At 47.8% G+C, this 57,671-nt stretch carries 48 protein-coding genes, 4 pseudogenes and 1 other annotated feature (1 of these 53 running past the window's edge); of the genes and pseudogenes, 45 read left to right on the top strand and 7 right to left on the bottom strand.

Annotation, left to right across the window (positions count from 1 at the left end):
• From DXA97_RS10440 to rplL, 17 genes and pseudogenes are all read left to right on the top strand, one after another.
• Positions 1-3,713: the 3' portion of a hypothetical protein gene (locus DXA97_RS10440; protein WP_118719925.1), read on the top strand. 1,885 nt of this gene lie to the left of the window's left edge; the window shows 3,713 of its 5,598 coding nt (coding positions 1,886-5,598); its start codon lies off the left edge, out of view; the stop codon is at positions 3,711-3,713.
• Entirely contained in the window at positions 3,680-4,879 is a 1,200-nt protein-coding gene (locus DXA97_RS10435; protein ID WP_118719923.1) for a hypothetical protein, read from the top strand. The genes DXA97_RS10440 and DXA97_RS10435 overlap by 34 nt, the downstream gene beginning before the upstream one ends.
• A 32-nt stretch (positions 4,880-4,911) precedes the next feature.
• On the top strand, positions 4,912-6,054 hold the full coding sequence (locus tag DXA97_RS10430) for a hypothetical protein (RefSeq protein ID WP_118719921.1): 1,143 nt from the start codon (positions 4,912-4,914) through the stop codon (positions 6,052-6,054).
• A 271-nt stretch (positions 6,055-6,325) separates the two neighbouring features.
• Positions 6,326-8,374 carry a prealbumin-like fold domain-containing protein gene (locus tag DXA97_RS10420; protein ID WP_147355559.1) on the top strand — a complete coding sequence of 683 codons (2,049 nt, stop codon included), beginning with the start codon at positions 6,326-6,328 and terminating at the stop codon, positions 8,372-8,374.
• Complete coding sequence (locus tag DXA97_RS10415) at positions 8,299-9,249, top strand: SpaA isopeptide-forming pilin-related protein (protein ID WP_147355558.1); 951 nt, start codon at positions 8,299-8,301, stop codon at positions 9,247-9,249. The genes DXA97_RS10420 and DXA97_RS10415 overlap by 76 nt, the downstream gene beginning before the upstream one ends.
• Positions 9,250-9,746: 497 nt before the next feature.
• Positions 9,747-10,753 (top strand): annotated as a pseudogene (mreB, locus tag DXA97_RS10410) (rod shape-determining protein MreB).
• Positions 10,754-11,082: 329 nt separating this feature from the next.
• A complete protein-coding gene (locus DXA97_RS10405) occupies positions 11,083-13,482 on the top strand; it encodes an AAA family ATPase (RefSeq protein ID WP_118720006.1) in 2,400 nt (799 codons plus the stop codon).
• An 80-nt stretch (positions 13,483-13,562) separates the two neighbouring features.
• Entirely contained in the window at positions 13,563-13,799 is a 237-nt protein-coding gene (locus DXA97_RS22175; protein ID WP_347561557.1) for a double zinc ribbon domain-containing protein, read from the top strand.
• 29 nt (positions 13,800-13,828) lie between these two features.
• Positions 13,829-14,278, top strand: a complete 450-nt coding sequence (locus tag DXA97_RS22170; RefSeq protein WP_347561556.1) for a phosphoribosyltransferase family protein — start codon at positions 13,829-13,831, stop codon at positions 14,276-14,278.
• Positions 14,279-14,283: 5 nt separating this feature from the next.
• Positions 14,284-14,508, top strand: coding sequence for a hypothetical protein (locus DXA97_RS10395; RefSeq protein ID WP_118719914.1), 225 nt, complete (start codon positions 14,284-14,286; stop codon positions 14,506-14,508).
• A 94-nt stretch (positions 14,509-14,602) separates the two neighbouring features.
• On the top strand, positions 14,603-14,752 hold the full coding sequence (gene rpmG / locus DXA97_RS10390) for a 50S ribosomal protein L33 (protein ID WP_080552267.1): 150 nt from the start codon (positions 14,603-14,605) through the stop codon (positions 14,750-14,752).
• Positions 14,753-14,764: 12 nt separating this feature from the next.
• Positions 14,765-14,968: a preprotein translocase subunit SecE gene (gene secE / locus DXA97_RS10385; protein WP_118531256.1), complete on the top strand. Its 204-nt coding sequence runs from the start codon at positions 14,765-14,767 to the stop codon at positions 14,966-14,968.
• Positions 14,969-14,987: 19 nt separating this feature from the next.
• Positions 14,988-15,503 (top strand): transcription termination/antitermination protein NusG, encoded by a 516-nt coding sequence (gene nusG / locus DXA97_RS10380; RefSeq protein ID WP_118531258.1) that lies wholly within the window; start codon positions 14,988-14,990, stop codon positions 15,501-15,503.
• A gap of 77 nt (positions 15,504-15,580) precedes the next feature.
• Positions 15,581-16,006, top strand: a complete 426-nt coding sequence (gene rplK / locus DXA97_RS10375) for a 50S ribosomal protein L11 (protein WP_118531260.1) — start codon at positions 15,581-15,583, stop codon at positions 16,004-16,006.
• Positions 16,007-16,087: 81 nt separating this feature from the next.
• Positions 16,088-16,782 (top strand): annotated as a pseudogene (gene rplA / locus DXA97_RS10370) (50S ribosomal protein L1).
• Between the two features lie 48 nt (positions 16,783-16,830).
• Positions 16,831-16,971 (top strand) — a sequence feature (ribosomal protein L10 leader region).
• 33 nt (positions 16,972-17,004) lie between these two features.
• Positions 17,005-17,499 carry a 50S ribosomal protein L10 gene (gene rplJ / locus DXA97_RS10365; RefSeq protein ID WP_118719912.1) on the top strand — a complete coding sequence of 165 codons (495 nt, stop codon included), beginning with the start codon at positions 17,005-17,007 and terminating at the stop codon, positions 17,497-17,499.
• Between the two features lie 115 nt (positions 17,500-17,614).
• Positions 17,615-17,988, top strand: a pseudogene (rplL, locus tag DXA97_RS10360) (50S ribosomal protein L7/L12).
• Between the two features lie 209 nt (positions 17,989-18,197).
• On the opposite strand, the gene DXA97_RS10355 reads toward rplL, so the two are convergent.
• Positions 18,198-18,404, bottom strand: a complete 207-nt coding sequence (locus DXA97_RS10355; RefSeq protein WP_118531268.1) for a cold-shock protein — start codon at positions 18,402-18,404, stop codon at positions 18,198-18,200.
• A 345-nt stretch (positions 18,405-18,749) separates the two neighbouring features.
• Entirely contained in the window at positions 18,750-19,739 is a 990-nt protein-coding gene (locus DXA97_RS10350; RefSeq protein WP_182436860.1) for a LysR family transcriptional regulator, read from the bottom strand.
• Positions 19,740-19,968: 229 nt separating this feature from the next.
• On the opposite strand from DXA97_RS10350, the gene DXA97_RS10345 reads away from it, so the two are divergent.
• The 13 genes and pseudogenes from DXA97_RS10345 to leuA all read left to right on the top strand — a co-directional run bounded on the left by DXA97_RS10345 (position 19,969) and on the right by leuA (position 36,060).
• Positions 19,969-20,802, top strand: a complete 834-nt coding sequence (locus DXA97_RS10345; protein WP_243107625.1) for a polysaccharide deacetylase family protein — start codon at positions 19,969-19,971, stop codon at positions 20,800-20,802.
• Between the two features lie 215 nt (positions 20,803-21,017).
• A complete protein-coding gene (locus DXA97_RS10340; RefSeq protein WP_118719907.1) occupies positions 21,018-22,358 on the top strand; it encodes an AAA family ATPase in 1,341 nt (446 codons plus the stop codon).
• Between the two features lie 281 nt (positions 22,359-22,639).
• The gene (rho, locus tag DXA97_RS10335; RefSeq protein ID WP_118719905.1) at positions 22,640-24,295 is read left to right on the top strand and encodes a transcription termination factor Rho; all 1,656 of its coding nucleotides are present in this window, start codon (positions 22,640-22,642) and stop codon (positions 24,293-24,295) included.
• A gap of 163 nt (positions 24,296-24,458) precedes the next feature.
• Positions 24,459-24,662, top strand: a complete 204-nt coding sequence (gene rpmE / locus DXA97_RS10330) for a 50S ribosomal protein L31 (protein WP_118531274.1) — start codon at positions 24,459-24,461, stop codon at positions 24,660-24,662.
• A gap of 218 nt (positions 24,663-24,880) precedes the next feature.
• Positions 24,881-25,810: pseudogene (locus DXA97_RS10320) on the top strand (DUF1385 domain-containing protein); the annotation flags it as partial.
• Positions 25,811-26,043: 233 nt separating this feature from the next.
• Positions 26,044-27,078 carry a peptide chain release factor N(5)-glutamine methyltransferase gene (gene prmC / locus DXA97_RS10315; RefSeq protein ID WP_207666279.1) on the top strand — a complete coding sequence of 345 codons (1,035 nt, stop codon included), beginning with the start codon at positions 26,044-26,046 and terminating at the stop codon, positions 27,076-27,078.
• A 116-nt stretch (positions 27,079-27,194) separates the two neighbouring features.
• Positions 27,195-28,268: a peptide chain release factor 1 gene (prfA, locus tag DXA97_RS10310; RefSeq protein WP_118719901.1), complete on the top strand. Its 1,074-nt coding sequence runs from the start codon at positions 27,195-27,197 to the stop codon at positions 28,266-28,268.
• Positions 28,269-28,294: 26 nt separating this feature from the next.
• On the top strand, positions 28,295-29,203 hold the full coding sequence (srtB, locus tag DXA97_RS10305) for a class B sortase (protein WP_243107623.1): 909 nt from the start codon (positions 28,295-28,297) through the stop codon (positions 29,201-29,203).
• 238 nt (positions 29,204-29,441) lie between these two features.
• Entirely contained in the window at positions 29,442-30,344 is a 903-nt protein-coding gene (gene rfbA, locus DXA97_RS10300) for a glucose-1-phosphate thymidylyltransferase RfbA (RefSeq protein WP_118542241.1), read from the top strand.
• 126 nt (positions 30,345-30,470) lie between these two features.
• Positions 30,471-31,499: a dTDP-glucose 4,6-dehydratase gene (gene rfbB / locus DXA97_RS10295; RefSeq protein WP_118542243.1), complete on the top strand. Its 1,029-nt coding sequence runs from the start codon at positions 30,471-30,473 to the stop codon at positions 31,497-31,499.
• 51 nt (positions 31,500-31,550) lie between these two features.
• Positions 31,551-32,396: a dTDP-4-dehydrorhamnose reductase gene (gene rfbD / locus DXA97_RS10290; protein WP_118719899.1), complete on the top strand. Its 846-nt coding sequence runs from the start codon at positions 31,551-31,553 to the stop codon at positions 32,394-32,396.
• Positions 32,397-32,631: 235 nt separating this feature from the next.
• Positions 32,632-34,002, top strand: a complete 1,371-nt coding sequence (gene glmM, locus DXA97_RS10285; RefSeq protein WP_118719897.1) for a phosphoglucosamine mutase — start codon at positions 32,632-32,634, stop codon at positions 34,000-34,002.
• Positions 34,003-34,386: 384 nt separating this feature from the next.
• The gene (gene leuA / locus DXA97_RS10280) at positions 34,387-36,060 is read left to right on the top strand and encodes a 2-isopropylmalate synthase (protein ID WP_118719895.1); all 1,674 of its coding nucleotides are present in this window, start codon (positions 34,387-34,389) and stop codon (positions 36,058-36,060) included.
• 155 nt (positions 36,061-36,215) lie between these two features.
• Here the strand turns inward: leuA and DXA97_RS10275 are convergent, their stop codons facing one another.
• Both DXA97_RS10275 and DXA97_RS10270 read right to left on the bottom strand, forming a co-directional pair.
• On the bottom strand, positions 36,216-37,403 hold the full coding sequence (locus DXA97_RS10275) for a cell wall-binding protein (RefSeq protein ID WP_118719893.1): 1,188 nt from the start codon (positions 37,401-37,403) through the stop codon (positions 36,216-36,218).
• Positions 37,404-37,589: 186 nt separating this feature from the next.
• Positions 37,590-39,365 carry a sugar phosphate nucleotidyltransferase gene (locus DXA97_RS10270; RefSeq protein WP_118719891.1) on the bottom strand — a complete coding sequence of 592 codons (1,776 nt, stop codon included), beginning with the start codon at positions 39,363-39,365 and terminating at the stop codon, positions 37,590-37,592.
• 440 nt (positions 39,366-39,805) lie between these two features.
• On the opposite strand from DXA97_RS10270, the gene DXA97_RS10265 reads away from it, so the two are divergent.
• Both DXA97_RS10265 and DXA97_RS10260 read left to right on the top strand, forming a co-directional pair.
• Positions 39,806-40,780 carry a hypothetical protein gene (locus DXA97_RS10265; RefSeq protein ID WP_118719889.1) on the top strand — a complete coding sequence of 325 codons (975 nt, stop codon included), beginning with the start codon at positions 39,806-39,808 and terminating at the stop codon, positions 40,778-40,780.
• A gap of 65 nt (positions 40,781-40,845) precedes the next feature.
• Complete coding sequence (locus DXA97_RS10260; RefSeq protein WP_118719887.1) at positions 40,846-41,631, top strand: hypothetical protein; 786 nt, start codon at positions 40,846-40,848, stop codon at positions 41,629-41,631.
• Positions 41,632-41,731: 100 nt separating this feature from the next.
• On the opposite strand, the gene DXA97_RS10255 is transcribed toward DXA97_RS10260, so the two are convergent.
• Positions 41,732-42,535: a tyrosine-type recombinase/integrase gene (locus tag DXA97_RS10255; protein WP_118719885.1), complete on the bottom strand. Its 804-nt coding sequence runs from the start codon at positions 42,533-42,535 to the stop codon at positions 41,732-41,734.
• Positions 42,536-42,756: 221 nt separating this feature from the next.
• Between DXA97_RS10255 and DXA97_RS22165 the strand changes: the two genes are divergently transcribed.
• The 3 genes from DXA97_RS22165 (at position 42,757) to DXA97_RS10245 (ending at position 45,785) form a co-directional block, all read left to right on the top strand.
• Positions 42,757-43,527 carry an AAA family ATPase gene (locus tag DXA97_RS22165; protein ID WP_347561555.1) on the top strand — a complete coding sequence of 257 codons (771 nt, stop codon included), beginning with the start codon at positions 42,757-42,759 and terminating at the stop codon, positions 43,525-43,527.
• A 156-nt stretch (positions 43,528-43,683) separates the two neighbouring features.
• Positions 43,684-44,034: a PD-(D/E)XK nuclease domain-containing protein gene (locus DXA97_RS22160; RefSeq protein ID WP_347561554.1), complete on the top strand. Its 351-nt coding sequence runs from the start codon at positions 43,684-43,686 to the stop codon at positions 44,032-44,034.
• A 38-nt stretch (positions 44,035-44,072) separates the two neighbouring features.
• A complete protein-coding gene (locus tag DXA97_RS10245; RefSeq protein ID WP_118719883.1) occupies positions 44,073-45,785 on the top strand; it encodes an AAA family ATPase in 1,713 nt (570 codons plus the stop codon).
• Between the two features lie 734 nt (positions 45,786-46,519).
• On the opposite strand, the gene DXA97_RS10235 is transcribed toward DXA97_RS10245, so the two are convergent.
• Both DXA97_RS10235 and DXA97_RS10230 read right to left on the bottom strand, forming a co-directional pair.
• Complete coding sequence (locus tag DXA97_RS10235; RefSeq protein ID WP_118719881.1) at positions 46,520-47,821, bottom strand: hypothetical protein; 1,302 nt, start codon at positions 47,819-47,821, stop codon at positions 46,520-46,522.
• The gene (locus DXA97_RS10230) at positions 47,785-48,270 is read right to left on the bottom strand and encodes a hypothetical protein (RefSeq protein ID WP_118719879.1); all 486 of its coding nucleotides are present in this window, start codon (positions 48,268-48,270) and stop codon (positions 47,785-47,787) included. The genes DXA97_RS10235 and DXA97_RS10230 overlap by 37 nt, the downstream gene beginning before the upstream one ends.
• Before the next feature lie 292 nt (positions 48,271-48,562).
• Here DXA97_RS10230 and DXA97_RS10225 point away from each other — a divergent pair, with 292 nt between their 5' ends.
• From DXA97_RS10225 to DXA97_RS10180, 10 genes are all read left to right on the top strand, one after another.
• On the top strand, positions 48,563-50,263 hold the full coding sequence (locus DXA97_RS10225) for an O-antigen ligase family protein (protein ID WP_182436859.1): 1,701 nt from the start codon (positions 48,563-48,565) through the stop codon (positions 50,261-50,263).
• Between the two features lie 211 nt (positions 50,264-50,474).
• Positions 50,475-50,711 (top strand): hypothetical protein, encoded by a 237-nt coding sequence (locus DXA97_RS10220; RefSeq protein WP_118719875.1) that lies wholly within the window; start codon positions 50,475-50,477, stop codon positions 50,709-50,711.
• Positions 50,712-50,855: 144 nt separating this feature from the next.
• Complete coding sequence (locus DXA97_RS10215) at positions 50,856-51,707, top strand: glycosyltransferase (protein WP_118719873.1); 852 nt, start codon at positions 50,856-50,858, stop codon at positions 51,705-51,707.
• On the top strand, positions 51,697-53,082 hold the full coding sequence (locus DXA97_RS10210; protein WP_118719871.1) for a sugar transferase: 1,386 nt from the start codon (positions 51,697-51,699) through the stop codon (positions 53,080-53,082). Before DXA97_RS10215 ends, DXA97_RS10210 begins: the two co-directional genes overlap by 11 nt.
• Before the next feature lie 13 nt (positions 53,083-53,095).
• Positions 53,096-54,115: a glycosyltransferase family 2 protein gene (locus DXA97_RS10205; RefSeq protein ID WP_243107622.1), complete on the top strand. Its 1,020-nt coding sequence runs from the start codon at positions 53,096-53,098 to the stop codon at positions 54,113-54,115.
• 22 nt (positions 54,116-54,137) lie between these two features.
• A complete protein-coding gene (locus DXA97_RS10200) occupies positions 54,138-55,181 on the top strand; it encodes a glycosyltransferase family 2 protein (protein ID WP_118719867.1) in 1,044 nt (347 codons plus the stop codon).
• A 24-nt stretch (positions 55,182-55,205) separates the two neighbouring features.
• The gene (locus tag DXA97_RS10195; RefSeq protein ID WP_118719865.1) at positions 55,206-55,994 is read left to right on the top strand and encodes an ABC transporter permease; all 789 of its coding nucleotides are present in this window, start codon (positions 55,206-55,208) and stop codon (positions 55,992-55,994) included.
• Positions 55,995-56,011: 17 nt separating this feature from the next.
• On the top strand, positions 56,012-56,749 hold the full coding sequence (locus tag DXA97_RS10190) for an ABC transporter ATP-binding protein (RefSeq protein ID WP_118719863.1): 738 nt from the start codon (positions 56,012-56,014) through the stop codon (positions 56,747-56,749).
• A gap of 31 nt (positions 56,750-56,780) precedes the next feature.
• A complete protein-coding gene (locus tag DXA97_RS10185; RefSeq protein WP_118719861.1) occupies positions 56,781-57,320 on the top strand; it encodes a glycosyltransferase family 2 protein in 540 nt (179 codons plus the stop codon).
• Between the two features lie 26 nt (positions 57,321-57,346).
• Positions 57,347-57,670: a hypothetical protein gene (locus DXA97_RS10180; RefSeq protein ID WP_147355556.1), complete on the top strand. Its 324-nt coding sequence runs from the start codon at positions 57,347-57,349 to the stop codon at positions 57,668-57,670.
• Position 57,671 lies beyond the last annotated feature (1 nt).

Raw genomic sequence — 57,671 nt, 5'->3', positions numbered from 1 at the left:
ATGTGCAGCAGTGGATTTTGAAGCTTCAGTTCCCGGAAGGAACATCAGATACGTCTTCCTGGAAACGCGTTCCAGATGTGTCTGTACCTGTCACGGCTTTGTCTCAGACAGAAGATCAAGGAAGAGATACAGAGACACCGAAGGATATTTTTCAGGTTGTTAACTTTAAAGCAGTCCATAGGGACAGTACCGGCGGTGGCGGCGGTGATCTCTTTGCCCAGGCCTATAACCGTGGCTTGAATGCTGGAAGCAGCGGAAGTGCGACAGAGCCTGGTCCGTCGGATCACTACAGCCATTGTAATGGTCAGGACGGGGAAGATGACTGGTGGCGGATCTATGACCACCGGACAGAAGGCGAGATCCATATCAATAAGCGGGACATGGACTTAAAGGCAGGGGAAAGCAATGCTTACGATTCTTATGGAGATACGCAGGGTGACGCCGTGCTGGAGGGTGCTGTGTATGGATTGTTCGCTGCAAAGGATCTGGTACACCCGGATGGAAAGACCGGTGTGGTTTACCAGAAGGACGATCTGACAGCGGTAACGGCGACCGATAAAAACGGAGATGCTTCGTTTCTTGCATTCACAGAAGCGCCGGGGTGGTTTTATGATTATGAAAAGGGCGGGATCGTGGACCGGCCTGGAAACTGGAACCGGTCAGCACCATCAAACCTCTATACGAGAAGCCAGACATTCGATGATTATACAGAAGATGGACAGTACCAGAGAACCTACCAGGATTACCAGACTGCAAACGGGAACTGCTGGATCGGCAGACCGCTTCTGATGGGGGAATATTATGTGAAAGAGCTGAGCCGCTCAGAGGGATACGAGCTGTCCATTGGAAACAGGAAGCACTCATTTACAAATACCGGCCAGGATTTATCTGCGGTGACAGAGAGCGGTAATGGTGGAGATAGCGGAAACAACGGACACAGTGGATACAGCGGTTATGTGACGGTGACAAAGGGACTTTATGCAGAGCAGCAGGTTCAGTCCGGGGCAAGCGGCGCTTATGGCGATCCAACTTTCCGGGAATTGTTCTTCGAAGTGAATAGTGAAAAAAGCGGAGGATTTGATCTGGCATTTTCGGGGATTCCGGCGGGAAGCAGACTCTATCGCCTGGACAAGACCGTGAAAACAGAACCGGCACAGATCGGCACTGGAAGTTTTACCGGGCAGATCGAGAGGGACGTATTTGGCAATCTGGTCTATGTCACGACGGAATATGAAGGCCAGTATCCCAAATATGATGCGGACGGAACCATGCTCACCAGAAAGCGCCCGGTAAACCGCACAGTAAGCAATGTGGCATATGCAGAAGAAAAAGAGCTGGATCCGGCAAAATGCGAAGATTTGATGAGGCGGGCGGAGAAAGGACTGGATGAAGCTGCTGTGCTGAACCGGCTGAGAAAGCCGTTTGCTGTGGCAGATTTTATGTTTTTAAAGTATAAGCTGGAGCTGATCCTGCGGGCAAATGGGAAAGGAACACCAAAGCAGAGCTCTGATGCTGGATTTCGTTACAGCACATTGGAGCAGCCAGTCTATGATACCGGCTACCGGAGCGGCGTTCAAGACAGCCAGATCCAGTTCGGTGCCCCGGTCGTCACGCTGGAAATTCCGTGGAAGCGGGAGGAGACGAACGCGGCAACAATAGGAGAAGTTTTAGCTGCATTGCTGGATTTCTATCAGCAGCACGCATACTACTCCTACGGAGGTTTAGACCAGATCCGGGAAACAGAGGATACGCTTCTGATTAGCATTTATGCGGGACGTACCGGAAATCCAGAATGCTTTTTTGTGCCGGAAAAGGAAGAACGGGACGCAGCTTTTTATCTGCGGGTTCCCTTTGTGCCGGAAGAGACGGGAAAATCTCCCAGATATATCTATGCTGTTTATGGGGAAACAGAGTCGGAGGATAACTTTGGCATATATGCGGATTTTTCCGTGCTACAGGATGAACATGGGGAAGGTGAAGGTGTGCATTCCAGAGCCTCAGCAGTGCTTGTGCCGGATGCGGAGGCTTCATCAGATGGAAGTCTCATGACCCGTTGCATCAAGGAAAATGTATATTATGAACCTGGGGAAACACCGCTTGATGCAAGCGGAAACCGGATTCCGAAAGTCAATTACATAGAAGAAACTGTGCCGGGAGAAACCCAGAAATCCTATGGAAACTGGAGCGAGATTACTTCTAAAATACAGGAAACTGTCTGGCATGTGGAAAGCAGCTATACCGATCATTACGGGGCGGTTCATAGCGATGACACTGCACAGCAATATTGGTTTAAGCTGGTGTTGCCAGGGGCAGAACAGGTTGTGCTGACAGAGGAAGATATTGCGCTTATGCAGGGCGGCTGGTCACCAGGTGATACGATGGGCACGGCCTCTTATTACCAGACGGTAAAACAGGTGCGTGTGCAGGCAAGCCTGGATTATCAGACGGGAGATGCAGGAGAAGAAAATAGTTTTGTGAAGCGTGTTACACTGGTGTATCCGGGACAGGATTTTGTGTGGCAGGATGGAGAGGGAAGACCTGGCGGTGGTACGGCTACCAGCCCGGTCCCGGTGGAAGAGCGGGGAATCCGCCAGCAGATCCGGATAAGCAAGACCATAGAAAAGACATCTTACAATAATACCAGTTCTTATGCTGATGCACATGAAGACTGGTGGACCAGAAATTATGACAATACGGAAGCAATGGACAATTTCCGTTTCAAGGTTTATCTGAAATCCAATTTGCGCAAGCTTTACCGCAATGAAAACGGCGAGGTGATCTGGCAGGACCGGAAAGGAAATGAGCGGAGTTTTGCGGAACAAAAGCAGGCAAATACGGCATTCCCGGAAAAAGTAAACCAGATCTACACGAAGGTTTTGCACCGCACAGATCCGTTATACAAAGATTCCAATGATGCAGCAATCTGCAATGAAATGCTTTATGCTTACCAGAATGGGAAAATCCAGGAGCATTCGTCTGGCGGTTATACGGCAATCTTGGAGACTACAGAGGCGCTGGCAGAGGACGGAACGAAAACCCGCACGGTAAAACGCCTGAATTATGAGAAATTTTTCGATGCGGTAGAGACGGCAAATCACGATAAATGGGATGATGCCGCGCCAACCTATACCAGCTACCGTCCGATCGGCAATAAAATCAACCGCAGTGACGCTACGGTCTGGAATAGTGCTGTGTCTGACCGGGTCCGCCAGTTTGCCATTACGTGGTATCTGGATGATGAAATCGCGAAGCTGGTGGAGACGGCGGAGTATGCAGAGACGGCGGAGCATGCAGAAACGGCAGAGAGTGTGGGAATTGCAAGGCATGCAGAAACACCGGAACGTGCCGGAAAAACGGAATACCATGCCATCCGTGGCAGCACAGCATTTTCGGACGAGATTCTGGACCAGGGCTTGCAAAAGGCCATAGAAAAAGCACAGAACTATTTAAAACCGTTTTTTAGGTATGATCTTGACGAATTGTATGCCATTGCATGGGATGCAGAGGAAGGAGGCGGCGCAGACCATGATGTCACAACCGTATCTGCAGATACACAAAACGGATACAGCGAGACAGAGATGGAAAAAGCTCAGGAGCAAAGACAAGACGAAGCGAAGCGCCAGGAAGCAAAAACAGAATACTACGGGATTTCAGCAAGGCTCCATATGGAACCTATGTGGTGGTCGAACAGCAGCCGAAATATGCAAGTTTAGAGGACTTTAAAAACCGCCATTATGAGGTTGATAAACCCAAAGAAATCTCGCTTCCGGCGGTATATGCTGACGAAGCTGGTGCAGAAGCTTCCCCCGGGGAAATGGACTCCTTTTACCAGTACAAGGCTTCGTATACAGCGGTGGATCTGGAAAAGCGATACCATATCCGTTTTCTGGAGGAGTCTCATGTGATCCGGGCGCACGGTGACCGTGGTGATTTTGAAATTTACAAGTATGGAATGGAGCCAGACCGGATCCAAAATGGCCCGCCGGATCATCCTGACGCGGGCGATTACTTTGCACTGACCCAGTCAAAGTACCGGCCGTTTCAGAATTACTATAATAGCCAGGATGACCGGACAACAGGTGTGGTTCCGTATTACTTAAGTGAAGGACAAAGTGGCCGTAATCTGGTTTCGGCTGTGTACCGCTATAGCTCTGTTTCTGAGCAGGCACAGACCGCGAATGATGTTGCATATCCGGGAGGTGCAAAAACAGATGACAATGTGCCGGGAACCTTCTACCGGGACCAGATCCCTGCGATGCAGGGGACACAGACCGCGTATGATGGCTGTTATGCACCGATGTTAGTGCCATATTCTGTATCTGGAATAGATAATAAGAGCAGCCTTGGTTACGGCAATGTACGTTTCCGCAACCGCTTCTACACAGCAAGAGTCCGCATCGAAAAGCTGGATTCTGAAACCCATGAAAATATTTTGCATGATGGAGCCATCTTCCGTATTTATGCAGCGAAGCGGGACGATGCGAAGGACGGGGAAGGAAAAGTGCTTTTCTATGAGGAGGATACGCTGATTGACGGATCCAGGGACTTTCTGACTGCGATGGGAGCAACCGATATCCGGCCGGTTACAAGAGGACGGAGTATGCTGAAAGGACAAGCTGCGTATACCGGCATGGTCCCGGCTGGTACACCTGTGTGTGAGGAATCAGAGCAGATCCTGCTGGGGGACCGTTTCGGGCTGGAAACGGGAGTCATGAAAGCATTTGCCACAGTACGGGATGGCCAGGTACAAAGCCAGGTAATCAGGCAGAAAGTTCGAATGCCCAGCTACAAAGCCCAGGTACTCAGGAAGAAGACCCGGATGCCAAGACACAAAGCCCAGGTGCTCAGGAATATCAGCTGCAGACAGTCGGCTATCTGAACACACCGCAGCCGCTTTCTGCCGGCACCTATGTGCTTTGCGAGACAAAGCCGCCTGCAGGCTATGTCCGTTCCAAACCAGTGGCGCTGGAAATCTATTCCGACCAGGTGGCTTATTACCAGAATGGAAACCGGGACAGCAGGGTACTCTCTGCCGTTTATGAAGATGCGGCAGATGAACAGACAACCTGGAAAAACAAGCCCCAGGACCAGATCCATACAGCGCGGGTCTATCTGGAAAATGAACCGATCCGGCTACAGGTAGAAAAGCGTGAAGCGCAGGCCGCCGCAGGCAGTGAGCCAGACCAGGATCTGCGATCAGAACATTCTAATAGCGAAGGAACATCCGGGTATGTGGCAGGCGCAAAAATGACATTATTTGATGCCATTTTACTGACACCGTCCGGAGATACCCAGGATTTCACTTACGAAGGACTTGTGATTGAGCGAAACGATGCGGGGTATATTGACCGCATGTATGTAAAGGAAGGCTACGGAGGACAGAAAACGGAATTTCTCCCGGAACGCGATGAGGAAGGGCATTTGTATACGGTAACCTGGCCTGCGGGTGTGGACCGTTATGGTGAGATCATTCCGGCAGAAGGCAACAGCTGGAATTCCGTTACCGTGATGCGCCCGGATACCGATATCCTTTATTACGATCTGAGTAATCTGTCAGTTACCATTACGCCGGAGAGCGATGGCCGGGATGGACGTTATCAGGCGTTTGCATGGAATGGTGCTTTCAAGTTTCTGGAATTTACCGGCGGTGACCTGACGAAGATCGTATACGATGAGAAGGATAAGATCCTGACACTGGATAAAGGAACGCATGTGTATCATTTAGGGCGCGGGGGAGAGCGGGATGCGCTTGTAGATCCGTATACTGGTATGGCATATGTGGTGAAGGATTTTGACGGGACCAATGGAAGCTGGGACCAGATCCGTGGAAGAGCTGGAACCGGGAAGAACAAAAAACAGGTGCTTGTGTGGCCGGTAAATCTTCGCCGGGACGAGTATGGTAATATCATTGCCCGTGATAAGATCACGACCTGCCGTATGGCACTCTCAGGAGATGGGGAGCAGGCGTACCTGACAGGCAGCTGGAAATCTGCCCAGGAAGAAGAAAGCACCGGGAATCCTCTCTTTACCAGAATGAGACAGGGCAGAACCTGAACGATGAAGTGCTGCTGGATGATAACAACGGGAAATTTGAAAAGTCCATGAATCCGGTATACGACCAGCATGGACTTGTGACCTATTACCAGCAGAGCAAAGATATCTATGATAAGGCTACAAAGCTTTACGACCGGAATGGAGATTTTGTGCGCTCCCAGAATTCAGACAATCTGGAAGCTACAATCATGCGGCTTATGCGGTACAGGAGCATACGCTGCTTCAGACAGAAAATGAGCCGCTTTCCCACAGACAGGGCGAAGCCTATGTCATGGAAAATACATGGATCACGTCGGAACAATATCCAAATGACCCGTTTGCGTCGGTGATGACAGAGGGCAGTACAGACATTCTGGAGCGGGTGGCAGCAGGCAGCTACATTATGGAAGAATTACAGGCACCAAAAGGGTTTGTCAAGGCACTTCCGATGGGAATCCTGGTAAAGGAAACCAATGAGATCCAACAGGTCACCATGACAGATGAAGCAACAAAAACGGAATTTTCAAAAACGGATGGCGTAGATATAACTGCTTCAGATACCGCAAGTTCAGATACGGGCGGAAAGTCCGTTGTTTCTGGCAGTGGACTGCGATCAGATAAAGCAGAAACAGGGGAAAACTCTGCATTTGATTGTGGATATGTGACGGGCGCGGTACTTGGATTGTGGAAAACGGAGAGTGCCCATGGTGCAGAAGCTGCGCAGGCTGTTTCGGGAGAAAACCAGACTGCTTCAGAATATGCACAGATCGATGCGGATGTTCACCAGCCAGCTCCGGCCGCTGTCTGGACAACAACAGACCAGCCGCATACGATCGCGCATCTTCCGACGGGAGAGTATCTCTGGAAAGAAATCCAGGTGCCATCGGGCTTTGTTTCCCATGAACCGGTGACAATCACGGTGGCGGAACGCCCGGAAGTCCAGAAATACGAGATAAAGGACGATCACACGCGCATAGAGGTGGAAAAATACTGTCTGGAAAACGGAAAAGACCGTGCAGACGGCGAAACTGCTGTGGGCGGCGCGGAATTTACGCTCTACCCTGCGAAGCTGGATGCAAACGGCCAGATCTGTTATGAGAATGGCCTTTTGCAATATGAGACAGCTTCGCCTGTTGTGCGCTGGATCACCGATGATGGTACGACTTACCGTGATTTTCCGGCTGCGTTTGAAACCATGTATCTGGAGCACGGGGCAAAGCCTGGAAGCAGTGTGATGTGGGATGTGGGCGAGCGGCTTTACCGGGCAGAGTTTGAGGCAGAATACCAGAAAGAACGCTTAAAACCGGCAGATCCACAGCAGACGGTATTGGTGTACCGGATGGAAAACGGGGTTAAAATCCGGATCGGGGTCACAAAAGAGCAGGACCTGTTTGCGGACCACTTATACCGGTTTGAGTATCAGTTCGACTGGAAGGCACTGCCACAGATCAATCCATATGCCTGTACATACCTGACGTTAGAAAACCACCAGCGGTTTGATTACCTGCCTGCCGGAGCCAGCTATGTTCTGGTTGAAACAAAAGTGCCGGAGGGCTTTGCGCGGGCCGGAGTAGTGCTGGTCACGGTAAAAGACACGGGAGCAGTGCAGCTTTACCGGGTAGAAAATGAAGAGGGAACCCTGCTGATCTCGAAGGTATATGAAAATGGCGGCAAGGAACTGGCCGGAGCCAGACTGGCTCTTTACCGGGCAAATGAAGAAGGTGGCTTAACCAGAAGCAGCCGTTATCTGTTTGATACATGGGTCAGTGGAAGCGATGGGCGCTACACGGAGCTGGATGCCATCAACAGGAGGATCCCGCAGGGATATGCACAGGGCGACTTAAAACCACACCGGATCCGGCGTCTGACGGATGGCCTATACTGGCTTGCAGAGCAGGAAAGCCCGGATTATTACACGACATTTCTTCCGGTGCAGATCGAATACCAGTGGCAGCCGGAAATCCGGATCGTGCGCGTCAATGACAGGTCGGTGACAGGAACACTAAAATTAGAAAAAACAGACTCGGCCGGAAATATGCTGCAGGGTGCAGTGTTTGAACTGACGGCGTACCGTGATATGTCATACCAAGACAGGACATATCAAAACACAGTACATCAAAATATGTCATACCAAAATGCAGTATGTAAAAATATGAAATACCGGGGTAGCGCAGGTCAGGATACAGAGAATCCTGCTTCACCGGAGCTTGTGCTTCGCTGCGCCTGGAAGCACCGTCCGAAACAAAAGATCTGCCGGTTGGTGAAGTGCTGGAGGATGGTACGGTCCGTCCATTCTGGTATGAGCTGCGGGAAGTGGTGCCACCTTCCGGTTATGTTTTAAATCCGGAGGTGATCCGGTGGCAGTTTGAGCCGGATCTGGGGGCGGCGTCTTATCCATGGAGGGGAACGGCCCAAAAGAAAATTACTGTAACTGACCGGAAAACCAGGATTGTGATCGCCAAGGTGGATGCAGACGCAATGAAAACTGCAGAAGCCAGCGAGGATCAAGATAAGCTGGCAAATGTATGGAGAATGGAAGAAACGACAGCAGAAGTTAATTCCAGGCAGAAGCAGTTTTTGGATACATGGCCGGAAGACATTTTCCTTGCGGGAGCGGAACTGGCTGTTTACGGGATTGTAAAAATAAACGAGGCGGGAGAGCCTGTTTATAACGAAGATACTCCGCTGGCATACTGGACTACAGAAAAAGAAGCGCCGTGGCATGCGCTGGAGGGCTTAAAAGCAGGAGGTGAGTATCTTTTAAAGGAAGTGAAAGCACCAGAAGGCTATGAATATTTTGAACCGGTCCGTTTCCGGATATCTGAGGATGGAGGCCGGATTGCGTGGGCTGACCGGGCTGATATATGGAACGGAACTGCTCTGGCCGTAAAGGATAAAAAGATACCGGAGCAGGAGATTCCAGACGAGCCGGAGCCGGACAAGCCACCTAAGGAGGAGGGAAAAAAGACACCGCCAGACGATGACAGACCGAAGAAACCAGAGATCCAGCCGCGTTTTCGCATAGGCCGTATCCTGGCCTGGTACCAGCCTTCTTCGCCGGATGGCACTGGCTGGCTGTATTTAGGACCGGATGGACGATGGAAAATCCGTCTTCCACAGGTGGGAGATGAGCGGAAAACCGTTCTGCCTGTTGTATTAATTCTTCTATCGGCAGCGGGACTAGGTATTGTGGGAAAAAGGAAGCATAACAGATAAATCAAAAGGGCGAAAAGGTTTGGCAGTCCTTTTCGCCCTTTTGATTTTGGGAATGGTAGGTATACAAAATAAAAGAAAATGTTTTAGGGGGGCCGGGCAGTTTCGGGCTGCCCGGTATGAGTATGAAAAAGCTTTGTAATTTCAAGTATACACTTGAAACAAAGGTTTCATTACCCTTTCGGATAATGTACTTAGAGTATAAAAAAGAATTGTGACGAAACTGTGTCGCCATCATAAAAAAAATATAAACATAATAAAAAATAAAAAAACCCTTTCAAAAACCTCCTGGATTGTATATAATAAGAGAGATTAGAACGAAAAATGCGCTCTTTGCGCATATTCATAGATGGAACGTAATGGTCCACAAACAGGATTTTCAAAATGAAAGATCCTGCTTTTTGGACACGTATGCGTGAATAATCACGATAGAACTGGGAAACAAGGTAACTGTGGCGGAAATACACAGTTATGGAACAGGAAACATCAGGAGGAAATTTATGTTAGTATCCAACGATATCGGAATCGATTTAGGTACGGCGAGCATTCTGGTATATATCAAAGGCAAGGGCGTTGTCCTGAAGGAGCCTTCCGTAGTAGCGATTGACCGTGACTCCAACAAGATCATGGCAATTGGTGAGGAAGCACGTCTGATGATCGGAAGAACACCGGGAAACATCATTGCGGTAAGACCGCTGCGTCAGGGCGTTATTTCAGACTATACCGTTACCGAGAAGATGTTAAAATATTTCATCAACAAAGCGGTAGGTAAGAGAACCCTGCGCAAGCCGCGTATCGCAGTCTGCATCCCGAGCGGTGCTACAGAGGTTGAAAAAAAGGCAGTTGAAGATGCGACTTATCAGGCAGGTGCCCGCGAGGTATCTATTATCGAGGAGCCGGTTGCAGCAGCGATCGGTGCCGGAATCGATATTTCCAAGGCATGCGGTAACATGATCGTAGATATCGGAGGCGGTACTGCAGATATCGCAGTTATTTCCCTTGGCGGAACCGTAGTAAGTACTTCCATCAAGTTGCCGGTGACGATTTCGATGAAGCATTAGTCCGTTACATGAGAAAGAAGCACAATCTGCTCATCGGTGAGAGAACCGCAGAGGAGATCAAGATCAACATTGGTTCTGCATACCGCAGACCAGAGGTCTTAAAGATGGAGGTGCGTGGACGTAACCTGGTTACCGGACTTCCGAAGACCATCGAGGTTACTTCTGAGGAAACGCTGGAAGCACTGCGCGAGCCGGCTATGCAGATCGTAGATGCCGTTCACAATGTCCTGGAGAGAACTCCTCCGGAGCTGGCAGCCGATATCTTCGACCGCGGTATTGTCATGACCGGCGGTGGCTCCCTGTTAAATGGCCTCGACCAGCTGATCGAAGAAAAGACCGGTATTACCACCATGGTAGCGGAAGACCCGTTAACCGCAGTGGCAATCGGAACCGGTAAGTTTATCGAATTCCAGCACGGGGACAAAAAAGAGCAGGAATTTAACTAAAAGATCGAAAGGGTCTCGTGTCCATCGCGGACGCGGGACTTTTCTTATATGATAGGAAATTTCGTCCTATCATATAAAAATGCTCCGCGAGGAAGCGCACTCGGCGCAAAGGTAGATGGTTGCTGAAGCAACCGCGCCTCGGCGCGAGAATGTGCCAAGGCACATTCTTTTTTATTTCATAGGAAATTCTGTCCTATGAAACAAAAAATGCTCCGCGGGGATCGCATTGCGGCGGAAAGAAATCATGTCACCATTGCGACCCGTCTGCGGGGTGCAAAGCGCCGGTGGCAGGTCTACTGATTATGCAGGAGGATACAGGAGAAACAAAAATGGCAACAGTAAGCGGATATGTAGAACGGATCAAATATCGCAATGAGGAGAACGGATACTCGATTCTGGACGTCAGTGCGGACGGCCTGGATTATGTTCTGGTAGGAACCTTCCCTTATATCAGTGAAGGAGATTTTATCGAGGCCACGGGGCGTAATGTAGAGCACCCGGTTTATGGAGACCAGATCCAGGTGGAGTCTTATGAGCTGAAAGCACCGGAGGATACGGCCTCCATGGAACGCTATCTGGGTTCCGGAGCCATCCGTGGGGTGGGAACAGCGCTTGCGGCCCGCATTGTGCGCCGCTTCAAGGCAGATACCTTCCGCATTATCGAGGAAGAGCCGGAGCGCCTGGCAGAAGTAAAGGGCATCAGTGAAAAAATGGCCAGGGCGATCTCAGAGCAGATGGAAGCCAAAAAAGAGATGCGTCAGGCCATGATGTTTTTGCAGGACTACGGCATTTCCATGAATCTGGCCCTGAAAATCTACAACGAATATGGTACCCGCATGTACGGCATCATCAAAGAAAATCCGTACCGTCTGGCAGACGATATCCAGGGAGTCGGTTTTAAGATGGCAGACGAGATCGCCCAGAAGGTCGGCATTTTCACAGATTCGGATTTCCGCATCCGCAGCGGCATTTATTATACCCTCCTACAGTCTGTGACAAACGGACACACCTATCTGCCACAGGAGGAGCTGCTGGCAGCAGCCTCGGAACTGCTGCATGTGGATCCGTCTGTTATGGAAAAACATCTGACAGATCTTCAGATAGAAAAGAAGATCGTAGTGAAGGTGGATGAGGAGAAAATCCTGGAGAAAAACAGTGCGAAAGCAGATGAAATTGCGGGCACGCGGAATCGAAGCCTGGGAGCAGCAGACGAAATCGCAGGAGCTGAAAACATCAGTCTGGGAGCAGCAGGCGCAGCCCCGGAGACAGGAAACCGCCAGGAACAGGAGGAAACAGCAAAACAGAGCCGTCATGTCTACGCATCCCAGTACTACTACACGGAACTCAACACGGCCCGTATGCTTCACGACTTAAACCTGCGCGGTTCCGAGCCGGAAACAGAGATTCGTAAAAAACTGGAAGTGATCTGTGCGGAGGAGAAAATCGAGCCCGATGAGCTGCAGATCCGAGCAGTGATCGAGGCGGTCAACAGCGGCCTTCTGATCATCACCGGCGGTCCGGGTACCGGTAAAACGACCACGATCAATACTATCATCCGTTACTTCGAACAGGAAGAGATGGAAATCCTGCTGGCGGCGCCGACCGGCCGCGCAGCCAAGCGCATGACCGAGGCAACTGGTTATGAGGCGCGGACTATCCACCGCCTTCTGGAGCTGACCGGGGTTCCGTCGGACGATAAAGATACCTCCGGCATGCATTTTGAGCGAAATGAAGAAAATCCGCTGGAAGCAGATGCCATCATCATTGACGAAATGTCTATGGTAGATATTTACCTGATGCATGCGCTGCTCCGTGCGGTGAACCCGGGAACCCGCCTGATCCTGGTAGGAGATATCAACCAGCTTCCGAGTGTTGGTCCGGGAAATGTCCTTCGCGATATGATCGCGTCCGGTGCATTCAATGTGGTGCAGCTAACCCGCATCTTCCGTCAGGCGGCAGAGAGCGATATTATCGTCAATGCCCACAAGATCAACGATGGAGAACGGATCCCGCTTGGCAAGCGCAGCAAGGACTTTCTGTTTATCCGCCGGGAACATCCTGACGCGATCATCAGCGCCATGCTGACGCTGGTGCGGGAAAAGCTCCCGAATTATGTCCATGCCGATATGTTCGATATCCAGATCATGACACCGATGCGCAAAGGTGCGCTTGGTGTGGAACGGCTAAATACCATTCTCCAGAGCTTCCTGAATCCCAAAGACCCATCGAAGCCGGAAAAGGAGGTAAATGGTACGGTTTACCGGGTGGGAGATAAGGTCATGCAGATCAAAAACAACTACCAGATCGAGTGGGAGACCCGCAACAAATATGGGATTCCGGTGGATTCGGGTGCGGGTGTGTTCAATGGTGATATTGGAATCATCCGCGAGATCAACACGTTTGCGGAAGAACTGACGGTCGAGTTTGATGAAGGAAAAATGGTAGACTACAGCTTTAAACAGCTGGAGGAACTGGAGCTGGCTTATGCCATCACGATCCATAAATCGCAGGGAAGTGAATACCCGGCGGTGGTCATTCCGGTCTATTCCGGCCCCCGCATGCTGATGACAAGAAACTTAATCTACACAGCGGTGACCCGGGCCCGTGCCTGCGTCTGCCTGGTGGGAATCCCGGAAATGCTGCAGACCATGGTCGACAATGTCGTGGAGCAGCGCCGCTACACTGGCTTGAAAATGAGAATTCAGGAGGTTATGCAATCCGAATTATAAAATCACCCACAAAATCATCTGCAAAGGTGGCCCCAAAACCGCTTGTAGAATCATCTGCAAACATAACTGCAAAATTGCCCTTGAAATTATCTCTCAAGGAAAATCTCCTCCAGCTTCTCTTCCCGCGCCGCTGCCCGGTATGCGGACAGATCGTTCTGCCAGAGGGTGCTTTAATCTGCGCGGGCTGTGTGCAGAAGCTGCATTTTATCCGGCAGCCATCCTGCAAAAAATGTGGTACGGAGCTGATCAGTGACCGTGAGGAGTACTGCCCGGACTGCAAACGGCGGCACCGGAGTTTTGAGTCTGGCGTTGCCTGATCCGCTACAATGACGTGGCCCAGAAATCTATGGCGGCGATCAAATATAAAAACCGGCGGGAATATCTGGATTTTTATGCAGAGGCCATTGTCAGGCGATATGGGAACTTTTTTGCCAGACACAAAGAGGCGGTTCTGGTACCGGTCCCGGTACATCCGGTCCGGCTGCGCAGCCGCGGTTTCAACCAGGCTGGAGAGTTGGCGGTGCGCCTTGGACGTCTGAGTGGACTTTCTGTGAATGAAACCATGCTGATCCGTACCAGAAAGACAGCTCCACAGAAAGAGCTTGGACCGGAAGAACGCCTGCGGAACCTGCGAAAGGCATTTGCGGTGAGGAAAAGCACACTGCCCGCAACCGTCATCCTCGTCGATGACATTTACACTACTGGCAGTACTATCGAGGCCTGCACCCGGGTACTAAAAGAGGCGGGAGTCCGGGAAGTGTATTTTGTCTCCATCTGCATCGGCGGCGGTGTCTGACCAGAATGGAGCTTGGTTCCCTGTTTTGCTGGAAACTTTGTTGGAAATCTGGTCTGGCAGCCGATCACCGGATGTTGGATGATTGTCCTGAAAGCAGAAAAATCCAGAAAAAATTGGCAAAGGAGCAGAAAAACGATGCAAACATGCGGGTTTCCTACAAAAAAATAAAGAAAAAGATTGACGCATGGACATCGTTATGCTATAGTGGTATGGCGAATGGAAGAGCTTAGGTCTTTTTTTTTATGCTCAAAATTAGCTTACGGGCTGACAAGGCACGAAAGAAAGGCTGAAAAAACAACGAAAAATCAAGTGGAGGTGGAAGTCGTGCGCACAAAGATTACACTGGCATGTACAGAATGTAAACAGCGGAACTACAACATGACGAAGGATAAGAAGACACATCCGGATCGCATGGAGACCAAAAAATATTGTAGATTCTGCAAAACTCATACTTTACACAAAGAAACAAAGTAAGGAGTGTGAACTATGGGAGAAACTACAGGCACTGAGAAGGCTCCGAAGAAGAGCTTTTTCAAGGGTTTAAAAGCTGAGTTCAACAAAATCGTATGGCCTGACCAGGAAACCGTTGGCAAGCAGACAGTTGCTGTAGTAGCGGTTACCGCTGCGCTGGGAATTATCATCGCAATCCTGGATTTCATTATCAAATGGGGCCTCAGCTTCATTATTTAATTAAGGCGAGGGTGATAAGATGTCAGAAGCAAAGTGGTATGTAGTTCATACCTATTCGGGCTACGAGAACAAAGTAAAAGTTGACATTGAGAAAACCATTGAGAACCGTAACCTTCAGGATCAGATCCTCGAAGTTTCCGTTCCGATGCTCGAAGTCGCAGAACTCAAAAACGGCGTGGAGAAGCTTGCGGACAAGAAAATGTTCCCGGGCTATGTGCTCATCCACATGATCATGAACGATGATACCTGGTATGTAGTACGCAACACCCGCGGCGTGACCGGCTTTGTAGGACCGGGCTCCAAGCCTGTTCCGTTAAGCGATGAGGAGATGGAGAGCCTCGGCTTTGGAAAGACTGAAGTTGCTCTGGACTATGCAGTTGGCGATACCATCGTGGTAACAGCCGGCGCATGGAAGGACACGATCGGTGCCGTTAAGTCTATCAATGAAAGTAAGCACACTCTTACGATCAATGTCGAAATGTTCGGCCGTGAAACACCGGTTGAACTCAATTTCACAGAAGTGAAACACATGTAACAACGAAAAGGGACCGGCGTTGCCGGTTCGTGGGAGGGACACCCCCGACAATACCACATTATTAGGAGGTCATTATCATGGCAAAGAAAGTAACTGGTTACATCAAATTACAGATTCCGGCAGGCAAGGCTACTCCTGCTCCGCCAGTTGGTCCGGCACTCGGTCAGCACGGCGTTAATATCGTACAGTTCACCAAGGAGTTCAACGCAAGAACTGCAGATCAGGGCGATCTGATCATCCCGGTTGTTATTACCGTATACGCAGACAGAAGCTTCAGCTTCGTAACCAAGACTCCGCCGGCAGCTGTTCTGTTAAAGAAAGCTTGCAAGATCAAATCTGGTTCCGCAACCCCGAACAAGACCAAAGTTGCTACCATCTCTAAGGCAGATCTTCAGAAGATCGCTGAGACCAAGATGCCTGACTTAAACGCAGCAAGTCTGGAAGCAGCTATGAGCATGATTGCAGGTACTGCAAGAAGCATGGGTATCACTGTTGAGGAGTAATCCCTCATACAGAACTGAGATGAAACTTTAAATACGTGGGAGGGAACATCCCCGACAATACCACTAGGAGGTTATTTTATTATGAAACATGGAAAGAGATACGTAGAAGCGGCTAAAGCAGTAGACCGCGCTACTCTTTATGATGCAGCAGACGCTATCGCACTTGTTAAGAAGACTGCTGTAGCTAAATTTGATGAAACCATTGAGGCTCATATCAGAACCGGTTGTGACGGACGTCACGCTGACCAGCAGATCCGTGGTGCAGTAGTTCTGCCGCACGGAACTGGTAAAGTTACCAGAATCCTTGTTTTCGCTAAGGGAGCAAAGGCTGATGAGGCTCAGGCTGCAGGCGCAGATTTCGTAGGCGCTGAGGAGCTGATCCCGAAGATCCAGAACGAGGGCTGGTTAGATTTCGATGTAGTTGTAGCTACCCCGGATATGATGGGTGTTGTTGGTCGTCTGGGCCGTGTACTTGGACCGAAGGCTTAATGCCAAACCCGAAGGCTGGTACTGTAACCATGGACGTAACCAAAGCTATCAACGATATCAAAGCTGGTAAGATCGAGTACAGACTTGATAAAACCAACATCATCCACGTGCCAGTGGGTAAAGCTTCTTTCACTGAGGAGCAGTTAGCGGACAACTTCCAGACGCTTATGGATGCAATCAACAAAGCAAAACCGGCTACCTTAAAGGGTACCTACATCAAGAGCGCAACCCTGACCTCTACCATGGGACCGGGCGTTAAGCTGAACGTAGTTAAGCTGATGGCTTAATCAGATTTTGCAAAAAACTGATTGACAATCCGAATATAGTATGTTATCATACACAAGTATTGACTGCCGAAGACAGTAGGTGCCGTAAGGCGTAAGGTTACAACCACCTACCGAGGAACGTACAATTTGTATTTCATGACGAATTTGTAGAGCCCCTCTGTCTGACAGTGGGGCTTTTCCTTGCAGTCTCCAGTTATATAATAAAACAGGAGGAAGACATTCATGGCTAAAGTTGAGTTAAAACAGCCTATCGTAGCTGAGATCTCCGAGCTGTTAAACGGCGCTGCATCCGCAGTAGTAGTAGACTATCGTGGTCTTACTGTTGCTCAGGATACCGAGCTGCGTAAGCAGTTAAGAGAAGCTGGTGTTGCTTACAAAGTATACAAGAACACCATGATCAAGCGTGCAGCTGAGGGTACCGATTTTGCAGCTCTGGATCCGGATTTAGAAGGACCGACCGCAATCGCTGTATCTAAGGATGACGCTACAGCTCCGGCAAGAATCCTGGCTGAGTTTGCTAAGAAGGCAGACAAGCTTGAGATCAAAGCTGGTGTTGTTGAAGGTACTTACTATGATCAGAAGGGTATGCAGGTTATCGCAACCATCCCGTCCAGAGAAGTACTTCTCGGAAAGTTACTGGGAAGCATCCAGTCTCCGATCACCAACTTCGCTCGTGTGCTTAACCAGATCGCTGAGCAGCAGGGCGCAGAGGCTTAATTATCTGAACATCATCCTGCGGTCAGCCGCATGAACATTCAGAAGTAAGCAATTCGATATCATATCGAACTATCATTGATTCAGAAATATAATTATTTTAATGGAGGAAATTAAAATGGCAAAGTTAACCACTGCAGAGTTTATCGAAGCTATCAAAGAGTTATCCGTATTAGAGCTGAACGAGCTGGTAAAGGCTTGTGAGGAAGAGTTTGGCGTATCCGCAGCAGCAGGCGTTGTAGTTGCAGCAGCAGCTGGCGCAGGCGAGGCAGCTGAGGAGAAGACCGAGTTCGACGTAGAGCTGACCGAGGTTGGCCCGAACAAGGTTAAAGTTATCAAGGTTGTACGTGAAGCTACCGGTCTTGGTCTGAAAGAGGCTAAGGACGTAGTTGACGGTGCTCCGAAAGTCCTGAAAGAGGGCGCTTCTAAGGAAGAGGCTGAGGACATCAAGGCTAAACTTGAGCTGAGGGCGCAAAAGTTACCCTGAAGTAATTAAAACTCAACAAAGAGCTATGAACCCCGGAATCCGCAAGGATTTCCGGGGTTTTTCTGTCGTGCGGGAATTATGTATGGAACACATGATAAAGAGCATGTATTTGGTAACAGGAAACTGTTCACAGAAAATTCTGAGCAAAAACGAGAATAAAAAATACCCGGAACTCCTCGTGAAGTTCCGGGTATCTCATTTTCTAGGTGGTAAATTAAGCTACAACGTGAACGTTAACAGCCTGAAGACCACGGTTGCCCTCAGCGGTATCGAAGGTAACTTTCTGGCCATCCTCTAAGGTCTTGTAGCCGTCAGCTACGATACCGGAGAAGTGTACGAATACTTCCTCGCCAGTCTCATCGTTGGTGATGAAGCCATAACCCTTAGTAGCGTTGAACCATTTAACTGTACCGTTATTCATTGTGGTACCTCCTATAAAAAATAAAATTTGTATTTTCGTATGAAACAAAAATCACATATTTTTGTAAATCGGGAATGTACTTCTTGACTTACAAAAATATGTGAATCAAAAGCTCATATCAAAATACATTGTGAGTTTACCACCCAACCCCAAATCTGTCAAGCAATTTCGGCATTTCTTAATATGCTAAAGTGGTAGGAATAATATTTGCAAATCCCCTGATTTGCGGGGCAGATTAAATAGTGTGATGGGTGCGTGGCCGGGGAAAGTAGCCGGCCGCGCACACTATGCCAAACCAAAATAGGGAAAAGTTGTCAAACAAATAAAATATAAATAAAAAAGGTTTTATAAACCGGTTTCCAGACTGGAAAGCCAGGCTTTCATGGCTCCGGTGAGCCATTTATTCCGGTGGTACAGAACTTGCAGCCAGCAAGCTGACGCGGAAACTTCATAGTCCAGCGGAACAAGCTGCTCTGCAGCCTGGTGCTGCCGGACAATCAGTTCGGGAGCCAGAACCATGGCGTTTGTATGTGCATGGCCTGATACATTGCTGGATGTGCCGGTTGCATCTGTAGTGCATGTATTTGCGTCAGGGGTGCCGTGCATGCCATCTGCTTTGCCTGTGCGAAACAGTCTGTCTGTGCAATGATCCGCCGCAACAGAAAGGGCGAGTCCCGGGTCAGAAATTTGTATCTGTCTGGAGGCGGCACATGGAAGTGCTTCCAGACCTGCCTCAAAATAGCCGGTTCGGATAAACGGATAAAGAGAGAGCTCTTCCGGTGTTACAGATTGCTGCCCTGCCAGCGGATGCCCTTTTCCAACATAAAGGTGGAGCGGAGTCGGCTGGTCCTCTGTCGCATGAATGAGATCCTCACCAGTGTAGCGGCTACCCAGAGACAGCGCAAGATCCACCTCGTTGTGCCGGAGATGGGAAAGCAATAGCTCCGGGTCCTGGATGGTTTCCACCCGCAGCTTCACCTGTGGATATTTCTGCAGGTACTGCGCAAGCTGACTGCTGATGTCCGGCCCGGCAAGCGGGCTGAGAATGCCTAGCCGCAATGAGCCGGTGACGGTGGAGTTATCTTGTTTTCCAACCATCAGCGCTTCTTCGGACATGCGGATGATCGCGGCTGCATAGGTGAGGAATTCCTGCCCGGTCTGGGTAATGCGGATCTGCCTGCCTACGCGCTCGTAAAGCTGGGTCCCCAGCTCCTGCTCCAGCTGCTGCATCTGCATGGTGACGGTTGACTGGGCATACCCCAGAGCTGCTGCAGCTTTTGAGAGACTCTGGGTCTCAGCCACTTTGGTAAATGTAATCAGGTTTCTAATTTCCATGAACTGCTTTCTAATATCGGAATTAATGAAGTAAAATAAAAATACTTCAAAATATTTGACATCATCATTGTAGCGCTTATACTGAAAAAAGACAAGGGATATTTTGCGATTCTGGAAAACGATTGCAGAAAACATATTTTCCCCCAGATATAGATATATATGAAATAAAAGCTGCTGCTTGCGCAATGCGTGAACAGTATCGCGAATAGAAAACAGGAGAAGGGAGCTTATGGCTAATGGAAAGTGGAGATTTCGTATGCTGAGTCTGCTTTTGCTGGCAGTGGTTCTTGCAGATGGAGCCCTGACTGGAGCAGCCTTTGCGATCGCGCGGTATGCTAACGATCCGGGCAGTGTGGCTGTTTCGTCTTTTGAGACTCAAAACGGAAACGGTGAGTTTTTCCAGCAGGCCGATTCCGCCGATGGGCAGCAAGTTGCTTCACAGGAGCACGTTTCCCAAGGCTATGCTTCGCAGGACCATGCCACGCAGAATCATGTCTCGCAGGATCACTCTCCCCAGGTTGCCCTCACCTTCGATGACGGTCCCCACCAGACCTGCACGCCGGCTCTCTTAGATGGCTTGAAGCAGCGTGGCGTGAAGGCAACCTTTTTTCTTATGGGCGAAAATATTGCCGGAAAGGAAGAACTGGTACAGCGGATGCAGGCAGATGGGCACCTCATCGGCAACCACAGTTACCGTCACATCCAGATGACAAAGGAGGGGGCAGAGCAGGCTTGTGCGGAAATCGAGCAGACAGAGCAGCTGATCCAGTCCATCACCGGGAAACGCCCGGAATATCTGCGTCCGCCTTACGGAGCCTGGAATGAGCAGCTGGAATGCCGCGTAAATCTGACCACGGTACTCTGGAACGTAGATTCCCTGGACTGGAAATTTCAGAACACAAAGCGCATTGTGCGGCGGGTTGAAAAGGATGTGAAGGATGGGGACATCATTCTTATGCATGATATTTTTCCAACCTCGGTAGAGGCGGCTTTGCGGATTGTCGATGATCTGCAGGCGCAAGGCTATGAATTTGTGACGGTAGAGGAATTGCTGGTGGACTGAAGCGTTAGAAAACCGGTCGTGCTCCGGGTTGACTGCGCAGCCGACGCAGATTATACTAGAGAAAAGCACAAATGTTCGCAAAAAGTTCTGCGCAACTATACTGGAACGCAATGCACATCTGCCGGGCAAGCCAGATATGAGCGCAGGGGTGGCCAGAAAACCAGCACTGCGCCAGACAGGAACTAACGCTGCGTTAAACAGGAAGGAAAATACATATGGATTTATTTGACTATATGAGAGCGAGCACCCAGGAGCAGGAATCGCCCCTGGCGTCCCGCATGCGCCCTACCACACTGGATGAGGTGGTCGGGCAGAAACACATCATCGGAAAGGACAAGTTGCTTTACCGGGCTATCAAGGCGGACCAGCTCGGCTCCATCATTTTTTACGGGCCACCTGGAACGGGAAAGACAACGCTTGCGAAGGTCATCGCCAACACCACCAGCGCGAGTTTCCGCCAGATTAACGCGACTGTAGCAGGTAAAAAGGACATGGAAGATGTCGTGAAAGAAGCAAAGGATGCGCTCGGCATGTACGGGAAAAAGACGATCCTTTTTGTCGACGAGATCCACCGTTTCAACAAAAGCCAGCAGGACTATCTGCTTCCCTACGTGGAGGATGGCACCCTGATCCTCATCGGAGCGACCACAGAGAATCCGTATTTTGAGGTAAATGGGGCGCTTTTATCCCGTTCGCGGATCTTTGAACTGAAGGCGCTGGAAAAGGATGATGTAAAAGAGCTGATCCTGCGGGCAGTACACGACGAAAAAAAGGGCATGGGCAGCTACCATGCCGTGATCGATGATGATGCAGCCGATTTTCTGGCCGATGTCTCCGGCGGGGATGCCCGTGCGGCCTTAAATGCCGTAGAACTGGGCGTGCTCACCACAGAACGGGATCCGGCTGACAGCCTGATCCACATTACGCTGGAGGTGGCGCAGGAATGTATCCAGAAGCGGGCGGTGCGCTACGATAAGGATGGGGACAACCATTACGACACCATTTCTGCCTTTATCAAGAGCATGCGCGGCTCCGACCCGGACGCGGCAGTCTATTATCTGGCGCGGATGCTTTACGCAGGGGAGGATATCAAATTTATTGCCCGCCGCATTATGATCTGTGCCTCGGAGGATGTAGGAAATGCAGATCCACGGGCACTGATGGTGGCAGTCAGTGCAGCACAGGCGGTGGAGCGCATCGGTATGCCGGAGGCGCAGATCATTCTGTCCCAGGCGGTGACTTATGTGGCAACTGCGCCGAAATCCAACTCCGCCTGCAATGCAATCTTTGAGGCGATGAGTGCCGTGAAAAACCAGCGCTCCATGCCGGTGCCGGTACATCTGCAGGATTCTCACTATGGCGGCTCTGCAAAGCTGGGGCACGGGATCGGCTACAAATATGCGCACGATTACCCGAACCACTATGTAAAACAGCAGTATCTGCCGGATGGAATGGAAGGACAGGTCTTCTACCGGCCGTCGGAAAACGGATATGAGTCGAATATTGTCGAACATATGCGGTTTTTGCGGCAATTTGTGCAGGACGAAGAGAAATAGTGGGAAAATAAATCTTTTCTTTTCTAAAAGAATCTATTATAATAAGTGCTGGACACGTTGCGTGAACAGCAACCTTATTAGCTTATACGCAAAGACAGCAGCCTGCGGTCTTTGCATCATGAAAACAGGCTGTCGGAACACTTCTTTAGTGTGCCGTTACAGCCCGGATCCATCATTTCGGTATTCTAAGAAGATATCTATTTATAGTAACTGCTTAGTATTTTGCGGTTACAACTTTACTTTATATCCCACCTACATAAAAGTTCAGAATGGAGAAATATATGCGAGAAAAATTACAGACATTACCTGTAGCTGTATTAAAAGAAATGGCGAAAGAGCAGGGGATTAAAGGGGCTACCTCCCTTAGAAAGGCAGAACTGATCGAGGCACTTTGCAGTGCAGCCGGAGTAGCCGCTTCCGAGACAAATTCTGTTGAAAATGTTCAGCAGCCGCGCCGGAACCTGCACCAGAACCGCCCCCAGGGCAGCCGCACGACCATGGTAAGACGAAACGGAGAGCAGCTGCGTCAGGGCCGCCAAAACCAGAGTGGAGACCGCTCCTACCAGAATCGTCAGGAACAGACCGGCGGGCAGATGTATCAGGAGCGTCAGCCACAGAATGTGGAGCAGGCAGGAGACCAGACGTACCAGCCACGCCAGACTCGCCAGCCCCAGAACATTGAGCAGACTGACGAGCAGCCATATCAGCCACGCCAGACTCGCCAGGCCCAGAACATGGACCAGACCAGCGACCAGCCGTATCCGAACGCGCGGGATGAAGAGAATGAGAAACAGCCGGAGGGCGTAGACAGCGGTGTGCCGGCAAGCGGTATCCTTGAGGTCATGCCAGATGGCTTCGGCTTTATCCGCTGTGAGAATTTCCTTCCGGGCGAGAACGATGTCTATGTATCCCCGACCCAGATCCGCCGCTTTGGCTTAAAGACTGGTGATATTATCAACGGAATCCGCCGTGTAAAGACTTCAAATGAAAAGTTTGCAGCACTGTTGTATATCCGCAATATCAACGGTTATCCGGTCAGTGCGCTGGAACACCGACCGAACTTTGAAGACCTGACCCCGATCTTCCCGAACAGCCGTCTGCATATGGAGACTCCGGGAAAGAGCAGCACCGCGATGCGTGTGCTCGACCTTCTGGCGCCGATCGGTAAGGGCCAGCGAGGCATGATCGTGTCTCCGCCAAAAGCCGGTAAGACCACCCTCTTAAAGCAGGTGGCACAGGCAGTGACCACCAATCACCCGGACATGCACATGATCATCCTTCTGATCGATGAGCGCCCGGAGGAGGTTACCGACATCAAGGAGTCTGTGGTTGGCAAAAATGTGGAAGTCATCTACTCCACCTTTGACGAACTTCCGGAGCGCCATAAGCGCGTTTCCGAGATGGTGATCGAGCGTGCAAAACGTCTCGTAGAGCATGGACGCGACGTGATCATCCTTTTGGACAGCATCACCCGTCTGGCAAGAGCCTACAACCTGGTAGTCCCGCCGAGCGGGCGTACGCTTTCCGGCGGTCTTGACCCGGCGGCTTTGCATATGCCGAAGCGCTTCTTTGGTGCAGCCCGCAACATGCGTGAGGGTGGCAGCCTGACAATTCTTGCTACAGCACTGGTTGACACCGGAAGCCGCATGGATGATGTTATCTACGAGGAATTCAAGGGCACCGGCAACATGGAGCTGGTATTAGACCGCAAGCTCTCTGAAAAACGCATTTTCCCGGCAATCGATATCTTAAAATCCGGTACCCGCCGCGACGATCTGCTGCTTAGCCGCGATGAGGCCGAGGCTGTGGATATTGTCCGCAAATCGACGAACAGCTTAAAACCGGAGGATTCTGTGGAGCGCATCCTCGATCTGTTCGCGCAGACCCGCAGCAACCGGGAATTCGTGGAAGTGGCGAAGAAGCGCCGGATGTTCTAACCTAAAAATATCTCGAAAATCCGAGAAAATATGCTTGCCAAGCCTATATTTCTATGATACAATTATGGAGCTGTTTATAGATGTGGCGTGATTTTAACGGTACAAACGAGACCGTTAGACGATCACAGTACTATATAATTGAGAAAGTGAAGAGGTGAAAATCATGAGAGAAGGAATCCATCCAGCTTATTATCAGGCTAAGGTTACCTGCAACTGCGGCAACGAGTTCGTTACCGGTTCCACCAAGGAAGAGATCCACGTAGAGGTTTGCTCTAAGTGTCATTCTTTCTACACCGGTCAGCAGAAGGCTGCTTCTGCACGCGGTCGTATCGATAAGTTCAACAAGAAATACGGCGTTAAGGCGTAAGCATAACGAGAGCGAAGTAAGGTTGAGACTCAAGTGGAGACACTTTGGCTCAGCCTTATTTTTCTTTATACGGATATTTTAAAGATTGCTCTCATAAAGATTGCAGAAGCAGCGAATAAATCCTACGGACGCGAGCAGATCCTACGGACTGCAAAAAGTTTCCCGGATCTGCAAAGAACGGGCTTCTGCATGGACAGATATAAGGAGATACAGATCAAATGAAATATTCCGGTATCGGCGGTCAGGCCGTCATTGAAGGAATTATGATGAAAAATAAAGACCAGTATGCCACAGCGGTGCGCAGGCCCGACGGCGGCATCGAGGTCAAAAAAGACACCTACGTCAGCATGACGGAAAAGGTGCCGTTTTGCGGACTCCCCTTTGTGCGGGGCGTCTTCAGCTTTGCGGATTCCATGATCCTTGGCATGCGGACCTTAAGCTTTTCCGCAAGTTTTTTCGAGGATGATGAAGACTCCGAGCCAGGCAAGCTGGAATTGTGGATGGATAAGGTATTCGGTGAGAAGGTAGAGCAGGTCCTTATGGCGGTTGTCATGGTATTTTCCGTGATCATGGCCATCGGCATCTTCATGGTGCTGCCGCTGCTCATCGCAAATGCCTGCAAACAGGTCATCCACTCCGATACCATCATGGCAATCCTGGAAGGTCTCATCCGCATCGCGATCTTTATCGCATATATTAAAGTAATTTCCCGGATGGAGGACATCCGCCGCACCTTTATGTACCACGGTGCGGAGCACAAGTGCATCAACTGCATCGAGCATGGCATGACACTCACCGTAGACCATGTGCGGGAAAGCTCCAAGCAGCACAAGCGCTGCGGAACCAGCTTCCTGATCATCGTTATGCTGATCAGCATCCTGTTCTTCATGGTTGTGCGGGTCGATAATGTATGGCTGCGCATGGTAAGCCGCATTATTTTAGTGCCGGTCATTGCCGGTGTTTCATACGAATTTTTACGGCTGGCAGGCCGCAGTGACAACCCGGTTGTCAATCTTTTGAGCAAGCCGGGACTGTGGATGCAGAACCTGACCACCAGCGAGCCGGATGATTCCATGATTGAGGTTGCAATCGCGGCAGTTGAAGCTGTGTTTGACTGGAAAGCATACCTGCGGGAGAATTTCCCGGAGACGGAGATTCCGGAAACCGAAGATGCCGAAGCTCTGGGCGACAGCATGAATGCTAAGACGGAGATTCCGGAAACTGAAGATGCCGAAGCTCTGGGCGACAGCATGAATGCTAAGACAGAAATTCCGGAAACCGAAGCGAAAGCAACTGGCCAGACAACAGTGCAGGAGCAGGCCGGTGCAGCAGAAAACACAGACTTGACATCAGAAGAAACACTGCATTCGGAGGACGCATCATGACACTTTACGACCTTTTAAACGAAGGCAGTTCTATACTCCGCCAGGCGGGCGATACCGACGCGGAAAACGATGCAAAGCTGCTGCTTCTGAATGCCTTCGATTTAAATCTGCTTCATTTTTTAATGGACCGTCTGCGTCCGCTCTCCGAAACAGATGCGGCTGTGCAGGAACAGATTCAAAATTACTGCGCTATGGTTGCGAAGCGTGCGTCCCGTGTCCCGCTGCAGCAGATCCTGGGCAGTCAGGAATTCATGGGACTGGACTTCTTTGTCAATGAGCATGTGCTGATTCCGCGTCAGGACACCGAGACTTTGGTGGAGCTGGTGCTGGAAGAACAGCAGGGAAAACAACAAGAAGAACAGCAGGAAAAGCAACAGGTACAACAACCGGAAGAGCAGCAGGAAAAGCAACAGGAACAACAACCGGAAGAACAGCAGAAAAAGCAACAGGAACAACAACCGGAAGAACAGCAGAAAAAACAGCGGGGACAGCAATCGGAAGAGCAGCCGGGAAAGCCTCGGAAGCTGCTGGATCTGTGTACCGGGTCCGGCTGTATCGCCATCAGTCTGGCGGTAAAGGGCGGCTTCGAATCTGTGACTGCCACAGACTTGTCAGAAGAAGCGTTAAAGGTGGCAGAGCGGAATGCTAGAACGCATCAGGTACCAATCCGCTTTTTCCAGGGCGACTTGTTTTCCGCCCTTCCGCAAAGCGAAGAAAAAACCTTCGATGTCATCACATCAAACCCACCGTACATTCCAACGGCAGTCATTGCAACTCTGGAACCGGAGGTGCGGGAGCATGAGCCGATGATGGCGTTAGACGGCACGGAAGACGGCTTAAAATTCTACCGGCAGATTGCAAAAGAAGCCGGAAGCTGGCTGAAGCCGGGCGGCAGCATCTACCTGGAGATCGGATACGATCAGGGCGAAGCTGTCAGCGGGCTTTTGGAAGACGCAGGCTTTACCAATGTCCGGGTAGTCAAGGACCTTCCGGGCAAGGACCGCGTGGTATGCGGCTGCTGGGAGCAATAAGGACAGCATACACAAAGAGCATACGCAACAGCAGGACCGCGAATCACTGGGAAGCGGCTGAACGCACCAAACCATGAACATAAACCAGTACCATTACAAAATATAGGAGGAACCCCATGTTTGACAGATTAGATGACATCCTCATCCACTATGAGGAAATCATGCAGGAATTAGGCGAGCCGAACGTAACCGAGAACCAGACCCGCTTCCGTAAGCTCATGAAGGAGCAGGCGGACCTGGCACCTCTGGTAGAGGCTTACAAGGCCTACAAGCAGGCAAAGCAGGACATTGAAGACAGTCTGGCACTTCTGGAAGAAGAAAGCGACGAAGACATGCGCGAGCTTGCCAAGGAAGAACTTTCTGACGCGAAGAAGCGTGTGGAAGAACTGGAGCAGGAGTTAAAGATCCTGTTACTGCCGAAGGACCCGAACGATGACAAGAACATTATCCTGGAGATCCGCGCCGGTGCAGGCGGCGACGAGGCAGCTCTGTTCGCAGCAGAGCTTTACCGCATGTACGTGAACTATGCAGAGAGCCAGCACTGGAAAGTAGAGATCATCTCCTTAAGTGAGAATGGAATCGGCGGCTTCAAAGAGGTTCAGGCCATGATCACCGGCAAGGGTGCTTACTCCAAGATGAAATACGAGTCCGGTGTACACCGCGTACAGCGTGTGCCGGAGACGGAGTCCGGCGGACGCATCCACACCTCTACCGCTACCGTAGCAGTGATGCCGGAGGCAGAAGAAGTCGATGTCCAGATTGATATGAACGACTGCCGTATCGATGTTATGCGTGCGTCCGGTAACGGCGGACAGTGCGTCAACACTACCGACTCCGCAGTACGTCTGACCCACATCCCGACCGGAATCGTCATCTACAGCCAGACCGAGAAATCCCAGCTGCAGAACAAAGAAAAGGCATTCCGCCTTCTGCGTTCCAAGCTGTACGATCTGGAACTGGAGAAGAAGCAGAATGCGGAGGCGGCAGAGCGCCGCAGCCAGATTGGTACTGGTGACCGTTCTGAGAAGATCCGTACCTACAACTTCCCGCAGGGCCGTGTCACTGATCACCGCATCAACCTGACCTTATACAAATTAGATAAGATCATGAATGGAGATATTCAGGAAATCTTAGATGCCTGCATCGCAGCTGACCAGGCAGCGAAGCTGGCGAAGATGAACGAAATTTAAAGCGAAAAGGGTGGGTCAAAGATATTATGCCAGATATGGAACAAGACCAAAAACCGAAAAAGAACTCCAGCGGCCTTCCCCGCCGTCTCATCATCGCCGTCCTCCTGCTCATTATCATCGCCAGTGCCCTCAGCCTGGTGAAGGAGTGGATGGATGCGGCAGCCCAGCGCCGTCTCGAAGAGAGTCTGGCGCAGGCTGCAAGCCAGACGGAGGCAGAGACCACACCGCCGGAAACAGAAGAAACCGAAGCGGAGACCGAGGCACCGTATGTTTCACCGATCGACTTTGCTTCTTTATTAGAGACGAATCCGGATACAATCGGCTGGATCCGGGTGCCGGATACCAAGATCGATTATCCGATCGTCCAGTCTCCGGACAACCAGTATTATCTACATAAGGATTTTGAGGGCAAGGACAGCGTGTACGGGACCATTTATCTGGATGCCGACAGCAAGCCGGACTTCAGCGGCTGGAACAATCCAATCTACGGCCATCATATGAAGGATGGCTCCATGTTCAAGGATGTTGTGAAATTCAAGGACCAGGATTTCTTTGAGGCGCACCGCTATTTTGAAATCTATACGCCGGAACGAACCATCCATTTGAAGACGCTTGGCTGCTACTACAGCGATTCTAATGGCATTGTCCGCAAGACCTCGTTTAAGTCCCAGGCATCGTTTGACAAATGGGTGAGTGAGCGTCTGGCACCGTGCAGTTTTGCCGAAGTGCCGGAGAAGCCGTTTGACTCTATGTTTGTGCTGGTGACCTGCAGCTATGAGCAGAACGACGCCAGAACCTGCTGTTTGCGGCAGAGGTTGATGAAGACGGAAACTTCCTGCCTGCAACCGGGCGGAATGTACCAGAAATCGGCGCAGAAGTTACTGCAACAACCGACGCGAAAACCAATGCGAAAACCAGCGCAGAAGCCAATGTGAAGCCCACTGCAGCAACCAATGCAAAACCCAACACAAAAGAAAAGTAGAAATTCAGAAATCCTCTACAGCTTCCTGAAAAATCGATAAAAATTTCATAAAAATCGAGTTCCCGCCCGGTTCCTTTCCGTCCGAAGATTGCATTCTTAGCGCATCTGTGGTATAGTACAAACTAGCTAAAACTGTCCGTTTGTACAAAAGAGACCCGGGCGGTATTTTATGTTTTTAGAAGGAGAACACTATGAAAGGTATCATACTGGCAGGCGGTTCAGGTACCCGCCTGTACCCGCTGACCAAGGTAACATCCAAACAGTTACTTCCTATTTATGATAAGCCGATGATCTACTACCCGCTGTCCGTCCTCATGAACGCCGGCATCCGGGAAATCCTGATCATCTCCACTCCGGTGGACACCCCGCGTTTCGAGGCACTGCTGGGAGATGGCCACCAGTTTGGCGTGGAGCTGTCCTATGCAGTACAGCCGAGCCCGGACGGACTGGCTCAGGCATTCATCATTGGCGAGGAGTTTATTGGCGGCGAGCCGGTTGCCATGGTACTGGGCGATAACATCTTCCACGGCCAGGGCTTAAAGAAGCGCCTGCGCGCGGCAGCAGCCAAAGAGAAAGGCGCTACCGTATTCGGTTACTATGTAGACGATCCGGAGCGTTTCGGTATCGTCGAGTTCGACAGCGAGGGCAAGGCGATTTCCATCGAGGAGAAGCCGGAGCATCCGAAGTCCAACTATTGCGTGACTGGTCTGTACTTCTACGACAACCGTGTCGTTGAGTATGCCAAGAGCTTAAAGCCGTCTGCCCGCGGCGAACTGGAGATTACTGATCTGAATCGCATCTACTTAGAGAACGGCGAGTTAGATGTCACCCTGTTAGGTCAGGGCTTTACCTGGCTGGATACCGGTACCCACGAGTCTCTGGTGGAGGCAACCAACTTTGTTAAGACTGTCGAGACCCACCAGCACCGCAAGATCGCGTGCCTGGAGGAGATCGCTTACTTAAACGGCTGGATTACCAAAGAGCAGGTACTGGAGACCTATGAGGTATTAAAGAAGAACCAGTACGGCCGCTATTTAAAGGATGTTCTGGACGGCAAGTACATCGATAAGCTTCACGGCAACGACATGAAGTAAATAGAGCGAATTGTCAAAGCAGATCTGGAAGACTGCAAAACGACAGGAAATACAGCAGTATACAGCCTATGCGCAGCATGCCTGCCGCAGCGGATTGCTGCAGAAAAAGAAAAGAGGAAACAAACTATGACTATCATCGTAACAGGCGGTGCCGGTTTCATCGGCTCCAACTTCGTTTACCATATGTTAAACAAGTATCCGGATTACCGGATCGTGTGCGTAGACTGTCTGACCTACGCAGGCAACTTATCCACCTTGGAAGAGGCATTAAAGAACCCGAACTTCCGCTTCTGCAAGATCAATATCTGCGACCGCGAAGCTATCTACAAGCTGTTCGAGGAAGAACATCCGGACATCGTCGTAAACTTTGCAGCCGAGAGCCATGTAGACCGCTCCATCGAAAACCCAGAGATCTTCTTAGACACCAACATCAAGGGAACCGCAGTGATGATGGATGCCTGCCGCAAGTATGGCATCAAACGTTATCACCAGGTATCCACCGATGAAGTATACGGCGATCTTCCGTTAGACCGCCCGGACCTTTTCTTCACCGAGGAGACCCCGATCCACACCAGCAGCCCGTACAGCTCCTCCAAGGCAGGCGCTGACCTGCTGGTACAGGCATACCACCGCACCTACGGTCTGCCGATCACCATCAGCCGCTGCTCCAACAACTACGGTCCGTACCACTTCCCGGAGAAGCTGATCCCGCTTATGATCGCAAATGCACTGGCAGACAAGCCGCTCCCGGTTTACGGCGAGGGCTTAAATGTCCGCGACTGGCTGTACGTAGAGGACCACTGCAAGGCCATCGACCTGATCATCCACAAAGGACGTGTTGGTGAGGTTTACAACATCGGCGGACACAACGAGATGCGCAACATCGACATCGTGAAGCTGATCTGCAAAGAGCTGGGCAAGCCGGAAAGCCTCATCACCCATGTTACCGACCGTAAGGGCCACGACATGCGTTACGCTATCGACCCGACCAAGATCCACAACGAGCTTGGCTGGCTGCCGGAGACCAAATTCGCAGACGGCATCAAGAAGACCATTAAGTGGTATTTAGAGAACCGCGAGTGGTGGGAGACCATCATCTCTGGCGAGTATCAGAATTATTACGAGAAAATGTACGGAAACCGCGAGGAAGTATAAGCGCACGGAAACCGTTATAAAAGAAACCGTGAAACAGAAAGAGGAAACAGCATGAAGGTTCTGGTAACAGGAGCAAAAGGCCAGCTTGGAACTGACCTGATGAATGAACTGGCAAAACGCGGCATCGAGGGCATTGGCGTCGACGTGGAGGAGATGGATATCACCGATGCAGAGGCCTGCAGACGTGTCATCAAAGCGTCCGGTGCAGATGCCGTCATCCACTGTGCCGCATATACTGCAGTAGATGCAGCCGAAGACAACGTAGAACTTTGCCGCCGCATCAACGGCGAGGGCACCCGCAACGTGGCGCAGGCCTGCAAAGAGGCCGATGTGAAGCTTATGTACATCAGCACGGACTACGTGTTCGACGGTCAGGGTACCCGCCCGTGGGAGCCGGACGATGAGCGTCACCCGTTAAATGTATACGGTCAGACCAAATACGAGGGTGAGCTGGCAGTTGAGGAACGGTCCGATAAATACTTTATCGTGCGTATCGCCTGGGTATTCGGCGTGGCAGGAAAGAACTTCATCAAGACCATGCTGCGTCTCGGAAAAGAGCGCGGCGCAGTTAGTGTAGTAGATGACCAGGTTGGTTCCCCGACCTACACCCACGACCTGGCAAGACTGTTAGTCGACATGATCCAGACCGATAAGTACGGCCGCTACCATGCCACCAACGAGGGACTGTGCAGCTGGTACGAGTTCGCAAAGGAAATCTTCCGTCAGGCAGGCATGGATGTTCCGGTGACTCCGGTCAGCAGCAGTGAGTTCCCGGCAAAAGCCACCCGCCCGTCCAACAGCCGCATGAGCAAGGAAAAGCTCAGCGACAACGGGTTTGAGCGCCTTCCGGCATGGCAGGATGCGCTGGGACGCTTCTTGAAGGAAATCGAATATTGATTGTTTACGAATGCGTAAACAGCAAAATCAAATAGGAAAATACAGGTAACTGCGCAGAAATTGTACAGTTATAAAGAAAAAGGTTCCCGGCGGCGCAGGTGTGCCTGCCGGGAATTTCAGGTTTCGCCTGGGCTGACGAATCGCCTGTCAGGGAAAAGCAAAATGGGAACAATCCGGCTGGCATGCAATTGCAGCGCAGACATCAGAAACATAGTAGAAAAGAGGAGAATTCATCATGGGTAAATATTTTGGCACGGACGGTTTCCGCGGGGAAGCAAACGTCAACTTAACTGTGGAGCATGCCTACAAGGTAGGCCGTTTTCTGGGCTGGTACTACGGAAAACAGGCAAAAAAGACTTCGGATAACCCGGAGGGCCGCTGTCGCGTTGCCATTGGCAAGGACACCCGCCGCAGCAGCTACATGTTCGAGTATTCCCTGGTAGCAGGCCTTACTGCTTCCGGCGCAGATGTATATCTGCTCCACGTTACCACCACACCGAGCGTATCCTACGTCGTGCGTACCGAGGAGTTTGACTGCGGTATTATGATCTCTGCCAGCCACAATCCGTACTACGACAATGGAATTAAGGTTATCAACGGCAAGGGCGAGAAGCTGGAAGAAGATGTTATCGTTGAGATTGAGCGCTATTTAGACGGAGAGATGGGTGAAATCCCATTCGCCTTAAAAGATGCGATCGGCCGCACTACCGATTACTCCGCAGGCAGAAACCGCTACATCGGCTATCTGATCTCCATCGCTACCCGCTCCTTCAAGGGCAAAAAAGTGGCGCTGGACTGCGCAAACGGCAGTGCTTCTGCCATTGCTAAGAACGTGTTCGATGCCCTGGGTGCCGAGACACACGTCATCAACAACCAGCCGAACGGCTTAAACATCAATACCGACTGCGGTTCCACCCATATCCATGTGCTGCAGGACTATGTGAAAGAAACCGGCTGTGACGTTGGCTTTGCTTACGACGGAGACGCAGACCGCTGTATCGCAGTTGACGAGAATGGCAATGTGGTAGACGGTGATCTGATCCTCTATGTGTGCGGCAAGTACATGAAAGAGACCGGCAGCTTAAAGAACAACACGGTTGTCACCACCATCATGTCCAACTTCGGCCTTTACAAGGCCTTCGACCGCGAGGGCATCTCTTACGAGAAGACTGCAGTAGGAGATAAATATGTGTACGAGAACATGTCCCAGTACGGCAACTGCCTGGGCGGTGAGCAGTCCGGCCACATCATCTTCAGTAAGCATGCCACCACCGGTGACGGCATCCTGACTTCCTTAAAGGTTATGGAAGTCATGCTGGAGAAGAAAGAGACCCTCGGTAAGCTGGCTTCCGAGGTCGAGATCTTCCCGCAGGTGCTGAAAAATGTCCGTGTCCACGACAAGCAGCAGGCACAGGATGACCCGGCAGTCCAGGATGAGGTAGCGAAAGTTACTGAAACCCTGGGAAGTGATGGACGCATTCTTCTGCGCCAGTCCGGAACCGAGCCGGTGGTACGCGTCATGGTAGAGGCACCGACCACGGAGCAGTGCGAGAAGCTGGTAGACCAGGTAATCGAAGTGATGAAGGCACAGGGACATGTGCTGTAAATGATCCATACAGGGACTCCTGCATGCCGAAGCTGGTTTTACAACTGGCTGGCTGCGGGAGTTCTTTTGTTGTGAGACCTTGCCACACCTACCAAAATATGCTAAAATACACTTTAACGTATCAAATTTTTCAGGAAAAGGAATGATGAAAGATGGGGCTGAATCAGTAGGATCAGTATTGTTCATTGTCCGCTTCTACGGCGTGATCGAGCGACTGCCCGTTATGGGCTGAGCGAGGATCATTACCGGAACTGTCATGTGACAACAAAAAGGGCAGTAGACGGAAATAAGTACAAACTGTAAAGAAGCAACCTATAAAAGCAAGGATAGCATGAAACGAAAGCAGCTGTCCTCGGACAACGAACAAATTGGAGGAAAAGCATTATGTTAAATATCAAGAAATACAAAAGAAACCCAGTCATCCATTACCCGGAGCGCGAGTGGCCAAACAAGGAAATTGAGAAAGCGCCGATCTGGTGCAGCGTAGACTTACGTGACGGCAACCAGGCACTGGTAGAGCCGATGGTAGTAGAAGAGAAGATTGAGTTCTTCAACATGTTAGTAAAGCTGGGCTTTAAGGAAATCGAGATCGGTTTCCCGGCAGCATCCCAGATCGAATACGACTTCTTAAGACAGTTAGTAGAGCGCAAGCTTATCCCGGACGATGTCCGTGTACAGGTTCTGGTACAGTGCCGTGAGCACCTGATCAAGAGAACCTTTGAGGCAATCCAGGGCATCAAGAAGGTAGTAGTTCATATCTACAACTCCACCTCTACCTTACAGCGTGACGTAGTCTTCCACAAAAATAAGGAAGAGATCAAGCAGATCGCAATCGAAGGAACCGAGTTAGTCAAGAAATACGCAAAAGACTACGATGGCGATTTAATGTTAGAGTACTCTCCGGAGAGCTTCACCGGCACCGAGCTGGATTACGCACTGGAGGTCTGCACCGCTGTTCAGGATACCTGGGGCGAGGCAACACCGGAGAAGCCGATCATCTTCAACCTGCCGTCTACCGTGGAGATGAACACTCCGAACGTATACGCAGACCAGATTGAATGGATGCATAAGCACTTCAAGAACCGTGACAGCGTAATCTTAAGCGTTCACCCGCACAACGACCGCGGTACCGGCGTGGCAGCAACTGAGTTAGCACTGCTTGCAGGCGCAGACCGTGTCGAGGGAACCTTATTCGGAAACGGCGAGCGTACCGGTAATGTCGATATCTTAAACATCGCTTACAACATGTTCTCCCAGGGCATCGACCCGAATCTGGAGATTGAGAATGTCCGCGAGATCGCAGAAGTATACGAGCGCTGCACCAAGATGACCATCGACCCGCGTCATCCGTATGCAGGAAAGCTGGTATTTACCGCATTCTCCGGCTCCCATCAGGATGCGATCAACAAAGGCTTACAGGCCCTTCACGAGAGAAATGGCCAGTACTGGGAGGTTCCGTACCTTCCGATCGATCCGTCCGACATTGGCAGACAGTACGAGCCAATCGTTCGTATCAACAGCCAGTCCGGAAAGGGCGGCGTAGCTTTCGTTATGGATACGTTCTACGGCTTTAAACTGCCGAAGGGCATGCACAAAGAATTTGCAGACATCATCCAGAAGATTTCCGAGCAGCAGGGTGAGGTTGCTCCGGAGCAGATCATGGAAGAGTTCCGCAAGAATTACTTAGACAAGAAAGAGCCGATCCACTTCCGCAAGTGCCAGATTACCGATACCGAGTCTTCCGACGGTGAGTTCGCAACCCTTGCCAAGGTTATCTATACCGACCATGGAATGGAGAAGAGTTTCGAGGGCGTCGGCAACGGCCCGATCGATGCGGTACAGCGCGGCCTGGAAGAAGCACTCGGCGTCCAGATCAAGGTACTGGACTACAACGAGCACGCGCTGAACTCCGGCTCCAACGCACAGGCAGCATCCTACATCCACTTAATGGACAAGGACAGCGGCAAGGTGACCTACGGTGTCGGCGTAAGCTCCAACATCACCAGATCCTCTATCCGCGGTATCTTTAGTGCGGTGAACAGATTGTTCTTTTCCTAAAAACTGAACAGATGACCATAGATTTTTCTGCAAGTTGAGATGAAAACAAAAACATCCCGTACCGACTCGAACATGAGTCGGTACGGGATGTTTTTTTGATGTTCGAAAACACAAAAGAAGCTGCCAGAGGCAACTTCTTAAGATAAACGATGAATTTACGGTTTTGGTCCGGTCGTCAGACCTGCCTGCAGAACATAATTTCCAGAGCTGGAACTGCTGTTTGTTCCACCAGGCGTGGTATTGCTGGATGGAGTGCTTCCATTAAAACTCGGATCGATCTTGCCGGTAGCCGGACCGGTGGCAACATACTCATTATTGCTGTTATTGCTGCTAGAAGAATTTCCTGGAGTCGTGTTTCCAGTGGTGCTCCCCGGAGTAGAAGAAGCGGTATTGTTGGAACTGCCTGGTGTAAAACTATTAGAAAAAGTACCGGAATTGCTTCCCGGTGTGTTCGTCCCAGCCGTTGTGTTCGACGCCGTATTATTCACATTCAGCGCATTTCCATTACTGGTTGTGCAGGCGCCGTTAGCAGCAAAGGTATAAGAAACTCCGTCAATCTTTAAGGTAGTATTTGCTGCCATGCGTCCCTTATCTGACGGATTTAAGTAATAGTAAGTTCCGTTGATCTGGATCCACCCGGTGAGTTTGTGACCGGAATTGTTGAAGTAGTAATAAGAATTCTCAATCTGCTTCCAGCCGGTAGACATGCGGCCATTTGCCGGATCCATGTAATAGTCATTTGTGCCGTCATTGAGCCAGCCGGTGAGCATCCTCCCGTCTGTGTGGAAGTAGTAATAAGCACCGTCAACCTGTTGCCAGCCGGTGAGCATTTTTCCGTCATTGCCGAACATATACCAGCTATCCTTAATGGCCCGTGCACTGTTTACGGTACACTGTCCATTATCCGGGTCAAAGTAATACCAGCCATTATCCATGTTCACCCAGCCGGTTGCCATGGCACCGCTGTCGGACAGATAATAGTAAACATTGTCGATGCTGACCCAGCCTGTGTGCATGGTGCCGTCGGTCAGCAGGTAGTAATATTTGCCGTTATCCTTGACCCAGCCGGTTGCCATAACGCCGTTTCCCTGGAAGTAGTACCATTTGTTATTGATCTTTTCCCAGCCGACTGTCATTTTTCCAGTAGATAAATTCAGGTAGTAATAGCCATTATCGGTATTCAGCCAGCCCTTGTGTAAAGTCCCGTTTGCATCATAATAGTAATAGGTGCTGCCGCTTTGCTGCCAGCCGGTCGCAGCGTAAGCAGTCACGCCGGAAAACAGGCTCATGGCACCGAGCATTCCGGCCAGGGCAGCAGCGGTCAGTTTTTTTGTATGTCTCATACCCTTCCTCCTGAGTTGTGTGATCCGAAACTATGGTTCCTGTCGTGCAGACATATTCCGTAACAGAATATACCCAGTAACAGGATTGATAAATCAGAAACCCTTGTCTGCGGACAGATACAAAATGTTTACTCTGATTATAACATGGAACAAAGGAAAATAGTTAACATTTTCATTACAGCTTGCCTACAATAAGCATACCTTTTTGTAATATTGCTTTGCATACCGGTACATGATCAGCGTATACTCGCCAAATTCCTCGCCCAGCGATGCCTTATATACCGCCCAAAGAGCCCATAAAAAGCCGCCCAGCGCAATATAGGAGTAGATAATCTTACGTTCCACAGCCTCCGGTTCTCTTCCAAAGTAGATTTGCATCAGCTTTTCTACAGCACCTTCATCGTAATAGGAATAAATCGCACACATGCTGATGTCGATGAGCGGGTCACACATACCGGCATACTCCCAGTCAATCAACCGGACCGAACCATCCGGCAGAAACAGGAAGTTATCGGCCACGCTGTCGATATGGGAAAGTACCTTCGGACGGTTTAATGCATCCAGCTGGTCCATCAGCTCATTCATATGGCTGCGGACCACAGCATAATCTTCAAATAAAGTGCCGCCATGCGCCGCACAGAGTCCTTCGTAAAATGCGATCCGCTCCCGGATATTGAATTCATGATCCACAGTCAGCTGTGACTCATGCAGCTTGTGCAGCACTTTCATGCATGCCGCTACATCTTCCCAGCTGCCTGCATGGGAATTTCGTGCACCTTCGTAGTATTCCGCAATCTTATATCCGGTGTCACCGTTCATGTAGATGATATGCTCCGAAATCTTCAGCGGCTGGATTGCGCGGTACACATCGGCTTCTTCCTTGCGGTTGATCAAGAGCTCTGTGCCCGGCCCCGGGATACGGCAGATGTAATGCAGCCCCTGCAGCTGGAACAGGAACGATTTGTTCGTCATGCCGGACTTTAAGCAGCGGATATCGTGAATTTCCGATTCCGGCACCTCAAATACATCGGAGACAAGCTCCATGGCCGTATTGTCGGAATGGTTCTGGTAACGCGGGTCGAACTGACGCAGTTCTTCCAGATTCTCAAACTCGTAAATCTGATTCTCTGGCTGGCGGTTAATATCCATCTCCAGTGTATCTAAATGCTCGATCAGCACATTCTCCCAGTAAAACTGCTCTGTGCCCGGAGTCTGGTAATACTGTTCCAGCAGCGGCAGAAACTGTTCGGAAAATATTTTCGAAAAGAACACTGGCCCGTACATAACCCAGGAATCGTGCCCGCCGACCTCGACATGCGTAATGCATCCTTTCTTATTATAGGAAAGACACCACTCCGAAGTATTTCCTTCCATATAAGAAGAAGCATACCAGGCACCACATTCATAGGTGTGGAACATATTGTTGCGCAGCCAGTTATCCGAAGAAAGAATGTACATATTTTTCCCGGCCAGGACCTGCCGTGCCCGGTAGATGGTAGTTAACGTGTTTTTAGTGGCATACTCCGGGTTGTAAAGCAGCTTCACCTGGTATTTATCAATCAGATACTCAAACTTTTCCTTTAAATACCCGACCGCGATTGTAATGTTGGTAATGCCCACTTCATGCAGCTGCTTAATCTGCCGCTCAATCATCCGTTCCCCAAACACCTCTAAAAGTCCCTTTGGTGTCTCAAACGTTAGTGGAACAAAGCGAGAACCAAACCCGGCAGCAATGATCAGCGCACCGTCCACGCGGAACTGCTCCAGAAATGCATCACCGGCGCCGGTCAGCTCATACGTGCCGGCAACACTCTTGCCCTGCGCGATAAGGCGCTGCTGCATGGCCTCCTTAATTAAGGTATTCACAGTGCCAACCGAGAAGCCGGTTTTCTGTGCGAGATCCCGCTGGGTAGAACGCGGATCCTCCTTTATATAACGGCAGATTAATCCAATCCGATCCATATAATAACCTCCTTGCCAGTTGGCGGGAGCTGCCATACATCTTCTTCGGAGACTCTCGGCACTCTGCAACTGTTCAAAAATAATTCAAAATAAAAATATATGAACAATATAGCACAAAGCCAAACATCCGTACACCCCACAAACAAGATTGTACGAATATTAATACATATTTCGCAAAAACTATAACTTCCGTAAGATTTTCGTAAGAAAACGCTTAGGGTTTCGTTATAGCATTTCAAAAAAAACTATATTATACTGTCAATGTGATGGAGAGATGGGAACTTCCAGAAGCAGTTACATAGAATTGCATTTATTCTTAAACATGGAAAAAATGTAAAAAACTATTGATAATTTGCCTTATAGGAAGTATAATCGTCTCGTAATGCAATTTAGGAATTTCGTAGCAAATTCAAAAAAGTAAAAAGGAGAGTGCATTCATTATGAGAAAGCAGACTAAAGTAGTTGCAGTTGCATCTGCAGCAGCTCTGTTAGCTATCGGTGGTGCTATGACTTCTTTCGCAGCTCAGGGTTGGGTTGAGGAAGATGGTACCTGGTACTACTATGACAAAGATGGCAATAGAGTAGAAGACGAGTGGAAAAAATCCGGAGATAACTGGTTCTGGCTTGATTCCGAAGAGGGTGGCGCAATGGCTACCGACAAACTGATTGATGATGACAACAACACCTACTACGTAGATGGCAACGGTGTTATGGTTACCAACACCTGGGTTAAGGTTGTTAACGAGGATCAGGATGAGGATGATGATCCGGCTGAGTACCGTTACTACTACATGCAGTCTAACGGTAAAGCTTACAAGGCTGGCACTTCTTCTAATACTACCAAATTCAAAACCATCGACGGCAAGAAATATGCTTTCGACGAGGATGGTAAGATGCTGTATGGCTGGGTAAACAAAGAGGATGCTACCCTGGCTATGGGCGACAGCGACTGGGAAGAAGCAACCTACTACATGGGTTCCTGGGAAGATGGTGCCCTGAAGACTGGCTGGCAGAAAATCTCCGTTTACGATGAGGACGAAGATGATGATATGGACTACTGGTTCAACTTCAAGTCCAACGGTGAGAAACGTGTAAATACCAAATCTGACAAAGATATCTTTGAGAAGAAGCTCAATGGTAAGTACTACGGCTTCGATGAGCGTGGTGTTATGACCTACGAGTGGACAGCTGCAAGCACTAACGATCTTACTACAATCTCTAACTGGCGTTACTTCAACAGCCCAGAGGACGGCGCTCGTTCCACCAAGGGTTGGTTCAAGGTAGTTGCTCCGGATGCTGATGGTGATGACAATACCTTCAAAGATTACGGTACTGGATCCACCTTGCTAAGGGCGATGCTGAAGATGAGAACGAGAGATGGTACTATGCTGACAGCGATGGTGAGCTGTATGTAGGCCAGATCAAGAAGATCAAAGGTAAATACTATGGCTTCGCTCCGGAAGGAAACAAGGCTGGTTCTATGCTGACTGGTCTGTGTGCTCTGACTGTAGATAAAGATGGCAACATCGTTAAACTGTGGGATAGAGACATGGATTCCGATTCTCTGGATGATGCTCTGAAGGGTGAGGGCGACTTCAAAGACTTTGGTAAGTCTTCCTTCGATACTCTGTATTACTTCGGTAACAACGAGGACAGCGATGGTGCTCTGAAGACCGGTAACGTAACCATTAACCTGGATGGTGATTCCTATCAGTTCCAGTTCAGCAAGACTGGCGGTGCTGAGGGCAAGGGCCGTGGAGTAAATGGTATCGATGATGGTAAGTACATCTACAAATTTGGTCAGAAGATCAAAGCTGGCAGCGATGACAAGTACATTGTTGTTTATGCTGATGGTGATACCGGAAGCACTGGTGTAAACGTACACAAGATTGACACTGCTACTCTGAGAAGTGATTACAGCGCTTCTATCGGTCAGAACAAAGATGGCGACAGCGTTAACTACGTTGGTACTCTTGGTGAGTTAGCTTCTGGTAAACTGACCAGCAATTACTACCTGGTAAACACCAGTGGTGCAATTGTTAAGAATAAGACTGCTGCTAAGGATGGCAACGACTGGTACTTCTATGTAGATGAGAAGGTTATTAAGATGTACACCAACAACAATACTCTTAATGACTCTAAGGATTATCCGAACGCTAACCTTACTGCTCTGAAGAAGAACTGGGATAACACCAAGTATGTTGTTAACAATGGTAAGACCGTTCCGACCACTCCGAACGATGATCTTATCGATGATGGAATCTAATATTTAGAAGTTTTTTCTAAATAGTTAACTAAAAAAGCTGCACGCGATTATGCGTGCAGCTTTTTTACGTTCCGTCACGTTATAAATGCCATAGTTTTTGTCACCAGTCAATAATCTTATTGATGATAGCCTGCTGTTCTGTGCTGGTTTTTCTCAGATAAATCCGGGTAGTTTCGATACTGGCATGTCCCATCAGATCAGCCAGCATGGCAATATCATTGCAGCGTTCCAGGAAGCTTTTCGCAAAGCGATGGCGAAAGGAATGCGGGTACACTACTGACGGATCTAGGCCATACCTGGAACCGAAATGCTTTAACTGCACGGCAATTCCTCTTGCGGAAATCAGCTCCCCATATTTATTTAAAAACAGGAATCCACTTTCTTTTTTTGTTTCCTCCATCCATTTTAAGGTTTCCTTCTGCAGGGCGGACGGAATATAGATCCGCCGCAGCTTTCCGCCTTTGGAATACAGATCCAGATATCCAATCCGTACATGTTCGCATTTGATCTGAACCAGTTCACTGACACGGGCGCCTGTAGCTGCCAGAAAACGTACCACAAAATACCAGTACATTTCATTATCACGTTTTAAACAATTCTTAAAATACAGATAATCTGCTTCGCTGATCACATTTTCAAGAAACGGTTTCTGCTGAACTTTCACGGATGGGAGTTTCCACTGTTCTTTTCGGATGCTTTCCAGATAACAGTTTATGGCCCGGATGCGCAGGTTGACCGTTTGCGGTTTGTAGTTTTCAATCAAATAGACCTTGTAATCCCGCAGGTTTTGCTTTGTGAGCTTGTCGTATTTTTTTTCAAACTGCCGAAGTGCGTACAGATATGATGTGATGGTGTTTTTCGACAAATTCTGGTCTAAAAGATACGTTTTGAACTCCTTTTCCATAGAGAGCCTCCTTTGTAAAAAATATTGACGTTTTTTGTCTACGGTTGAAAAAATCAATCTATACAGACAATATACCGTCTTATTATTATATCGAAATCACAGCGGAAATTAAGGTATCCACGTTCGTCTAAGATTTTGGGAAAGAAGGCTTTCTGCTTGTTTGCAAAAACGTTTCATGCTATCATAATCGTATATGAGCACGCAGAAGGGAGTGTTTTTAAATGACCAGATTAAAGATACCTGTTGGTGTTTCTGACTTTGAAAAGATTCGGCAGAATGGTTATTACTATGTAGATAAAACTCCTCTTATTTCCGCACTGTTGAACTCCGAAAGTACAGAAGTAACTCTGATCACCCGCCCGCGGCGCTTTGGAAAGACTATGGCTATGAGTATGCTGGCCAGTTTTTTTGATATTCGAAAAAATAACGGTCCTTTATTTGAGGGGTTGTCTATCAGCCGACAGACTGAATTGTGCCAGAACTGGATGAACCAGTGGCCGACCGTGTTTTTCACCTTTAAGGATGTTGACGGTTTAAGCTTTCGGGATGCATATGATATGCTGGCTGCGCTGACTGCGTTTTTATTTCAGCAATATGATTTTTTATTAGCAAGCGAACGGGTAACGGAATATGACAAGACAGCATTCCGCCGAATTGTATATCCGGAAGTTTCTTTGGCGGAAATCAAAACCAGCTTTCTTCTTTTGACCAGAATGCTTCACATCCATTATGGAAAACCGGTTATCCTGCTGATGGACGAGTATGATGTTCCGGTTTCGAAAGCCAGCAGTAACGGATATTATCAGGAAATGCTTAATGTGGTGAAAGCAATACTGAGTACAGCTCTGAAAGATAATCCTTCGCTAAAATTTGCAGTCATTACCGGCTGTTTAAAAATCACGAAGGAAAGCATTTTTACCGGCACCAACAATTTTGTATCTGACCGGTTATCTGACAAAAACGGTTTCGGATTCGGCTGCGGAATCATCTGATGCAGGAAAAAACGCACTGATTATTCCAAATGCAGAAATTCGTGAGATATTCGAAACCACCATCAAACCTGGTTTGATGACAATGTGCGGTTGTGGAATCGGAAATCGCTATTTCATGCAGTCTGGACCGGGGATTGTGATGCGGCGGCTACGGAAATGAACCGCCTGCTCCGCAAGACCATCAGTTACCATGATTATAAAGAGGATTTTTATCATGCGTTTTTTGCCGGAATCTTTGCCGGTGCCGGATACGTGGTGGAGTCTAACAAAGAACACGGTGAGGGCCGCAGCGATGTGATTGTCTACGCTCCTTCGGAGGGGCAGGCAGCCGTTTTTGAGATAAAGTATAGTAAAGATGTCGAGAGTCTTTCCAAAGACTGTAATGCGGCGCTCCGGCAGATTGATACACGCATGTGCGCCAAAGAACTGGAGGATGATTATGACCAGGTACTGTGTTATGGGATTTCATTTTTTAAGAAAAGGTGTGTGATTGGAAAAAAATCGTAGCAGATGGCGGCATACAAAGCAAAAAGGAGCAGAATAATATGGGAAAATCAATGAAATTACCCGTCGGAATTGAAAATTTCGAAGAAATCCGCACGGATGGATATTACTATATTGATAAAACAAAACTCATAGAACAGCTGCTGGATAACCAGGGAAAGGTAAATCTGTTTACCAGACCCCGCCGTTTTGGCAAAACGCTTAATATGAGTATGTTAAAGTACTTTTTTGAAATCGGAACAAATTGCGCATTGTTTGATGGATTATATATTTCCCGGAATCAGACATTGTGCAGGGAACACATGGCCGGTTATCCCGTTATTTTCATTACGCTGAAAAATGTGGATGGCCTTTCCTTCGAGGAAGCAAAGTGCCAATTTATGGATGTGATCGGAAGTGAAGCAAGCCGGTTTCGATTCCTTTTAGACAGCCAAAACCTTGCTCCGGAAGATAAAGAGCAGTACCAGGCTATCATAGCTATGAAATCAGGCGCTTATTGGATGAGCGAACCTGTACTGTCACGCTCACTGAAAACCTTGTCAGAGCTTCTGAATAAACATTATCGAAAAAAAACACTGGTTTTCATTGATGAATATGATGTACCGCTTGATAAATCATTTTTGCACGGATATTATCGGGAAATGGTTTCTTTGATGCGCATTTTGTTTGGTAATGTCTTAAAAACAAATGATGCACTCCAATTTGCTGTATTGACAGGGTGCCTTCGCGTCTCCAAAGAAAGTATATTTACAGGTCTGAATAATTTTAAAATCTTATCCATTACGGATTCCAGATTTGATGAACAGTTCGGCTTTACAGATATGGAAGTAAAACAGCTTCTTAAGGACTATCATCTGGAACAGAGATTTGAAGAAACCAAGCAGTGGTATGACGGATATCATTTTGGAAACGCAGATGTATACTGTCCCTGGGATGTCATAAACCATGTAGACAGAATAAAAGATGATCCGGCTGCCAGACCGGAAAGCTATTGGATCAACACAAGCGGAAACGAATTGGTAAAACGTTTCATTGACAAGGCGGGCAAAACAACACGTGATGAAATTGAACGGCTGATCGCCGGAGAATTCATTGAAAAACATCTTCGTCTGGATCTGACCTATGATGAGATAGACAACAGTATTGAAAATCTCTGGAGCGTCCTGTTCACAACCGGATATCTGACACAGGCAGGAATGAATGCGGACGGATCTTACAAGCTTATGATTCCAAACGAGGAAGTTCGGGAAATATTCAAACTGCAGATACAGGACTGGTTTAAAAAGAGCATTTTTTCAAATACAGAACCATTGCAGGCGTTTTGGAAGGCTTTTGAATCAGGCAATACAGCAGGTATGGAAAACTATCTGATAAAAACACTGAGCAATTCCATCAGTGTTTTTGACACGAAAGCTCGAAAGGAAGAAAAAGAGAGTTCCTATCATAATTTACTGGTCGGTATTTTGACCGGAAATGCCGGCTGGCTTGTGAAATCAAACATAGAGGCCGGTGAAGGATTTGCGGATATTATTGTGGAAACAGATGATCCAAATACCGGAATCATTGTTGAACTAAAATATGCAAAAGAATTCAGAAATATGGAACAGGCATGTCAAAAAGCTTTACAGCAGATCAAGGAGCGGCGATATTCCGAGTATTTGCTCAATGATGGCAGACACAATATTTTTCTGTATGGAATTGCATTTTGTAAAAAGCGATGCAAGGTTATTGCTGAAAAATTTTTGGAAATATAAAGTGAAATAAAAACTGGCTGTGCCAATGAACTTGGGTAGCCGGTTTTTTGTTGTGTCATAGTACGAATGATTGCAAAGGGTGGTTTCACTCGTGTGACATTTGCGTTAATTAAGAGGACTGCTATAGACGCTTTCACATACCATTCATGTTCCGCATTATCTCTTTGCGAACAGCCATTGTTTTCAATGTTTTCTGCCATAGACGATCATTCCTCCTTTCACGGTCATACTCAAGACTTCTACTAATTCGGTTCTTCACCTCTCGGCACACTATGACCTCTGCTGACTTCTGTGCGTTCAGCATTGCTTTATGCAATGGTTGCCTCTTTCAAGGCGTACCGCATAGACCTCCCTAGGTACCACACGTTTCTTCCTCTCCATCCATCTGCCTCATTTATCGTGCATGATTCCGTATAGTTATTGGACTTCGACTTGTCAAGCAGTCTTATCCTCATACATAACCTTATATGAGATTTCTGTTTGTCAGACCGGAGATTTGCCCATGAGTTAGTATGTTCCTCACATCCAGCTTCCTTCAGATTCGAGGTCGCCCTCGACACCCTTGCTTTCGGCTATATCCTTCCCACTACCGGGCAGATTTGGGACTTTAACCCGTTAGGAACGTGCGCCGCTAGGCGCACTTAGAAAAAGAGCTATCGCTTAGTGATTACTCACTTTGCGATAGCTCTTTTTACAATATAATTCTTATACAATAAAATTTAGATGTTTAAGAATTACTCTGCATCTACAAGATCTTCCCATTTGGAAATGCTGCTGTAATCATCATTACCTTTAATGGTCTTGTTATCGGTATACAGTACTGGTGCGTAATTCTTTACGTAGTAGTAGCAATCGTTACCGTCTTTAGCTGCGGTCTTGTTCTTCTGGATGTTACCACTGGTGTTAACAAGTCTCAGAACGCCTCTATCAGCAGACAGTGTATTGTAATTTACAGTCTCGCTTTCTTTGTTTGTGTAGCTATACTCAAAGTCAGTCGGAGCATCTAATTTCATTACATGAACGCCTTCGCTGTTGATGTTGAAGTTAGTAGATTCTTCCTCATCGTTCCAAACCTGAACTAACTGATACTTGTCATCGCTATCAGCTTTGATTCTGCAGCCATAGCTGTATACATACTTCTTATCATCAATACCGGTTACACCTTTACCTCTTCCACTGCTAGCAGAACCAGTCTTCTGGAAGTTGAAGTTGTAGGAAGAACCATCAAGAGTAACTGTGGTAGTACCAGTCTTCATAGCGCCGTCGGTATCTTCGTCGCTGCCGAAGTAGTACAGACATACATCATTGCCCCAGTCTGCCTGATTAACGGATCCGCCGTTATAATCACCATCCAGGATGTCATCCAGGTTATCGGAATCAATGTCATCATCAATTACGCTTACGATCTTATCGCCGTCCATCTGAAGAACGCAGAGACCAGTCAGCATTGCGCCAGCTTTGCCGCTTCCCTCCGGCCAGAAACCATAGTATTTACCCTTAATGCTCTTGATGATACCCTGATACAGAACACCCTTGCTGTCTGCATAGAACCACTTATCGTCCTCATCATTTGCAAGAGTAGCTGCGAAAGTATCATCGGTTCCCAGATCCTCGCGGAAGGTATTGTCATTGTCAGCGCCAGGAGCAACTACTTTGAACCAACCCTTAGTCTGGCGAGCACCATCTTCTGGGCTGTTGTAGTAACGCCAGTTAGATACAGATGCGGTATTATTGCTGGATGCTTTCTCAGCCCACTCGTAGATCATTACGCCGCGCTCATCGAAGCTATAGTATTTACCGTTGGATTTCCAGTTCTCTTTACCGGTATTCAAGCCTCTCTTCTCACCATTGGATTTGAAGTTGAACCAGTAATCATAGTCATCATCCTTGCCATCTGCGTCATCGTATACGGTGATCTTCTGCCAACCGGTCTTCATGGAACCATCTTCCCAGGAACCACAGTAATATTTTGCCTCTCTCCAACCGTCATCACCGGTAGCTAACTCGCCATCATCGGTAACCCAGCCATACAGCATCTTACCGTCGCTGTCGAATGCGTATCTCTTACCATCAATGGTGCGGAATTTGGTGTTGCTGCTGTTATCGCTTGCCTTGTAGCTTTACCGCTTGCCTGCATGTAGTAGTAGTGATACTCAGCCGGATCATCATCATCCTGATCTTCATTTACTACCTTAACCCAGGTATTCTTTACCATAACGCCATTAGCGTCTACATAGTAGAGATCGCTGTCATCGTCAACCAGTTTGTCGGTTGCCATTGCGCCGTTTTCTTCGGAATCAAGCCAGAACCAGTTGTCTCCGGATTTTTTCCACTCGTTCTCTACTCTATTGCCATCTTTGTCGTAGTAGTACCAGGTACCGTCTTCCTCAACCCAACCCTGAGCTGCGAAAGAAGTCATAGCACCACCGATAGCTAACAGAGCTGCTGCAGATGCAACTGCAACTACTTTAGTCTGCTTTCTCATAATGAATGCACTCTCCTTTTTACTTTTTTGAATTTGCTACGAAATTCCTAAATTGCATTACGAGACGATTATACTTCCTATAAGGCAAATTATTGACAGGACGGGAGTGGTGCACTTGATGTGAAGGTTTATCCAGAATAGGTAGAAATCAGCAGTTGGAAAATCGTAAAAACGGTTTAAAAGAATGGCTGAAAATAACCATTGTTTAAACTGGAAAAAGCACTTATAATAAAAAAGAAACGGGATTATTAAGAGAAAATATCTCGAATGAATGAAAACAAAAGGAGACTTTATGGATACAAAAGCAATGAAAAATAAGACAAATCATTTTGCCGCTACATGTTCTTCCGTGATTAGCGGTGTGATCAGCGCGTTTTTGGTGATTGTAGTTGTTGCATTGCCATTGATTTACGATAATTCCTATTTCAATATCCTTGAAACGAAATATAAGTGCTTTTATATGAGCGTGCTTGCAATGTTGGCTGTTATTCTGGTTTTGGGTCTGATTATGCTGGTTATAGATCTGAAAGAGTTTCAGGGAGAACATGCAAAGAATCTTTTCTTGGCTTTAAAACCATGTAATTGGAAACAGACTTTTCGTCTTGCAGATGGCGCGGTGATTATATTTTGGCTCGTGTCAGTGATTTCTACACTGCAGTCAGAGTATCTGTATGAGGCGTTCTGGGGAAATGAAGGTCGATATAGCGGTTTGTTTCTTATGACGTTGTATGTGATCATGTATTTTGTTGTAACCAGGTGCTGGCATTATAATAAATGGGTCATGCAGGCTCTTTTTGCAGCAGGACTCATTGTTTGCTACATAGGAATTACGGATTATTTCCAGTTGGATATCTTGCATTTCCGTGGGAAAGTAAAGCCGGAACAGTCCACAATTTTTACATCAACAATAGGAAACATCAATACATATACCGCTTATGTTGCGTTGCTCATGGGAGCAGCTACAGCTATGTTTACGATAGTAAAGGGATGGCTGAAAACTTGCTGGTATTATCTATGTATGGTGGTTTCTTTCTTTGCAATTATCCTGGGGTGCAGTGACAATGCCTACCTGGCATTAGGAGCGATGTTTGCATTACTTCCATTGCTTGTATTTCGCAACAAACAGGGAGTAACCAGGTATCTGGTGGTAATAGCGACATTTGCAACGGTAATTCAGTGTATTGACTGGATCAATCAGGCTTATGCTGATATGGTAATAGGTTTGGACAGTTTATTCCAGATTCTGGTCAATTTGCCGGGACTCCTTGTTCTTGTAGTTTTGTTATGGTGCCTGGCAGCAGGCGTATTTTATTATTTCCGCAAAAAGGAAAAAGAAAATGTGGCAGCTTTACTATCTGGAAAAAAAGAGACTACAGAGAGAGCTGCGAAAAATATGCTGGTTCGTATTTGGCTGGTCGTGATCATTCTGGGACTTCTGGCTGTTATTTTTATGCTGATCGACGCGAATGCTCTTGGACATGGTGCGAGATATGGCAGTCTCGGAAATTATCTGGTATTTAATGATAGTTGGGGAACAAACCGTGGGTATATTTGGCGCAAATCACTGGGATTGTATGCAGCATTTCCATTTATGCATAAGTTGTTCGGCTTCGGACCGGATACATTTGGAATTATGACAACGCAGTCATTTATGAAGGATATGATTGGTACGGTAGGCCAGGTGTTTGATACAGCACATAATGAATACCTGCAGTTTTTGCTGACGATTGGACCAATCGGCTTACTGGCATATCTGACATTTTTAATTGGAAATAGCTGGAATATGGCGAAATACTGGATCATTCAGAACGAACGAAATATAAAAACAGTGGAAGCAGCAGGTTTGCCGTCAGAATGTATTGGTGCAATTGGGTGTCTGTTTGCTGTTATCTGCTATTGCGCCCAGGCACTGGTCAATCTGAATCTTCCGATCGCAACACCGGTTATGTGGGTTCTTATGAGCGTGGGCGTTGCGGGTTGCAGAAAGAAATAAAGGAGACGTATGGTGAAGACTGGTAATGGAAAGAAGATTAATATTACAAGAAATACGTTTCAGAAAGTTTTGTCATTGCCTGTACAGTAAAAAATTGGAATTTTTTAATCAGCTTAGAAGTTGGAGAAAGTGAAAAATCTCTAACCTCTAAGCTGAAATTTATTTTCGGTTGTAAAAGCAGCAGGAAAAACTGTCCGCTATAAATAAAACGATGGAAGGATCAGATTGGAAAACGGCAGAAAATCGATATCGAAAAAACAGTGAATTAAGAGTGAATGCCGAATTAGCAAGGAAACTTCAAGGGAGTTCACAAATAGGAAAAGTCACTTTTAATAAAGTACTGAAGATTTTTACAGAGTTATTAGAAAATGATGTTACTGCAGCGGTAGCGAAAAAAATGAAAGCAGATAGGGCACTTGTAGAATATATTAGAAATATGATGGTGTGAATCTGTATATATGTAAGAAATTTGAAGGATTTCCACCCCTTTTCTCCTGCGAAAAGTTGCGGAAAAACTCTACAGGTGTTATACTGTACAAAGGTTTACTCTGCATAAATGCGCCATAGCGCTATTCTGGAAGGAGAATCTATCATGGACAAAAGTTATTCCGCCCTAATGTCTGTATATCAAAAAGAACATCCGGAATATCTCTATGCAGCGCTTAAGAGCATGGCAGGGCAATCCATGAAACCATTGGAAATTGTCTTGGTCTGCGATGGACCTTTAACAGAGGAACTGGATGCGGTTCTGGAAAAAACAGAGTTTCAAGACGTTCTGAAGGTAATCCGGCTTGCAGAGAATGTTGGCCTGGGTGCGGCTCTGTCTAAGGGACTGCCGGAGTGCACCTGTGAATGGGTAGCCCGCATGGACAGCGATGACATAGCAGCATCGGACCGTTGCGAGAAGCAGATGGCTTATTTGCAGGCTCATCCGGAGGTGGATGTGTTAAGCGGTACCATTGAAGAGTTTCAGGAAAATGTCGGGACGGAACGCGAGGCGCGGGACTTTGTATTATCCACAAAAACAGTACCGCGGACGCAGGAAGAAGTATCCTCGTATATCAAAATGCGCAATCCGGTCAACCATCCCTGTGTGATGTTTCGCAAGTCAAAAGTACTGGCGGCAGGTGGATATCAGCCGTGTCCATTGTTTGAGGATTATGACCTCTGGGTGCGGATGTACCAGAATGGATGCCGGTTCGCAAATCTGCCGGATACGCTTCTTTATATGCGTGTAAACGATATGCACCGGCGGCGCGGGGGCATTTCCTATCTAAAACCGATTTTTCATTTCTGGACAGGCATGTACCGCAGGCAAATGCTCAGTTTTCCGCAGTATATATTTGTACTGTTATCCAGAGTGTTAGTCAGCCTGTTGCCAAATGGCATGCGGAAAATGATTTACGACAAGAAATTAAGGAATCACAATTGCAATGAAAGATAAAAAGACAAACAACAGTTTTGAGCAGTACAAGCGCATGGTGAAATTCACCGGATCAGCTGTCATCGTACTTTTGGAACTGGCCATCTACTATTATGTGTGGATGAATTATTACAACAAAAATATGACAGTAGCCTTCTGGAGACGCGGAAACTGGCTGATCGCAGGAGAATACCTGGCACTATCGCTGGTGCTGCACAGGCTGTATGGAGGTCTGAAAGTAGGAATCTATAAGTACTGGACACTGGTATATTCCCACATGATCTCTATTGTGGGAGTCAATGCGTTTTCTTATGTGCAGGTTGTTTTGTTTGATAAAAAGATGCATAACCCGGCAGCATTGCTGGCTTTGACAGCAGCAGATTTTGTACTGGTTTTAATCTGGGCCCTTGCTTTTAAAAAGCTGTATGCAGTGATGTTCCCAAAACGAAAGCTTCTTCTGGTCTACGGAAGAACGCCGATGTTTCATCTGGTAAACCGTATCGATACGCGTGATGACAAATACGAGATTGCAGAAACGGTATCGATCGATATGGGACTGGAACGAATCATCAAACAGGCAGAAGATTATGATGGTGTCATCATCGGCGATATCCCGGCAAGAGCCAGAAACCAACTGATGAAGCTTTGCTATGCGAAGAATATCCGGAGTTATACCGTGCCGAAGATCAGTGACATTCTGTTGCGCACATCGGTAGAACTGAATATCTTCGATTCTCCGCTTTATCTGTCGCGAAACGATGGCGGTCTGGCATGGGATCAGGCTGTGGTGAAGCGAATTGAGGATTTGGTTGTTGCCGGTCTGATGCTGCTTGTTACCAGTCCGTTTTTCCTAATCATCGCATTTCTGATCTGGAATACCGATAAGGGACCGGTGTTCTATACACAGGAACGTCTGACTCTGGACGGAAAGGTGTTCCGCGTTTATAAATTCCGGACGATGATCGTAGATGCGGAGAAGAAAAGCGGTCCGGTAAAAGCCGGAGAAAAAGATCCTCGGATTCTTCCGGTTGGACGTTTCCTGCGTGCAACCCGCATGGACGAGCTTCCACAGCTGCTGAACATTATCAAAGGTGACATGAGCCTGGTGGGACCAAGACCGGAACGCCCGGAGCTTGCACGCATCATCACAAAAAACATCCCGGAATTCGAGTACCGGCTGAAAGTGAAAGCAGGACTCACGGGATATGCGCAGGTGCACGGACGCTACTGCACAACCAGTTATGATAAATTAAAGCTTGATCTGACTTATATACGGAATTATTCCATCTGGATGGACTTAAAGCTGATCCTTATGACACCCAAGGTGCTGCTCATGAAGGAATCAACCGATGGTTTTGAGGAAGGATTGTGGGAAGACCCGGCTTTAAAGGAATAGAATGGATGAAGTCATGGGAAAAATATTAACGATAGTCGTACCGACATACAACGCGGAAAAATACTTGCGGGATAATCTGGAATCCTTTGAGATTCCGGAACTGTTGCAGGATATCGAAGTCCTGATCATCAACGATGGCTCGACGGATCACTCAGTAGATATCGCCAGGGAATACGAGGCGCGTTACCCGGACACTTACCGGGTCATCACCAAGGAAAACGGCGGTCATGGATCCGGCATCAACTGCGGGGTTGCGCATGCGCGCGGAACGTATTTTAAGGTGGTCGATGCCGATGACTGGGTAGGCAAGGAGGCTTTTTTCAGCCTGGTTAAGACATTAAAGATAACGGATGCAGATGTCGTATATTCCGGTTTCTTGTGGACTTACGACCATGGGGAAGCCGACAAAGCTGCATTTCAGACAAAAGCAGAGATCGAAATTCCGTTTGCGGGTGTAGCGTATCAGAAAATCTATTCATTTGATGAGATTGCGGACAAGCTGTACATGAAGATGCACAACATGACCATCAAAACCGAGATTCTCCGCGGTCACCAGATCCAGATCGACGAGCATTGCTATTATGTAGATACGGAATACATTACCTATCCGATCCCCTATGTCAATACCATTTGTTTTGTAGACGCGTTTGTTTATTATTACCGTCTCGGGCGGGAAGGACAGAGCGTAGGAATGGATAAGATGCAGAAGAATGAGCAGAACTACGATAAAGTCCTGGCATCGCTTCTGCATTTCTATCAGCAGCTTGGACGGGAACTTCCCTGTACGCAGGCTAAAAAGCAGTATATTGCAAGGCTGATCGCGCGTGTGATCGCCGGAAAATTTAAGATTATGCTGAGTTTTCCGCCGTCTGAAGAGAAAAAACAGCAGATAAAGCAATACGACAAACACTTAAAGACGCAGTACCGCGATATCTACGACAGCAATATCAACAAGGCGGTAGCGCTGCTTCGAAAGACACAATACCATACCTATTATCTGGCAAACATGCTGGTCAGAAGAACGTATCGGTAGAGAAAAGAACAGAGAGGTTTTTATGGACAAGATTGTATCGTTTATCATCCCGTCCTACAATGTAGAAAAATATCTGGACAAGTGCCTTACTTCCTTTCTGAATCTGGAGGTACTGGACTTCATCGAGGTAATCGTTGTGGATGACGGCTCCAAAGACCAGACGGCGCAGATTGCCCGAAACTATATAGAACAATATCCGAGAGTGTTTCGTCTGATCTCAAAAGAAAACGGCGGACACGGTTCGGCTATTAATGTGGGAACCGCAGCAGCAGCAGGATGTTATCTGAAGGTGATTGATGCCGATGACTGGGTTGTAACCGAAAATCTGAAAGAATTTGTAGACAAACTGGCAGTATGTACGGCAGATGTCGTTCTGAACCCGTATCATCAGGTGGATATGCAGACAGGAGAAAAGACCGTCTGGAAGATGTTCCTTGATCAGTATGAAACTATCTACACCCTGGACGATGTTGTGCAGAACTGGAAGAGTTTTGACCGCTGTTTTGCGTTTCACGGAATCTGTTATAATCGGGAGTTTTATCAGAAACACCGCTATGAGCTTCCAGAAAAGATCTTTTACGAAGACCACGAATACACCACAATTCCGTGCTCCTATGCAGCAAGTATTTATCCGATGGATTTATACTTGTATCAATATCTGGTTGGAAATGCAGAACAGAGCGTATCGGTGACAAACCGGCTGAAACGCATGAGCCATGTAGAAAAGGTGACCGAAGATCTGATCCGGCATTACAACGCACATCCAGAGTTTTCGAACGCAGCCAAAGAATATATTTACAAAAAAACAGAGGGAGTCATCCTGAGCTATTATGTAGCAGGCTGTATTATGAATCCAGACAAAAAGAAAGGCAGAAAAGACTGCCTGCGCTACAATGAAATGATCCGCAGGCTGAACCTGGAATTCTGGAACCGAATCAGTAGAAAATTCCGTGTGTATCTGTGGATGAACCGACTAGGAATTTCCTTCCCGGTATATGAAAAAATGCTTCATTCCGGGCTTTACAATAAATTGCGGCATAATCGAAAAATTGAAGCAGAGAAGTAAACAAGAAAAGATGAGGCATGATTTATGAAATTATGGGTAGATAGAATTAATACATTTTTGAAATATAAGGATCTCCTGTTCCAGCTTGTGAGCAGAGATATCAAATTAAAATACCGGAGAAGTTTTCTGGGCTATTTGTGGAGCGTATTGAACCCACTGTTTGTTATGATTATCATGACAATTGTGTTTTCAACGATGTTCAGCCGAAATATTCAGAACTTCCCGGTATATTTATTTACAGGAAAGATGTTGTTTGATTTCCTTTCCACATCGACAAACCAGGCTATGACATCAGTAACAGGCAATGCAGCATTACTGAAGAAAACCTATGTTCCAAAATACATTTTTACATTGTCCAAAGTGACAAGCTGTATGATCGATCTGGTATTTTCTTTTGGAGCATTATTGATTGTCATGCTTGTGACAAGAGCAACGGTTTACTGGACGTTCTGGCTCTTTCCGCTGGTTGTTATTCAGACTTATATTTTCTGCTGTGGACTTGGCTTTTTCCTTGCGGAATTTAATGTGTTTTTCCGTGATGTTCAGTATATCTATCACGCAGTAATCACTGCATGGATGTATCTGACTCCAATCTTTTATCCAGTTGAATCCTTACCAGCAAGTGTCAGCTTTATTGTAAAAGTATTGAACCCGCTTTACTATTATGTGGCACAGTTCCGTGATTTGGTTTATTATGGGCATCTTCCGGGACCACGAGTGTTCTTTGGCGGTTGGATTTTGGCCTTTGGTATGCTGGCCTTTGGTCTTTTGATGTTTAAACGGAAACAGGATGAGTTTATTTTATATATCTAATTGGAATAGGTGAATATATGAGTGATTACGCAGTAGAAGTTGATAACGTGACCATTCGCTTTAATATGGCGAGTGAAAAGGTTGATAACTTAAAAGAATATGTCATTAAATTATTAAAGAAAGAGCTGATCTTTCAGGAATTTCTGGCAGTAAAGGATGTCTCTTTTAAAGTGAAAAAAGGCGAGGCATGGGCGCTAATCGGCGTTAACGGATCTGGAAAATCCACGATGTTAAAAGCAATCAGCGGTATCTTAAAGCCGTATAAGGGCAGCATCACGGTAAATGGTGAAGTCGCACCGCTGATTGAACTTGGCGCAGGATTTGATCCAAATCTGACTGCACGAGAAAATATTTATCTGAACGGTACCGTTCTCGGACACTCAAAGAAATATATGGACGAGCATTTTGATGAAATCGTGGATTTTGCAGAACTTTGGGACTTCCTGGATACACCAATCAAAAACTTCTCTTCTGGTATGACAGCCAGACTGGGATTCTCTGTAGCGACTATGGTAGCACCGGATATTTTGATTTGTGATGAGATCCTTGCAGTAGGAGACTATCTGTTCCAGCAGAAATGTATGGAGCGTATGAATAAGATGCTGAGCGGAGGAACAACACTCCTGTTTGTGTCACATAATGTGGATACAGTGAGAAAACTGTGTGACCATGCGATTTGGCTGGATCATGGAGTTACAAAGATGGCTGGTGAAGTGAATAAAGTCTGTGATGCATATATGAAATTGCATAAATAGTTAATCGCGAAAGAGCTTTGGGTGAGAAAAAATGGGCATAGCAGTTTCTGTAATTATACCTGTATATAATATGGAATCTTATTTGGAACAGTGTTTAAACAGTGTATGCAGTCAAACATTAGAAAACATCGAAATTTTATGTATAAATGATGGTTCAACAGATGGATCAGGTGAGATTTTGGAGAAATATGCGAAGAACGACAAGAGAATTGTTTTGTTTCAGCAGACTAATTCTGGTGTTGCTGCATCAAGAAATTTAGGTATAAAGTGTGCACGGGGAGAGTGTGTGATTTTTATGGATCCAGATGATTGGTATCCAGAAAATGATATTTTAGAGGTCTTATATCAAAAAGCAACGGAACATCATGCACTGGTATGTGGTGGAGAGTTTTCGGATTATAATCATATGACGGGTGAATATGGCTATGAATTTCCAGAACGTTATTATGGATACAAGTTTGAAAAAGAAGGCTTTATTGATTATAGAGATTATCAGTTGATTTTGGTTATCAGAGATTTTTGTTTCAGCGAAAAATGCTTATTGATAACCAAATATTTTTTCCGCCGTTAATAAGATTTCAGGATCCTCCTTTTTTTGTGAGAGCGATGATTACAGCGGAGCGATTTTATGCAATAAAAAAGGTAACGTATTGTTATCGTTATGGTCATCGTGGAAATATCTGGACAGATAAAAAAGTAGACGACCTGTTAGATGGATTATATATGGATTTAAATTTTGCAATTGAGAAAAGCTTGAAGCGTTTAGAAGTATTGACGGTTACAAGATTGAATGAAGAATTTATGGAAATTATTCGTAATTCTTTAAAAAATGGCAATAAAGATATTCTTGAAAAAGTTCATCGTATTTATTGTATGGTTAATGATGAACAGAAAGAAAAAAATTTTATAAAGTTCAGTTAGA

This window comes from Clostridium sp. OF09-36, from assembly GCF_003481985.1.
Taxonomy (GTDB): domain Bacteria; phylum Bacillota; class Clostridia; order Lachnospirales; family Lachnospiraceae; genus Brotaphodocola.
This window is presented reverse-complemented; position numbering and strand designations above follow the sequence as displayed.

What these genes read in the sequence shown, in the direction of transcription:
- DXA97_RS10420 (WP_147355559.1), top strand. Translation starts at nt 6,326, where the DNA reads ATGGAAAATACATGGATCACGTCGGAACAATATCCAAATGACCCGTTT.
- DXA97_RS10405 (WP_118720006.1), top strand. Translation starts at nt 11,083, where the DNA reads ATGGCAACAGTAAGCGGATATGTAGAACGGATCAAATATCGCAATGAG.
- DXA97_RS22170 (WP_347561556.1), top strand. Translation starts at nt 13,829, where the DNA reads ATGGCGGCGATCAAATATAAAAACCGGCGGGAATATCTGGATTTTTAT.
- DXA97_RS10395 (WP_118719914.1), top strand. Translation starts at nt 14,284, where the DNA reads ATGGAGCTTGGTTCCCTGTTTTGCTGGAAACTTTGTTGGAAATCTGGT.
- secE (WP_118531256.1), top strand. Translation starts at nt 14,765, where the DNA reads ATGGGAGAAACTACAGGCACTGAGAAGGCTCCGAAGAAGAGCTTTTTC.
- nusG (WP_118531258.1), top strand. Translation starts at nt 14,988, where the DNA reads ATGTCAGAAGCAAAGTGGTATGTAGTTCATACCTATTCGGGCTACGAG.
- rplK (WP_118531260.1), top strand. Translation starts at nt 15,581, where the DNA reads ATGGCAAAGAAAGTAACTGGTTACATCAAATTACAGATTCCGGCAGGC.
- rplJ (WP_118719912.1), top strand. Translation starts at nt 17,005, where the DNA reads ATGGCTAAAGTTGAGTTAAAACAGCCTATCGTAGCTGAGATCTCCGAG.
- DXA97_RS10355 (WP_118531268.1), bottom strand. Translation starts at nt 18,404, where the DNA reads ATGAATAACGGTACAGTTAAATGGTTCAACGCTACTAAGGGTTATGGC.
- DXA97_RS10350 (WP_182436860.1), bottom strand. Translation starts at nt 19,739, where the DNA reads ATGGAAATTAGAAACCTGATTACATTTACCAAAGTGGCTGAGACCCAG.
- DXA97_RS10345 (WP_243107625.1), top strand. Translation starts at nt 19,969, where the DNA reads ATGGCTAATGGAAAGTGGAGATTTCGTATGCTGAGTCTGCTTTTGCTG.
- DXA97_RS10340 (WP_118719907.1), top strand. Translation starts at nt 21,018, where the DNA reads ATGGATTTATTTGACTATATGAGAGCGAGCACCCAGGAGCAGGAATCG.
- rho (WP_118719905.1), top strand. Translation starts at nt 22,640, where the DNA reads ATGCGAGAAAAATTACAGACATTACCTGTAGCTGTATTAAAAGAAATG.
- rpmE (WP_118531274.1), top strand. Translation starts at nt 24,459, where the DNA reads ATGAGAGAAGGAATCCATCCAGCTTATTATCAGGCTAAGGTTACCTGC.
- prmC (WP_207666279.1), top strand. Translation starts at nt 26,044, where the DNA reads ATGACACTTTACGACCTTTTAAACGAAGGCAGTTCTATACTCCGCCAG.
- prfA (WP_118719901.1), top strand. Translation starts at nt 27,195, where the DNA reads ATGTTTGACAGATTAGATGACATCCTCATCCACTATGAGGAAATCATG.
- srtB (WP_243107623.1), top strand. Translation starts at nt 28,295, where the DNA reads ATGCCAGATATGGAACAAGACCAAAAACCGAAAAAGAACTCCAGCGGC.
- rfbA (WP_118542241.1), top strand. Translation starts at nt 29,442, where the DNA reads ATGAAAGGTATCATACTGGCAGGCGGTTCAGGTACCCGCCTGTACCCG.
- rfbB (WP_118542243.1), top strand. Translation starts at nt 30,471, where the DNA reads ATGACTATCATCGTAACAGGCGGTGCCGGTTTCATCGGCTCCAACTTC.
- rfbD (WP_118719899.1), top strand. Translation starts at nt 31,551, where the DNA reads ATGAAGGTTCTGGTAACAGGAGCAAAAGGCCAGCTTGGAACTGACCTG.
- glmM (WP_118719897.1), top strand. Translation starts at nt 32,632, where the DNA reads ATGGGTAAATATTTTGGCACGGACGGTTTCCGCGGGGAAGCAAACGTC.
- leuA (WP_118719895.1), top strand. Translation starts at nt 34,387, where the DNA reads ATGTTAAATATCAAGAAATACAAAAGAAACCCAGTCATCCATTACCCG.
- DXA97_RS10275 (WP_118719893.1), bottom strand. Translation starts at nt 37,403, where the DNA reads ATGAGACATACAAAAAAACTGACCGCTGCTGCCCTGGCCGGAATGCTC.
- DXA97_RS10270 (WP_118719891.1), bottom strand. Translation starts at nt 39,365, where the DNA reads ATGGATCGGATTGGATTAATCTGCCGTTATATAAAGGAGGATCCGCGT.
- DXA97_RS10265 (WP_118719889.1), top strand. Translation starts at nt 39,806, where the DNA reads ATGAGAAAGCAGACTAAAGTAGTTGCAGTTGCATCTGCAGCAGCTCTG.
- DXA97_RS10260 (WP_118719887.1), top strand. Translation starts at nt 40,846, where the DNA reads ATGCTGACTGGTCTGTGTGCTCTGACTGTAGATAAAGATGGCAACATC.
- DXA97_RS10255 (WP_118719885.1), bottom strand. Translation starts at nt 42,535, where the DNA reads ATGGAAAAGGAGTTCAAAACGTATCTTTTAGACCAGAATTTGTCGAAA.
- DXA97_RS22165 (WP_347561555.1), top strand. Translation starts at nt 42,757, where the DNA reads ATGACCAGATTAAAGATACCTGTTGGTGTTTCTGACTTTGAAAAGATT.
- DXA97_RS22160 (WP_347561554.1), top strand. Translation starts at nt 43,684, where the DNA reads ATGAACCGCCTGCTCCGCAAGACCATCAGTTACCATGATTATAAAGAG.
- DXA97_RS10245 (WP_118719883.1), top strand. Translation starts at nt 44,073, where the DNA reads ATGGGAAAATCAATGAAATTACCCGTCGGAATTGAAAATTTCGAAGAA.
- DXA97_RS10235 (WP_118719881.1), bottom strand. Translation starts at nt 47,821, where the DNA reads ATGCTGTATGGCTGGGTTACCGATGATGGCGAGTTAGCTACCGGTGAT.
- DXA97_RS10230 (WP_118719879.1), bottom strand. Translation starts at nt 48,270, where the DNA reads ATGAGAAAGCAGACTAAAGTAGTTGCAGTTGCATCTGCAGCAGCTCTG.
- DXA97_RS10225 (WP_182436859.1), top strand. Translation starts at nt 48,563, where the DNA reads ATGGATACAAAAGCAATGAAAAATAAGACAAATCATTTTGCCGCTACA.
- DXA97_RS10220 (WP_118719875.1), top strand. Translation starts at nt 50,475, where the DNA reads ATGGAAGGATCAGATTGGAAAACGGCAGAAAATCGATATCGAAAAAAC.
- DXA97_RS10215 (WP_118719873.1), top strand. Translation starts at nt 50,856, where the DNA reads ATGGACAAAAGTTATTCCGCCCTAATGTCTGTATATCAAAAAGAACAT.
- DXA97_RS10210 (WP_118719871.1), top strand. Translation starts at nt 51,697, where the DNA reads ATGAAAGATAAAAAGACAAACAACAGTTTTGAGCAGTACAAGCGCATG.
- DXA97_RS10205 (WP_243107622.1), top strand. Translation starts at nt 53,096, where the DNA reads ATGGGAAAAATATTAACGATAGTCGTACCGACATACAACGCGGAAAAA.
- DXA97_RS10200 (WP_118719867.1), top strand. Translation starts at nt 54,138, where the DNA reads ATGGACAAGATTGTATCGTTTATCATCCCGTCCTACAATGTAGAAAAA.
- DXA97_RS10195 (WP_118719865.1), top strand. Translation starts at nt 55,206, where the DNA reads ATGAAATTATGGGTAGATAGAATTAATACATTTTTGAAATATAAGGAT.
- DXA97_RS10190 (WP_118719863.1), top strand. Translation starts at nt 56,012, where the DNA reads ATGAGTGATTACGCAGTAGAAGTTGATAACGTGACCATTCGCTTTAAT.
- DXA97_RS10185 (WP_118719861.1), top strand. Translation starts at nt 56,781, where the DNA reads ATGGGCATAGCAGTTTCTGTAATTATACCTGTATATAATATGGAATCT.